The sequence below is a fragment of the Nonomuraea sp. B12E4 genome, from assembly GCF_039871825.1.
In the GTDB taxonomy this organism is placed as follows: Bacteria; Actinomycetota; Actinomycetes; order Streptosporangiales; family Streptosporangiaceae; genus Nonomuraea.
In genome coordinates this window covers 1-41,687 of the sequence record NZ_JBDPME010000050.1, presented here as the reverse complement: position 1 = coordinate 41,687, position 41,687 = coordinate 1, and the positions used below count along the sequence as shown (strand labels likewise).

Here is a 41,687-nt window from a genome sequence, read left to right as displayed (position 1 = left end):
TGTGCCTGAACGTCGAGGTGCTGTCGAGCGACGGCATGTCGATCGAGATGCGTGACACCGACGAGGACGTCTTCCGCGCCGCGGAAGAGCTCGGTATCGATCTGTCCCGGCGTGAGCCGAGCAGCGTCGAGGAGGTCTGACCGGACCTGGTCCCGTCACCGCCGGGCCGTGCGGCCCGGCGGTGACGGGAATCGGACGTGGGCTGTGGGTCAGAGCATGCGGCGCTGCGCGGCCCAGCGGGCGAGCCGGTCGCACTCGCCGCTCGGGCAGCGCACGAGGTCGGCGTCCCGCAGGAACAGCCTGCTCTCCCGGAAGCTCTGCTCGCCCGCCTCCAGCAGCCGGTAGAAGGTCTGCCGCTGGCCGCCCCAGGTGACCCAGTTGTAGAGGGGCGTGTCGCCGGCGGGCCGGTGGTGGCGGAAGTCGCCGGCCAGGGTCCTGCCGAAGCCGGTCAGGCAGGTGGCGTAGCCGATCCTCGCCTCCGTGGGCCTCATCGCGTAACCGGACATCAGGCCGTGGTCGTGGTAGCGGTAGAGCCGCGCGCCGTCGCTGTTCCGCACCCGGGCGTCGCACCGCTTGACCGCGGCCGGGGTGGTCGCCGTACGGACGAACGGACGGCTCGGCGTGCGCGCGTAGCGGCTGACGTACGTGAAGCTGGTGACCTTGGACGGTCTGGCGACTTCGTCGCACCGCGGCGTGAGGTTGAGCGTGGTGCCGGCTCCCTGGTCGGCGATCAGGTGCTGGCCGAAGCTCCCTCGCCCCTCCAGCAGCATCAGGACGTACGGACGGCCCTCGACGGTGGCGGAGCGGTCCTCCCTGAAGTCGGCGGTCTGGCCGCCTGTCTGGACGAAGTGGCCGATCCAGTCGGCACGCGACATTCCGCAGCCGTCCGAGGCGGCGGCCGCGAATGTGGGCGCCGGCTCGGCGGCGCCCAGGATCGCGGCGAACGGAATGGCGGCCAGTGCGGTGGCTAGGCTACGCGGCACGGCTCTCTCCCCCGTATCAAAGAGTGACTGAACAACTGCTCAGCGTAGTGAACAGAGCGGGGAGGGCAAAGCAGCCGCAGGTCAGGCGTGTCACGTGGTCAGGGCATCCGCGGACGTGAAGAGACTCAGTGGTTCCCGGGCACCGTCACGGGGGCGGCGAACGGGAGCACGAAGAGCGGTCCGGTCACCACCGCGCGCTCGCTGCCCGGGCCGTAGGGGAGGTCGGCGATCTGTCGGCAGGTGCCCCGGTCCTCGATCCCGTACCTGGCGTTCTGGCCGTCGGGGCCGGAGTTGAAGCGGCCGATGAGCGAGATGCGGTCGCGCACCCGCCCCTGCTCGTCGATGAACAGGCCGTGGATCGGCGCCGTGGCGGCGAAGCCGTCCGCGGTCAGGACCTCCTGCACCAAATCCGAGATCAGGAAGCGCAGCGTCCGGCCGTCGGCGTCGGTCACGGTCCCGTCGAGCTCGCCGAGGAACGGGGTGAAGATGCCCGGCGCGCCGGTGGCGAAGCCGTCGGTGTAGGGGAGCGGCCGCCTGGCGAACTGCGAGGCGCGGAACGTGCGCTTGAAGGTCCCGGTCCTGATCGTGTACGTGCCGTTGCGGCACTCGAAGGGGCGCAGCGTGAGCCCGGTGAGGTTGATCGTCTGCCGCTCGATCGGGTTGCCGCTGGCGGGGTCGCCGAACCGGTCCTCATCGACGCGTACGTCGAGCCCGCGCGGTGACAGCTTCAGCACGAAGCCGGGGCCGATCGCCTTGACGTGGGACCGGTGCTCCTTGATCTTCAGGCCGGGGGCGCCGGGTTGGACGCGATCGGCCGCCGCTGGTGACGCGGGTAACAGGGTGGCGGCCAGCGCCGCGACCATGGTGATGGCGATCCGCATGACCGGAATTTCAGGACGCATGGGTCCTCCTCGCAGCCGCGACGATCACGTCATCGTACAACGGGTGCGTGGCGAAAGCCGATCGAGTTTTCCGGGATCATTCAGCTGAGCTCGCCGGTGACGGCGTTCGTGACACGGTCGTCGAGGTCGCCGGCGTGGCGCGCGTGTTGCGTACCCGTCGCGAAACGCGGGGGCGCCGATCGCGGGACGGGCACGAACCGCGCGGTGGTCCTGTGCGTACCTCTTTGCGAAGAAGCGCGTCCCCCGGCGGGAGGGGGCGTTTCTGCTGCGCGAGGAGGGTGCCGATGCCGGCGGTTGAGCGTCAGACGTGGCGGTATGCCGGTGTCGCGGTGGGGGTGGGCGTCCTCTTCCTGGTCGGCTCCCTGTGGTTCGGCGGAGGGCGGCCGCAGCCGGCGCTGCCCGGGCTGCCGGATCCGGGGCCGTTGACGGGCTGGGGGCTGCCGCTGGTGCGGCTGGCCGGCGACCTGTGCTCCATCGCCACCGTGGGGACGCTGGTCGCCGGGGTGATCCTGGCCCCGCGTGGCTCGCGGGAGTCCAACGCCTGCGTACGGGCGGCGGGCCGGTGGGCGCTGGCCTGGGTGCTCTGCACGGCCGCGGCCTACCTGCTGACGATCTCCAACATCGTGGCCCTGCCAGTGCCCGAACTGCTCGCGGACGTCACCGCGTTCCGCTTCGGGATGGCCTTCTCCCAGGCCCAGGCGCTGCTCATCGTGGTGCTCTGGGTCGCGGTGGTGGCCCTCGGGTCCTGGCACGGCAGGAACCGGCGCAGCGGGGTGCTGCTCGTGATCGCCGTCCTCGGCCTGCTGCCGCCGGTCTACGCCGGTCACGCCGTGTCGGCCGGGGACCATGACATCGCGGTCTCCGCGCTCACGACGCACCTGCTCGCGGCGGCCGTCTGGGTGGGCGGGCTGGCCGCCGTACTGGTGTATTTCCGCAGGTCGGAGCGGTTGGCGGTGATGTTGCCCCGGTTCAGCACGCTGGCCCTGTGCTGCTTCGTCGCGGTGGCGGTGTCCGGCGTGGCCGGCGCCTGGGTCAGGCTGGGTGAGGTGACGCAGCTGTGGACGACCGGGTACGGGGTGCTGGTCCTGGTCAAGGGGGTGGCGCTGGCAGGGCTGGGGGTCTTCGGATGGACGCATCGCCGGCGCACGGTGGCGGGGGTCGCCGAGCGACCGGTGCGGCGTACGTTCGTGCGGCTGGCCATGGGGGAGGCCGTCGTCATGGTCGCCGCCGTCGGGCTGGCGGTCGGCCTGTCGCGTACGCCGCCGCCCGCCGCCGTCAGCCGTGACGCCATCCTCGACTACAGCCTGGCGCCCTACTCGGCGATCAGGCTGGTCACCGAGGTCCGGCTGGATCCGCTGATCCTGCTGGCGCTGGCGCTGCCGGTCGCCGGTTACCTGGTGGGGCTGCGCAGGCTCGCCCGTGCCGGGGTCGACTGGCCCGCCGGGCGGACCGTCGCCTGGTTCGCCGGGCTACTGGCGCTGGCCCTGGTGCTGGTCGGCGGCGTGGGCGGCTACGCGCGGGCCATGGTGTCGGCGCACGCGCTGCAGTACGCGGTGCTCGGCGTCGTGGCGCCGCTGCTGCTGGCCCGCGGCGCGCCCTTGACGCTGGCCGCGCGGGCCACGTCGGCGAGCTCCCAGTACGGCGAGGCCGCGACGGCCGTGCTGAACAGCCGGGTGGCCCGGTGGCTGACCCGTCCGGGCGTCGTCGTCGTGGTGCACGCGCTGCCGTTCGGGCTGCTCTACGGCGCGCGGCTGCTGGAGCTGTCGGTGTCCGACCACGTCGTCCACCTGGTCTCGCTGGGGCTCTGCTTCGGCGCCGGGCTGGTGTGCTGCTGGGTGCTGGCGGGTGTGGACCCGCTGCCGCGCCCCGTCACCTGGCGGGCCCGCGCGTGGCTGCTGGGAGCGGTGGTCGCGATGCAGGCGGCGGTCGGGCTGCTGTTGCTGGCCGGGCCGCCGCTGGCCGAGATCTGGTTCTCGCTGGTGGCTCCGGCGGGCGCACCGGACCCGGTGGCGGCGCAGGTAGCCGGGGGAGTGGTGTACCTGACTCTCCCGGTGGTGGCGCTCGCCGTCCTCGGCGTACGGCTGGCCCGGCTGCGGCGGATCGCCCGGGCGGCACCCGTGGTGAAGCCCGCGTAAGCCCCGAGACCAGGGCTAACCGGCGTTCCTGTGGGCCGTTTCGCCCCCACGCGGGCAGGCCCGGCTCCAGCGGCGGCAGCCAGCCGCCCATGGCCACGACGGGCACGCCGCTCAGTCCGCCCGAGCAGGCCGGGACAGTGGGCGGCGTACCCGCTCGCCGCCCGTCGGGGTCCGCGGTCGTGGTGACGCCGACGACCTCCACACCGGGCCAGCCCAGCACCATGGCCAGGGCGCAGGCGTCGTCGGGATCTCCGGCGAAGTCGGTGTCGATGTGCACGCGCATGGCCCGGCCCGGCCTCTCAGCCCACGCAGTCCTGTGTCGTGAGGGCGAGGGACAGCTCCTCCAGCTTGCCCTTCGCGGTGGCGAAGAAGAAGTAACGCGCCTTGCGGTTGCCGGGGACCGAGACGGAGGGGATGCCGTCCCGCGGCGTCTGCAGGCCCGGGTACGCCTTCTTGACCTGCGTCATCGTGGAGCCGATGCCGATGCCCCGCGGCGTCCTGACACCCTTGGGGGCGAAGATCACCGCCACCCCCCGCTTCTTGGAGATGTACAGTCCCACCGCGTTCTTGCCGGTGGGATGGGCCCGCAGGTCCCATCCGGAACACGAGCCGCCCTGGGAGGCCATCTTGAGCGCGACCCCGCCGGTGGCCCTGGCCTGTTTCTCGGTCATCCCCAGCCTGACCTTGCCGTAGCCGTAGGGCCCCAGCGTGGCCTTGGCGGTCTGGGCGAGCGCGGGTGTGCCGGGGAGGAGCAACGCGCCGCCGGTGACGAGCGCGACGAGCACCTTCTTCATGGTGGCCTCTCGTATATGACGAACCGTCTGCCCTGTTCGAGTGCCGTGCGGCAGGAATGGTTCGCTGGGCAGGCTGCGTGTTATTGCCCTGGTTTGATCTACGTGGCAGCGAAAGGCGACTCCGGCGTGGCGGCAGCACCCGCGGCGACCCGCCGCCTCCGGGACCACGGACACGTGATCGGCATGGTGAACGGCTACGGCAAGTTCGTCGGGGCCACGCAGGTCGACTCCTGGCTCTCGTCGGTGGAGCCGCGCCCGGTACAGGGGCTGATCCCGATCACCAACGTGGACTCGACGGGCGCCGAACGCGCCGACGGGCACGCGATCCGGGTCAGGCGGCTCCGCTGCCCCGCCGTTCGTCCGGCCGCCCCGCTCCCCGGGCCGCCACGAGGCGGGCAAGGGGCGGGCAAGGGGCGGGGGTCAGCCGCCGAAGAGCTGGGCGAGCTTCAGCAGCAGCTCGTAGACGCCGTAGGCGAGCGGCAGGGCGACCCAGGCCCAGGCCACGATCATCAGGGGGGCGGACAGGCCCGTCCTGGCCGGCTCGGTCATCATGATCCTCCTGGTCCCGTGATCACCGCGTCCTGCCGGCCCTGCTCCGCGACCCGGGGTTCGTGGAAGCGGGGATGCACCGGCCGGATGAGCTCGTTGGCCACGAAGCCCACCACCAGGAGCGCGATCATGATGTAGAGGGACGTCGTGTAGAGCGCGGGCCCGGTCTTGCCGGCCTCCGCCTGGGAGTCGGCGATGGCGTTGACGATCAGGGGGCCCAGCACGCCCGCGAGCGACCAGGCGGTCAGCAGCCGGCCGTGGATGGCGCCCACCTGGTAGGTGCCGAACAGGTCCCTGAGATAGGCCGGGGCGGTGGAGAACCCTCCCCCGTAGAAGGACAGGATGCCGACCGCGCACAGGATGAACACGAAGTTCCGCGAGTCCCCGGCGAGCGCGATCGTCAGGTACAGCAGGGCGCCCACGCCGAGGTAGACGCGGTACATGTTCTTGCGGCCGATCAGGTCCGAGATCGAGGACCACACGAGCCGGCCGGCCATGTTGGCCAGGGACAGCAGCGCCACGAAGCCGGCCGCCGCGCCCGCCGACACCGGTGCCGCCGTGTTCTCGAAGAAGTCCTGGATCATGGGCGAGGCCTTCTCCAGGATGCCGATGCCCGCGGTGACGTTGAAGCAGAGCACGATCCACAGGCACCAGAACTGCGGCGTGCGGATGGCGTTGCGGGCTGAGACGTTCGCGGTGGTGATCAGCGCTCGTGTGGCGGCCTTGGCGGGAGTCCAGCCGCGCGGGAGCCAGCCCGCCGGCGGGACCCGGACCAGGAACACGCCCAGCGACATGAAGATCGCGTAGACCACGCCGTGCACCAGGAAGGTCGTGGCGATCCCGCCCGTACCGGTGCCGAAGGCGTCGAGCATCTGCGTGGACCACGGGGAGGCGATCAGGGCGCCGCCGCCGAAGCCCATGATGGCGATGCCGGTGGCCATGCCGGGCCGGTCGGGAAACCACTTCATCAGGGTGGAGACCGGGGAGATGTAGCCGATGCCGAGGCCGATCCCGCCGACGAAGCCGTACCCGACGACGACCAGCCAGTACTGGCCGGTGGCCACGCCGAGGGCGGACAGCAGGAAGCCCGCGGAGAAGCAGATCATCGAGACGAACATCGCCCAGCGCGGGCCCCTGCGCTCCACCATCGGGCCGCCGAAGGCGGCGGACAGGCCGAGCATGACGATCCCCAACTGGAACGGCAGCGCGCTGGCCGTGCCGGACAGGTGCAGCGACGACTCCAGGGGCGACTTGAACACGCTCCACGCGTAGGCCTGGCCGATGGACAGGTGCACCGAGAGGGCCGCGGGGGGGACGAGCCAGCGGCTCCAGGTGGGCGGCGCGACCGTGCGGGCGCGGCTGAGGAAGCCACCAGGTGAGGGAAACGGTGATATTTGGCCGTCTTCAGGCATGAAAACGTAGTATGGAGGAGTAAATGCCTGATTGTCCACTATTGGGATACGGTTTGCGTCGGCGCTTGTTCAACCACCACGAATCACACCAGTCCCAGAGGTTCCTCCCAGGTCCTGTGAGGGGGCGACCGGGCCGCCGGTGCGCGACCGCGGGAACCCTGTCCCCGGCCCGGCCGGTGTGCGTTGATGGCGTAATTTTTACATAACTAACATCTCAAATTGAGGTTTCGGAGCGGCTAAAAAGGCTCCGTAGCGGGACGCCGGCGACAAGGGGGCTGCGGATCGGGGCGCCCAACGCGTTCTGCGAGGACGGCGCCAGGACGGTGGCCGAGGAGGCCACGCTCCGCCGGGTCGCCCGCGACCTCTTCGCCCGGCACGGCGTGGCCGAGCCGGCCCGCCGGCTGACCCCGGCGTTCACGCCCGGGAAGGCTCGCTCGCGGAGGGCCGGCGTGTCCCGGCCGGCAGGGCGCGGATCTGCTCGGTCCCGCCGTGCCGGAGCCAGGTCCGGAAGTCCAGCAGGCCGGGATGGCGTTCGCGCAGCCCCGCGATGTCGGCCTGCCACACGCCGCGCTCGCCAGCGAGTGCGCGCTCCGCGTCCCGGCTCAGCCCCAAGCCGTCGCCGGGGACCTGCCGGTAGGTGATCTCGCGGCCCAGGCTGTCGCTGATGAGCCGCACCGTGTGGCTGGGGGTCAGCTCGTCGCCGGCGAGCTCGATCGCCTCACCGAGGTAGTCGGCCGGCCGGGTGAGGGCGAGACGGGCGAAGGCGCCGATGTCGGTGACGGCGATGAGCTGCACGGGCGTCTCCGGGTCGAACAGGTGCCGTAGCTCGTCGTCGACGATGCCGCCGACGGGCAGCCCTGGAATGGCGTGGTTCTCCATGAACCGCACCGGCCGCAGGATGGTCGCGGGCAGGCCCAGCGCTCGTATGTGCTGCTCGATCCGCCACTTGCTCTCCCAGTAGGAGATCCCGGTGCCGCGCTCGGCGCCGCCGACCGAGGCGAACACGAAGTGGGCCACGCCCGCCGCCATGGCCGCTTCGGCGAGGTCGTGGCCGCGGCGGACCTCGCGTTCGGGGTCCTCATCGTCGGGTGTGACGCCGAAGACGCCGTACGCGCCCGCGGCGGCCCGGGCCAGCGAACCGGGATCGTCGAGGTTGCCGACGCGCAGCTCGGCGCCCCGCGCTCGCAGCGCCTTGGCGGCCGGCGCCTCCGGGTCGCGGACGAGGGCGCGTACCGGCAGGCCGGCGGCCAGCAGGTGGGCGGCGGCCGCGCCGCCCTGGCGTCCGGTCGCGCCGATCACGAGGACGGTCTTGTCGTTCATGAGAAGCCCTTCTGGCAAAGCGGGCATGGCGCCGCTATGGGCGCGCGCCGCCAAGTAAGCTGAGACTGTCTCAAGAAATATATTGAGACAGTCTCAACTTAGCAACCCCGGGAGCCTCCATGCCGACCACCGGCCCGGCGCCGCAGCGCAAGATGCGCGCGGACGCGCGCCGCAACTACGAACGCCTGCTCGCCGCGGCGAAGACGGCCTTCGCCGAGCACGGCGTCGAAGCCTCGCTGGAGGAGATCGCCCGGCAGGCCGGAGTGGCGAACGGCACGCTCTACAGTCACTTCCCCACCCGGCAGGCGCTCCTGGAGGAGCTGCTGCGCGATCGCATGCAGGCGCTGTCCGAGACGGCCCGCGACCTCCTCGATCACCCGTCCGCGGACGAGGCGCTGACCGGCTGGGCGCGGGCGGCGATGGCGCATGCCACCGCCTATCGGGGGCTGGCCACCTCCCTGATGCGCAGCATCCAGGACGAGACCTCGCGACTGCACGCCGCCTGCCAGGCGGTGCTCGCCGGCGGGCAACGCATCCTGGACCGCGCGCGGGCGGCCGCTGTCGTGCGCGGCGACGTCACGGCCGAGGACGTGTACGCCCTGATCAACGCGGCCGCGTGGGCAGGCGAGCAGACCTCGCCGGAGCAGGCCGAACGCCTGCTGTCGTTCGGCCTCGAAGGGATGCGCCCGCCAGCCGGCGGGTGATCCTCGCGCTCGGCGGGGCGAGCCGGGGCCGGCGGCCGCGGTCACCGTGGGCGGGGTGAGCGGGGGCGGGGTGAGCGGGGGCGGCCGCCGTGTGGATTCAGGGGCACACGGCGGCGGCGATCAGCCCGTACTCGATGGCTGTCGCGGCCTGGGCGGGGCCGGTGGCCGGCACCGAGGCGGCCGCCGTGAGCGGCAAAGCGAAACGTCTGGCCATGGAGCACCTCCACAAGTGTCTGCCGCGCATTCGAGGACCGGGCCGGCGCGGATTGCGGCGGGAGGCACCTGTGGCCATGACGTTACCTTGGCCCGCCATTTGCCGGTGGATCAGGTAAAGCGCAGCGGGTTTTTCCCTGCGGCGCCTGGGGTCAAGTCTCTTTGAAATCGATGCTTATGTCCGGGTTTATGTATATATGCGTGCTAGCGTCTGGATTTGGGAGAGCAGCCAACGGGGAGGAAACATGCTGCTCGGGCGGCATCGGCACCCGGATCGCAGCGCGTATATCCTGCTCAGCCGCATCCGGATGGAGGGCGCGGGCGTGTAGGAGGTCAGCCGGTGGCGGGGCTGACCGTGAAGTACGGGGTGAAGTCCAGCTTGTTCGAGACCTCGAGCAGCTTGTTCGTCAGCTTCCCGTCGAACGCCACGACCCTGACCTCGTTGGAGGCGACGTTGTTGTCGTATTCCCAGCAGTAGAGGTGTGACTCGTCGTACCAGCCGAGCACCTTGTCGCAGTCGGAGGTGAACTGGCGGACCCTCTTGCCGCTGGCGGTGTCCCAGAGGCAGGTGCCGCCGTCGTCGTCCTTCGGGCAGTCGGTCACGAACATCCTGCCCGAGGGGGAGAACAGGTCCGTGGTGCCGGACGAGAGCGGCCCGACCCCCGCCACCTCGTGGGTGGGCTTGCCGGACAGGTCGAAGAAGCGCAGCCCGGCCTCCTCGCCGTAGCCGATGACCACGCCGGTGTCCTTGGCGTCCCAGGCGAAGTCGGAGCCCCGGACCGACTCGTCGGCCACGTTGACCACGCTGGCCTTGGCCTGGGCCACGTCCACGACGACGAAGCCCATGGAGAGCCACTCGTCCTTGCCGTCCTCGCCCTTGGCCTTCTGGTCGATGTTGAGCAGCAGCTTGGAGCTGTTCTTCGACCAGGCGCGGATGGTGGAGATCAGCGGCTTCTTCACCGTCTTGACCCGGAACGTGGAGCCCGCCTGCCGGTCGGTGAACAGGACGGAGTCATAGTCGTCCGAGGTGTACTCCTGGGCCCGTCCGGCGAGATGGCGGCCGTCGGGGGAGACGAGGGACTCCCAGTTCTCCGGGTAGCGCTCGAAGGAGCCGTGCAGCGACTGCCTGGCGTAGTCGATGTCGTCCTTGAGCTTCTTGTCGTAGACCTCGTACGCCGTCAGCGTGACCCGGTCGGCCGGCCGCTCGTAGAGCGTGATCGGCCCGCCGGGCAGCGTCTTCTTGGTCAGCGTGGCCGGGGCCGTCGTGGGTTGGGCGGCCGGGGCCGTCTGCTCCGGGGCGGCGGTGGCGGGCTTCACCGTGGCTCCGGTGGCGACCGGATCGTCCCGCAGCATCATGGGCACGGTCACGGCCAGCGCCAGCACCAGGGCGGCGCCGGTCGCGAGGCCGACGGCGAGCGGCCGCCTGCTCCGCTTCCGTTCCAGGGTCTGCCGCCCGCTCGGCGTGGCCTGCTCGGCCCCCCGTACGAGCAGGTTGGAGTCGGGCACCGGGAATCCCAGCAGCATCCGGATCGCCTGCTCGGCCGTCGGCCGCTCGGCCGGATCCTTGGCCAGACACCTCCGCACCACGTCACGCAGCGGCCCGTCGAGCCGCCCGAGATCGGGCTCGGCGGTGAACACCCGGTTGATCAGCGGCTGCAGCGGGCCGTCGCCGAACGGCGCCTGCCCGCAGGAGGCGAAGACCATCGTGCCGGCCCAGGAGAACATGTCGGACGCAGGCCCGACCGCCGCCCCGTTGATCTGCTCGGGAGACATGTACGCGGGCGTGCCGACCGGCGTGTTGCTGAAGGTGGAGGTGGCGGAGAGCGCGCGGGCGATGCCGAAGTCGATCACCCGTGGCCCGTCCGCGCCGAGGATGACGTTGGCCGGCTTGAAGTCCCGGTGCACGATCTCGGCCTGGTGGATCGCGGCCAGCGCGGTGGCGGTGCCGATGGCCAGCCGGTCCAGCGCCGCGCCGGCCCGCGGGCCGTCCCGCCTCACCGTCTGCTGCAGGGACAGACCCTCGACGAACTCGCTCACGATGTAGGGCCGGTCCTGCTCGACGCCCGTGCCGAGCACCGCGGCCGTGCAGAACGGCGCGACGCTTCTGGCGACCTCCGCCTCGCGCAGGAAACGCCCGACGTTGACGGCGTCGTTCGCCTGGTCCTGCCGCAGCCACTTGACGGCGACGCGCGTGCCCGCGGAATCCGTGGCCAGATAGACGACGCCTTGCCCGCCCGCGCCCAGCCTGCCGAGCAGCTCCAGGTCTCCTAACCGTTTGGGGTCACTCGACGTAAGCGGTGCGTAAGGGGTCATGGGTGAAATTCTGGCCTCCGGGAGCGGATCTACGGAACCTACTGACTGGTTTTCCATCGGAGGATCCCGTCAAGGACGTGTTCCGAGGTTGTGAAGCGGCCCCCTTGGCCCCGTCAGGTCATCGCCCCGGCAGGCTAGCCACGGGCTGCCGGGACCGGTCCCGGCAGCCCGTCATGGCGGACCGGGGTGAAAACGTGATGGCGGGGAACGTGCCGGGACGGTGGGGTCAGTCAGCCGTGCTGTCCGTGGCCGCCGGTCCGGCCGGGTGCGTGGGTGCCGGAGGCCGGCGCTGGCAGGGAAGGCGCACGGTGAAGCAGGCGCCGCGGTCGCTGTCCTCGATCCGCAGGGTGCCCCCGTCGGCCTCGGCGATCTGCCGGGCGATCGGCAGGCCCAGCCCGGTGCCCCCGGCGTCCTTGTTGCGGGCGGCGTCCAGCCGGGCGAACCGCTGGAACACCAGCTCGCGCTTGTCCGGCTCGATGCCCGGCCCGTCGTCGATCACCTGCAGCTCCGCGACGCCGTCCGGGCCGCGGGGGTCGTCGCCGGCGGTGTGCCGCAGGTTGACCGTGATCGTGCGCTCGGCGTGCCGGTCGGCGTTGTCGAGCAGGTTGGTGAGCAGCCGGCCCAGGCGCAGCCGGTCGCTCATCACCACCACGCCGGGTTCGAGGCGGCAGATGATGCACTTGGTCGTCTGGTGGCGCATCCGGCACTCCTCGTCCACCAGTTCGGCCAGGTCGACCGGCACGCGGGTGGTCGGCGGGCCCGCGTCCAGCCGGGCGATGGTCAGCAGGTCGGAGACGATCGACCCCAGGCGGTCCAGGCTGGCCAGGACCGTGGTGCCGAGGGTGGGCACGCTGGTCTCCCCGGGTGCCATCAGGGCGTCCTCCACCTCCGCGCGCATGGCGGCGATGGGGCTTCTCAGGTCGTGGGAGGCGTCGAAGGCGAACCGGCGCTGCCGCTCCATCGCGGTTTCCAGGCGGGCCAGCGTGTGGTTGATGCTGTCGGCCAGCTCGTGGACCTCGTCCTCACTGCGGGGAACGGGCACCTGGCGGCCGGGGCAGGAGGCGTTGATCTCGTCGAGCTGCCTGCGGATGGCGTTCACCGGCCGGAGCGACGCGGTGACGATGCGGTTGCCGAGGTAGGTGATGGCCACGGCGAGCATGATCGCGGAGCCGGCCACCAGGGTGGCCAGCCAGGGCTCGACCCACACGGGGACCGCGGGTGAGGAGGCGTAGACGGTCCAGTCCCCGTCCGGCCGGTGGGCCGACTGCGCCACCACGATGTCGCAGTTGCCGCGCCCGAAGACCCCGCCGCACACGATCGCGGCCCTGCTGTTCTGGCGGTCCGGGTCCATCTTCGCCATGGGCGGCCGGCCGCGCAGATCGGGGGTGGAGGTGACGACCCGCCCATGGCTGTCGACGACCTGTACGTTGCGGGCCTCGCGGTGCGCGAGCGGGTAGTCGAGTTCGAGCTGCTGCTCGACCTGGATGGCGACGCGACCGCCCGCCGCCCGGACCTCCTCGGTCAGCGCGCCGGTGGCGAAACGGTGAATGGCGATCATCAGTATGATCGCCAGCAACGTGGACATCAGGGCCGCCACCACGCCGGTGAAGAGCGTGATGCGGGCGGTGATCGAGCTTGACGCTTTCATCCTCCGACCCCATCGGTGCGGGCCTGGGGGCTCTCGTGCGGCCTTGGTTTGCTGGACGTCCGGACGGGAGCGGACGCTCATGGGCGCTGCCCGCCCATGACGTCTTCGACCATACCCGCTGGTCAGGGCGCATTTCCAAATCGAGAGGGAGGAGCCGGGCGACCGCGGCGGCGCGGTCGCCGCGGTCAGCCGGGGTGGCGCGGGTCAGGGGGCCTTCGCCACGGCGTCGCCTCCTGGCGGGTGGGTTCGGTCAGTACGCGGGCCGGCAACGTCGGATTCACCGAGCCATCGAGCCGCACTGATCGCGCGCTGTCGGGCCCCTGCCTTCCGCTGATTCATTGCGGATGCAATGATCCATGGAGATCCCAAGTGGTCGGATGGACAAGGAGCAGTGATGACCGAGCAGGAGCGGGCGCCCGCCGGGGTGGACCCGACCGTGCCGAGTGTGGCCCGGATGTACGACTACCTGCTGGGCGGCAAGGACAACTTCGCCGCCGACCGGGCGGCCGCCGCGCACATCATGAAGCTCTCGCCCAACGCCAAGGAGATCGCCCAGGCCAACCGGGTGTTCCTGGGTCACGCCGTGCACGCCGTCGCCGAGAGCGGGATCCGTCAGTTCCTCGACCTCGGCACCGGCCTGCCCACCCAGGAGAACGTCCACCAGGTGGCGGCCCGTGTCTCTCCCGGCTCCCGGGTGGTCTATGTCGACAACGACCCGATCGTGCTGGTGCATGCCCGGGCCCTGCTGGCGGAGAACGCCGACACCATCGTGGTGGAAGCCGACATGCGCGAGCCGAAGGACTTCCTCCGGCATCCGGAGATCACCGGCCACCTCGACTTCGAGCAGCCCCTGGCGGTGCTGATGCTGGCCGTGCTGCACTTCATCCCCGACGACGACGTGGTCGAGGGCATCGTCCGGGAAGTTCGCGAGGTCCTGCCCTCCGGCAGCTACCTGATCATCTCTCACGTGACCGTGGGTGAGCTCCAGGGCGACGTGGTGGGCGAGGGGCGTGAGGTCTACAGCAAAACCAGCGCGGGCAACCTGACCCCGCGTACGCGCGAGCAACTGGCGGGGTTCTTCGAGGGCCTGGAGATGATGGAGCCGGGCCTGGTGTCGACGACCCGGTGGCACGCCGAGAGCCTCGACCCGTCGCTCGCCGGCCCGGGCGGCGCCGACATCCTCTGCGGCGTCGGCCGCGTCCCCTGAGCCCGGCGTTCTCCGAGGCGTCAGGTCGCGGGTGTCGCGCGGACGAACAGGGTCGCGATGTCGTCGTTCAGCCGCCCGCCCTGATAGTCCAGCGCCGCCTGGCTGACGGTGTCGGCGAGTTCGGGCAGCGGCGTGCCCGCCGTGCGTTCCAGCAGGGCGGGCAGCATGGCCTCGCCGAACAGCGGGCCGTGCCGGCGGGCCTCGGTGATGCCGTCGGTGAAGAGCATCAGCGTTTCCCCTGGCGACAGGGTGAAGCGGCTGGTCCGTACGGAGAGCCGGGGGAGCACGCCGATCAGCGGCCCGGGCTCGCCGACCTCACGTACAGCTCCGCGCCCGTCCACCTGGAACGGCAGCGGGTGCCCGCACACCACCATGTCGAGGTGCTGCCCGTCGTCCTCGGGGCACAGCGTGAGGTATACCAGGGTGCAGAAGCGTTCGGTGCCGTGCGTCCGGACGGCGTCGTTGAGCACGGTGGCGACGTGGGCGGGATCCGGGTCGATCATCGCGGCCGCGCGGGCGGTGTGCCGGACGAGCGCGGTGAGGGTGGCCGCCTCGGTGTCCTTGCCGCAGACGTCACCGAGGATGATCCCCCAGCGGCCGTCGCGCGACTGGAACACGTCATAGAAGTCCCCGCCCACCTGAGTGTCGTCGTCGGCGGAATGATAGCGGGCGGCCAGCTCCACGCCCGGGATGTCCGGAAGGTGCGGCGGCAGCAGGCTCTGCTGGAGCGTACGGGCGATCTCGCGCTGCTTGTCCAGCGCGGCGGTCTTCTCGATGCAGGAGACGGCCAGCTCGGCGAGCTGGGTGAGGATCGCCTCGTCGTCGATGGTGAAGTCGCCGCCGTCCATCTTGTCGGAGAGCTGGATCAGCCCCAGGTTGCCGCCGCCGGAGGCGATCAGCGGCACGGCCAGCCAGCCGCGCATCGGCGGGTGCTGGGCCGCGTGGTCACCGAAGCCGCGCCACCCCGGCTGCGCCTCGAGCTCGTCCTGGCTCATCCGCATCGGCTGGTTGCCGCTGCACACCTGGGCGTAGATGCCCTGCCCGGTGGGGGTGGCCTCGAAGCCGCGCCAGGCGGTGTACTTGTCCGACAGCGAGGTGGCATTGACCGTCTGCGCCCAGGACCGGTCGCGGGTCAGGCTCGACGTCGACTGGTGGGCGCCGATCAGCATGCGGGCCTTCTCCGTGACCGTGCTCAGGGCCTCGGCGAGCGAGCCGGCCGAGTTGATCTCGATGCTGGCCTGGGCCAGGCCCTGTAGCTGCCGCGAGCGCCGCCGGGTGGCCTGCGCCTGCGCGTTCACCCGGCTGGACACCGAGAACTCGAGCTGCAGGCGGATCTCCGACATGGCGGCGGTGGCCAGCTCCCCGAGGGTGCGGAGCTGGTCGGTGGTCCAGCGGTGCGGCCGGGTGTGCACGGCGCACAGCGCCCCGACGGCCTGCCCGTCCAGCACCAGCGGTACGCCGGCGAAGGCCCGCATCCGGGTCGGCGCGACGGCGGGGTTGGAGGCGTAGGCGGCGTGGGAGCGGACGTCTCCGATGACCAGGGGCTGGTACCTGGTCACCACGATCGGGGAGAACCCCCAGCTCAGGGGCAGGGTGCGCTCGGCCGTCCGGGGGTGGCGCGAGCCCACGTGCTGGATGACCCGCTGCCGGTCGGTCTCGACGATGGTGACCAGCACCACGGAGGCGTCGAGCAGCCGGGCCGCCAGCCGGGCCGACCGGTCGAGCGTCTCCCTGGCCAGCGCGTCGATCGAGGCGATCCGGTCGAGGGCCTTGAGGCGATCGGGAGTGGCGAGCGCGTGGATGAGACCTGGCGATTCGATCATGCGGGGACGACCCCGCGTTTCCGCATGGTCGCGGCGGGCCGCCCGCCCCCCGCCCGTTTCCCGCCCGGGCTCTGCTTGCTCCACGACATCCTTCCTCCCTTGTGCCGCATGTTCGCTTGGTGGGGGGAGGTGCGCCGCGGGCAGGATGGCCGTGTCGTGGCCTTCCTGCCCGATTGGCGCCATGATCGGAGCACGTCAACTTCGAGATGGCGTGACCCGTTTTGTGGGGTTATATGCCTGATTGTACAGTTTTCCGGCCCGGACGCCGCCCATCTCGACCCCGGACCTCCTCGGCCCGCGCGCGTGTGACCGGGTGGGCACGAAGGTGTCGTCCCGGCCGGAGCCCCGGTGAGTGGTCAGGGCTCCAGCCGGTCCATTGCCAGGGGTGCGGCGATGGAAGTGGGGTGGGTGTCAGGGCGTGGGCGCGGTGCGGCGGTTGGGGAGCATGTCGTCGGCCGGGAGTGGTGCCGCCCGCGGGAGGCGCAGCGCCGGTGACGACGCCGCCCAGCGTCGCAGGGTGTCCGTGGCCGCGACGCGGTCCGCCTCGGACAGACGGGCGATGTTGGCGCCGTGGTTGGCGCCCGGCGCGACGTACAGGGCGGAGTCACGCCGGCTCGGCGTGAAGCGTTCGGCGCTCCACGGGTCGTTCTGGCCGTAGACGAACATCATCCGCTCCGACCTGGTGCGCACCCAGTGGTCCACATCGAGCATCGGCCGCGGATCGTGCCGGGAGCGGAGCTCAGCCGGGAGCACCGAGTTGGGCTGGTAGAGCTCGCGGTGGCGGGTCAGCCCGCGCAGGTGCCTGAACCGGAGCTCGGGCCAGCCGAGCTGGGTGGCGGCCTGGTAGTAGTACGGGAGGTAGTAGTCCAGGCCCTGGTCGGTGTAGAAGCCGAAGAAGACGACGTTGTCGATCCAGGCGTACAGCTCCTCGTCCGTGGCGGTGGACGGCGGCACGGACGGGCAGTCCGCCTCGGAGGAGTACTGCCAGAAGGCCCACGCCGTGTCCAGGATCGTCATCTCGAACGACCGGTCGGCGCTGCCGAGCGTCCTGGTGAAGGTGTAGCCGTTGCGCTGGGCGTCCGCCTCCAGGAGCGCCACCATCCGGTCGCGCCGCTTGAGCGCCTCGCGCTGCACGTTCTCCACCGCGCCGCGGCAGCCCTCGGGGCCGACGCCGGCGAAGAAGTCGTCGTACTGGCGGTCAGCGTGGTTCACCGGGTCGTTGGGGGCGACGTAGGCGACCACGCCGTCCACGTCGGCCGGGTAGAAGCGCCGGTGGTAGACGGACGTCATGCCGCCCTTGCTGGCACCCGTCTGGATCCACTTGCCCGAGTAGATCGTCTTGAGCGCCTGGACGATCCGGTGTTCGTCGGTCGCCTCCTGCCAGATGGTCAGGTCGTCCCAGCCGGCGGGGGAGGGGCGCGAGGAGCGGAAGAAGCGGTGCTCGACGGAGACCTGGTTGCCGTCGAGCAACTGGGTCGGCTCGGTACGCGAGGCCGTCGGGTTCACCGGCAGGCCGTACCCGCCGGTGTAGAGCACGACGGGGGCCTCGGCCGAGCGGTGCAGCAGGGTGAACCGCTGCTGGAAGGTCCCCTTGCGCGGGTGCCTGTGGTCGATCGGCTGCGCGTAGGACAGGACGAAGAACCGGTAGCCGGTCGGCTGGGTCTCCGACACGACGGTGAGCCCGGGGATGGCCTTGAGCCGGTCCAGCACGTCGTCCTGCGCCGCCACGGGGGCGGTGCCGGCGGCCGATCCGGCCTGGGCGGGGACAGCGTGTAGGGTGAGGGCCGTCGCGACGGCCATCGAGGCCGCCAGGGCGGCCAGGAGTCGGGATCGCACGATGGGCGTCTCCTTGGAGGGGGCGTACCGCCCGACGGTATACCGATCATCCCCGCTCGAACAGCGGCCACATCGCCGAACCGCCACCCGACGGCGCCATCCCGCGGCCCCGCCCGCGACGGCGATGCCGTCGTACATGGCGCTGGTGTTGAGCCGCGGCCCGGCGTGAAAGTTTCAGCGCCGGTTGACGGGCGTGCCACCACCCTTCATGATCACTGTGCCTCCTGGTCAGGCGGGGGTGTCGAGTGAATTCCGCTATCCAGGGCGAGGTACGCCGATGCCGCGAACGCTGTTACGAACCGCCACTGTCCTCCTGCTGGCGCTGACCACCCTGAACGCCCCCACGGCCCGGGCCGACGACGTCACGCCGGTCGCGGTGACCGTCAACGCGCGGGCCGCGCTCGCCGCCGTCCCCGAGACCGGCATCGCCACCAACCATGCGATCTGGGACACCAATCTCGGTACGGACGAGACCGCCGACCGCCTGAAGGCCGCGGGGGTCAAGCTGCTGCGCTATCCCGGCGGCTCCTACTCCGACATCTACCACTGGGCCGACCACACCGCCCCCGGCGGCTACGTGGCCCCCAACACCGGCTTCGACACCTTCATGGCGGGCGTGCGGCGTACCGGGGCGCAGGCGATGGTGACCGCCAACTACGGCACCGGCACCGCCGAGGAGGCCGCGGCCTGGGTGCGGTACGCCAACGTCACCAAGCGCTACGGCGTCAAGTACTGGGAGATCGGCAACGAGAACTACGGCAACGGACACTACGGCACCGCCTGGGAGGCGGACGACCACGCCGACAAGAGCCCGGCCGAGTACGCCCGCCACGTCGTCGCCTACGCCGACGCGATGAAGGCGGCCGACCCCAAGATCAAGATCGGCGCGGTGCTGACCACGTCGGCCAACTGGCCCGACGGCCTCGTCGGGACCGGCGACGACGGGACGTGGAACAAGGTGGTCCTGTCGGCGGCCGGCCACAAGATCGACTTCGTCGTCGTGCACTGGTACCCCGGCGCCCTCGACCGGACGGGCCACGTACCCGACATGATCCAGCTCACCCGCGAGCAGATCGCGAAGTACGCCGGGGCCGGGTCCGAACGGATCGGCATCGCGATGACCGAGTTCAACACCGGGTCCAGCAGCGCCGGCACGACCACCCAGCCGGGCGCGCTGGCCGCCGCCGACGCCTACGCGACGCTGCTGGCGAACGGGGTGTTCGCGGTCAACTGGTGGAACGTGCACAACGGCATCGGCAGCGTCACGCAGGTCGAGGGGCAGACCGATTACGGCGACTTCGGCCTGCTGTCGAGCGCCACGTGCACCTCCGACGGCAGCGTCTGCGAGCCGGCGCTCAACACCCCGTTCGCGCCGTATTACGCGCTCCAGATGATGAGCCTGTTCGCCCGCCCGGGTGACCGGTTCATCCGTGCCGCCACCGGGCAGGCCGACGTCGTCGCGCACGCCGTCCGCCGGGCCGACGGCGACGTGGCCGTCCTGCTGATCAACACCTCGTCCGGCACGGCCCACCCCGTCAGCATCGATTACGAGGGCTTCCACCCGGCCGCCGGGACGGTCGCCGTGCGCACCCACACCAACGGGGCCACGAGCATCGCCGGTTCGGCCACGGGCAGCGCGATCAGCCAGACGCTGCCGCCGCTCTCGATGACCACGATCGTCGCCCGCCCCGCCACCGCCCAGCCCGGTCGCCCGGGCACGCCGGGTCAGCCGAGCGCGGCCGACGTGACGGACACGACCGCCGCGATCTCCTGGCCCGCCGCCTCCGCCGGCTCCCGCCCGATCGTGAAGTACGAGGTCCACCGCCAGCTCGGGGCCGTCACCGAGCAGCTCGGCGAGACCACCGGCACCAGGTTCACGGCCCGCAACCTCCAGCCTGGCACGCGCTACACGGTCAACGTGATCGCCCGGGACAGCGGCGGCTCCCTCTCCTGGGCCTCCCCGCCGCTGACCTTCACCACCGGCACGCCCGCCGCCAGCGCCTGCACGGTACGGCTGACCGACCAGAACGACTGGGGCAACGGGTACGTCGGCGGCATCGACATCACCAACAACGGCGCCGCGATCAACGGCTGGACCCTGAACTTCGCCTGGCCCAGGACGTGGCAGAGCCTCGGCAGCGGCTGGAGCGGCACCTGGACCCAGAACGGGCAGGACGTCAAGGTGGTCAACGAGACCGGCAACGCCTCGCTGCCCACCGGTGCGACGACCACGATCGGCTTCGTCGGCAACTACAGCGGCCCGAACGTCCTCCCCACCGTCTTCACCCTCAACGGAACCGTCTGCACGACCCTCTGACCGGACCCCCCGAAACCGCCCGACCACCCACCGGCCGACCACCCGCCGCCCGCCCGGCCGCCTACCGCTCGCCCCCGGCCGTTGATCGCCGGGGGCGAGCGTGTCGGCGCGGTAGACCAGTAGTTCGCCGTCGCGCACGCGTACCGTTCGGACATCTCACCGGGATCCGCAGCCGGTCAGTCCCGTTTTGTGACAATTGCCCAGAATGAAGTGATCGTTTCTCTTCCCTTCAGCTCCCCCACACACAACGTTCACTCGCGCGCTCCAATGTGTCCGCCCGAGAGCAAGCCGCCTGATCAAGGTCTTCGGCTTCAGAACGCGATAGAAGGGACTGCATCCCGATGCAGCCGACCGCAGCACGCAACTTACTGGGTGGCTTAAGGAAACGGGGGAGGCTCAGCACGGCCGCGGCGATCGCGGTGGTGCTCGCGACCACCCTCGTGACGGCCGCGTACGCCGACCCGGCGCCCGGCGAGCAGGACCGCGGCCGCCCCAGGCCGACGCCGACCGGCTCCCCGGCCACCCCGGCCCCTCCGGCGCTCACCCCGGCCGACGGCTCCTACCTGGAGGGCACCGCCAAGGTCGCCGCCACCCCGACCGCGGCCGGTGACAGCCTCGCCAAGCTCGACATCGACGGCACCGCGCTGAATGCCACCCGCACGCTGGGCGTATCCAAGCTCCGCTTCGACGTCGGCTCGAACTCGACGGAGGCGCAGTACCACAGCTACATCCTCGTCAACGGCGCGTACCGCAGCGACATCGGCGACCACGTCAACGAGCGGGCGACGATCGACATCCCGAACGAGCACCTCGTCAAGGGCGAGAACACCGTCGAGGTCGTCGTCGGCACGATCCAGTCCTCGTGCGGCGTCAACTACGACGACTTCGTCTTCTCCGACGTGGGCCTCGAACTGCTCGGCGAGGTCGCCGACGGCGAGGACAACCCCTACACGCTGTCCTTCGGCGACGGAAGCTGCGGCACGAACACCACGCTGCTGACCCGCGCCACACTCAGGTTCTTCGTGCAGTCCGACCCGCGGGGCACCACCGGCCTCAGCGCGGAGGTGGACACGACGACGCTGGAGAACGGCGAGCACGCCATCACCGCCACGACCGCCGCCGGGCAGACCACCAAGCACACCGTGACCGTGAACAACGCCCCGGCCGGGGCGCCCCGGCTGCAGCCCACGGACGGCACGCTCGTGGCGGGCACCAAGCCGGTCTTCGCCACGGTCCCGGCCGCCGGCGAGGGCGGCGTCGCCTCCCTCACCGTCGACGGTGACAAGCCGGCCACGAAGCCCACGCTCGGCAACGGTGCCGCGATGTTCGGTTTCGACGTGGGCGCGGACCCGCTCGACGACAAGAACAACGACTTCCTGCTGGTCAACGGCAAGCGCATCGACCTCGGCGGCTCCTGGGCGAGCCGGCGCGCGACCGTCGCCGTCCCGGCCCGCTACCTGGTCCCCGGCGAGAACACGATCAAGATGGTCACCGGCGACTACAAGGAGTCCTGCGGCAACGACCGCGACGACTTCTCGATCGCGAACCTCGCCCTCACCCTCGACGGCGCCACGGTCACCGGCCAGGACATCAAGCCGTCGTACGAGCTGGGCGACGGCACCTGCGGCAGCAACCAGACCGCCCTGCGCGAGGTCGAGCTGCGCTACACGATCGACGCCGAGCCGGTGCCCGTCATCGAGACGCTCGGCACGGGCGAGGCCACCCTCAGCTTCAACGTGGCCACCAACTCGATCGAGGCGCGCTACCAGAACCACGTGCTCGTCAACGGCCAGAAGGTGGTGCTCGACGGCGACTTCGTGAGCCGCCGCGTCGACCTCACCATCCCGAACGAGTTCCTGGTGCCCGGCTGGAACACGATCGACTTCGTGGCCGGCACCTTCCCCACGTCGTGCGGCGGCAACCGGGACGACTTCACGATCTCCAACATCGCCCTCACCCCGGTGCGGGGCACGGCGGCCGGGCAGATGCTCAAGAGCTCGTACGCCATGGGCGACGGCAACTGCGGCGACAACGTCAACCCGCTGACCGAGATCGACCTGGAGTTCCTGGTGGACGCCCCGGCCCGCGGCCTGCGCGCGGACCTCGACACCACCGCCATCAAGGACGGCAAGCACACCATCGAGGCCAAGTCGGCCACCGGCGAGGTCGCCACGCGCGTCCTCATCACCGACAACTCGGCCCCTGCGGTCGTCAGGAGCGTCCCGGCGGAGAACCGGAAGATCACCGCGTCGGTCGTGCTGGACGTCAGGCTGGAGGACGCCTCCGGCGTGGTGTCCGGGCCGGACGTCAAGCTCGACGGCCGGCCCATCGAGCTGGGCACCCAGGTGGGCCCCGGACTGAAGGCCGGCCCGCACACCCTGGCCGTGACCGGCGCCGACGGGCTCGGCAACACCGCGACCCGCGAGATCGTGTTCGAGTCCGCGGGCATCCCGGACGCGCCCGCCGAGCTGTCCCCGGCGCTGGGGGCCGTGGACGTGTCGGACCCCGCCAGGCTCTCGGCCAGGGTGGCCGAGCCCGACGGCGGCAAGGTGACGGCGACGTTCTCCCAGGCCGAGATCCTCACTCCGGACGAGGTGTACCAGGGCACGGCGAAGTCCGTACCGGCCACCCTGCGGGTCCCGGGCGAGCGGCGGGCCAAGTCCCGCGGGCTTGAGCCCGCCGACGGCGAGACGCTCGACGCGCCCGCCGGCCAGGACGTCACCTACCAGCGCTTCGACGTCGAGGTGAAGGGCCAGGTGGACGCCCCGGTGCTGCGCTGGGAGGGTGCCATCGACCCCGAGCGGCTGGCCTCGCTGCGGGTCTGGAACACCAAGACCGACGCGTGGGACCTGCTGACGAGCGCCCGCGGCGCCGCCACGGGCGAAACGACCCTCACGTCCGTCGTGGACGCGAAATACGTCGACCGGCAGCGGATCCATGTCATGGTGACGGGTGAGGACCCGTTCGCCGACGACATCGACCCCGGCGACCCGAACGGCTTCGACGACCCGTCCGACTACGACTTCTCGATCGTCCACTTCACCGACACGCAGTACCTCTCCGAGGGCGCGGTGGAGCAGGAGACCGCCGAGGAGCGCGCGGTGTGGGAGAAGGCCTATTCGAGCATCGTCGACTGGATCAAGGCGAACAAGGACGAGCGCAAGATCTCGTACGTCGCCCACACCGGCGACATCATCGAGAACAACATCCGCAAGCCCGCCGACGAGGCCACCCAGCAGCAGATCGCCGGCGAGTTCGAGGTGTCGTCGAAGCAGCAGCGGGTGCTGGACGAGGCAGACATCCCGAACGGTGTGATCGCCGGCAACCACGACAACCAGTCGGGCACCGAGGACGGGCCGGAGGCGATCTACAACAGGTACTACGGCCCCGACCGCTACCAGAACGCCTCACAGGGCTGGAAGCACGCCAGGTACGGCGGCCCGTGGAAGCAGGGCGACAACCAGAACCACTACGACCTGTTCTCCGCCGGCGGGCTGGACTTCGTCGTGGTCGGCCTGTCGTACGGGGTGACGCGGGACGAGGCCGAGTGGGCCGGCTCGGTCTTCAAGAAGTACCCCAACCGCAACGGCATCCTGCTCTCCCACGACTATCTCGTGCCGAGCACCAACCCCGACGGGCGCGGCACCGGCTTCTCGGCGCCCGACGGCTCGATGCTGTACAAGACGGTGGTCGAGCAGAACCCGAACGTCTTCCTCATCCTCGCCGGGCACGAGCACGGCGTGGGCACCAACGTGAAGCCGAAGGTCGGCCAGATCGGCAAGGGAGTCGTCGAACTGCTGGCGGACTACCAGTTCTACACGGTCTCGGCCGACCGGCTCGGGCTCACCGAGATCGGCGGCTACAACCCGGAGGACCAACTGCAGTTCGGCGCGAGCTTCTTCCGGATGCTGCAGTTCGACGTCAAGCGGGCCGAGCTGAGCGTGGACACCTACTCCCCGCTGCTCAATGACTTCGGCGCCACCGAGTTCGACCCGTTGCGCCGCTACAACGGGCTTGAGGACAACATGGTGCTGCCGGTCGATCTCACCTCCCGTACGACCACCTTCCAGACCGACTCGCTGGCGCTCTACAAGCCGACCCGGATCATCGGGCGGAGCACGGTCGCCTCGGGCCAGGTCGCCTCGGTGAAGTGGGACCGCCTCAAGGACGACACGGCCTACGCCTGGTTCGTCACGGCACGTTCCGCCGGTGGCGGTGTGACCGCCTCCGAGCCGAGCGTGTTCGTCACGAAGGACGAGCACGGGCGTCCCGGCAAGTGGGGCCCGGACTCGCCCATGCACCGCTGGTTCAACCGCCGATAACCGGCACAACCGATACAGCCGCCCCGGACCCGGTCCGGGGCGGCTTCCCCCCGAATCTGGAGAGACGAGACATGCTGCGCAGGTGGCGCTGGTCGTCCGCCGTCGTGGTCCTGGCCGCCGTCCTCGGCGCCGTGCTGGCCGGCCTGCCGCACCCCGCTCCGGCGGCGGCGCACGACGCGACCACGAAGGCCCACGCCGAGGTGACCGGTCCGGGCAAGGACCTCAAGGTGGTGCTCGACCTCGAGTACGACCTGCTCATGAAATCGGCCTGGCTCTACGCGGCGGCCTACGAGGCGAAGGGGCGGACCGAACAGCTCCGCCAGCTCAGGATCAACCGTGCCGCCGTGACCGACTACGTCACGCGCCGCTTCGCCGTGGCCTACGACGAGCGGCCGTGCACCCCCACGATGACCGGCGACGCGGACGTGCACCCGCGCGGCAAGGCCACCTTCGCGCTGCTGACCTACGCCTACGCCTGCCCGGGCGAGCCCGGCGGCACCCACGCGATCTCCAGCGCGCTCTTCCCCGACGCCGAGACCTTCGTACACAGCACCGAGACCCTCGTCCGGTACGACCTCGACGGCGGCAAGGGCTCGGCCGTCCTGGTCGCCCAGAGCCCCACGCTGCGCGTCGGCGAGCGCCAGGCCACGAGCCAGATCTGGGAGTTCTTTTTGCTCGGCGTCGAGCACCTGTTGTTCGGCATCGACCACATCTTCTTCCTGCTCGCCCTGCTCATCGGCGCGCGCTCGCCGCGTGCCGTCGTCGTCACGGCCACCGCCTTCACCGTCGCTCACAGCATCACGTTCCTGCTGGCCGCGATGGGGGTCGTGGACATCCCGGGAGAGATCGTCGAGCCGGTCATCGCGGCGTCGATCATCGTCGTGGCGGTCGCCAACCTCCTCGGCCGCCAGGAGGAAGCAGGACAAGTTTTCGGCCATATCCGCACATGAGGCGTAACCGAGAGGAGACGGCCATGAGCGAGCGGAAGGGCCGCGAGGGCGAACGTCCCACGCGCCGCCGTGCCGGGCACGGGCGTGCGCGCGGAGCGGAGCTGATCTGGCACAAGCCCGCCTACCAGGTGGTCGAGGCGTCCATGGAGATGTCGGCGTACTTCCTGGCCGACCGCTAGCCGAGCCGTCGATGGCCGTCGGCATGAGGCCGCCGACATGATGCGCCTGCAGGTCCTGGGCACGGCCGCGGGCGGCGGCCTGCCGCAGTGGAACTGCGCGTGTCCCGGCTGCCGCGGCGCGCGGGGCTGGGCGTCGAGGTGGCGCACGACGGGATGGTCATCGACCTGTGATCGACTTCGAAGCCGACCCCGTGCCGCACGTCGACGAGGCGGCCGGCATGGCACGGCTGCTGCCGGCCGACCGGCACTCGGTGGTCCAGGCCGAGTCGTGGGCGCTCACCGAGCGGTTGATCGACGGCCTCTGGAGCCCGGCACACGCGCTGGTGTAGCTCCCTGGCGACACGGGGCCGTCGCCAGGACTGCCCGGCTGATCGCCACCTGGTCCCGTACGGCCGGGAAAAGCAGTTGCCACCGCCTCGTACTGTCTTGTCCGTGACAGACATCGACAACCTGCTCGCGGCCTATGACGAGCAGATGCGAGGCGCACCCCCCAACCCGCCCACTGGCGTCACCCACGAGCAGGACGGACCGCTGCTGCGGATCGTCGGCCAGTTCCGCGGCTTCGTCAGCGCCCCGCGCGACGTCGGCGTACGCGGCGCCGAGCTCGACCGGCTGATCGCCCGCCAGCGTGACTACTTCGCCGGCCGCGGCGAGGCGGTCGAGTGGAAGACCCGCGGGCACGACCTGCCGGCCGACCTCACCGACCGGTTGCGTGCCGCGGGCTTCACCCCGGAGGAGCGGGAGACGGTCCTCATCGGCCTGGCCGAGGACATGACCGCGGCACCGGCCCTGCCGGACGGAGTCACCCTGCGCCAGGTGACCGAAGACGCCGACATGCGCCGCATCGCCGTCATGGAATCGACGGTCTGGGAGCAGGACTGGGGCTGGCTCGGCGACGACCTGATCGCCCGCGTCGCGGCGGCCCCGGACGAGATAGCGGTCCTGGTGGCCGAAGCCGGTGGTGAGGTGGTCTCCGCGGCCTGGCTGGTGTTCCGCGAGGGGACCGAGTTCGCCGGTCTGTGGGGCGGCTCCACGCTGCCCGCCTGGCGCGGCCGGGGCCTCTACCGCGCGCTGGTCGCCGCCCGCGCCCGGCTCGCCGTCGCCCGCGGCGTCAGGTTCCTCCAGGTGGACGCCTCCGACGACAGCGCCCCGATCCTGCGGCGGCTGGGCTTCCACCCCGTGACCACGACCACGCCGTACGTATGGTCACCGCCACAGGAGGTCGCCGAGGGGCGGTCGCGTTGACATCATCGCCGGCATGATCGAGCGAAGCGGGCCCCGCCTCCTCGCGGTCAACGGCGAATCCGGTCCTTGTCCGTGGATCTTCGGGTTGGATGCCTGCGGCAAGATGAGGTGGAATGAGCGCCCCGCACGAAAACCACCAAGAACGTACGGACTTCTGGCGGCTTTGGACCGGTTCGACCATCAGTCAGCTCGGGTCGGCCGTGGGCATGGTGGCGCTTCCCATCATCGCCGTCATCGTGGTGAGGGCCTCGGCCTTCGAGGTCGCGCTGCTGGCGGCGCTGACTGCGGTCACCACCCAGCCGCTGTTCATCGTCTTGGGAGGTCTGGTGGCGACCTGGGCCGACGCCCGCAGGTCGCTCTTCGCCGCTGCGGGCGTCATGTGCGCCGCCGCGTTGTTACTGCCGCGCAGCTGAACCGGAAGCCCGCTCACATGCCGTCGCAGGTCACCCCGCCCAGCTTGCTGGGTTGGGCGGGGCGGTCAGGGGATGCGGGCGACGGCGCCGTAGTTGCCGGAGGCGCTGGGCTCGTCGCCGCAGGCGAGGTCGAGGTCGCGTTCGGTGGGCCGCCACTGCGGGACCCACACCAGCCCGGGTTCCAGCAGGTCGAGTCCCGCCAGCAGGTTCTCGACCTCCTCCCGGGAGCGGATCGCGAGGTGGGGCAGCGTCATGGCGAGCATGTCGTGGATGGCGGGCAGCAGCTCCGGGGGGATGCCGTCGAACGTGGTGTGCAGCAGGCCCAGGAAGCTGCCCTCCGGCGCGGTGTGCCGCAGCCGCTCGATGACGTGGTGGGCGTACCCGTCGTCGCCGAGACTGTGCGTCGACAGCAGCAGCACGGCCACGGGCTCGGTCCAGTCGAGGAACGTCTGGACGACCGGGTCGCGGAGCATCCCGTCGATATCGCGTATGTCGCCGTCTACCACCCGTACCAGGTCGGTGAAGGGCTCGATGGTGGCCTGCGCCATGGTCACCACCATCGGGTTGTTCTCCACGTACGCCACCCGCAGCGCGGGGCTCGCCGAGGCGTGCCGGGCAACGTCGTGTAACCGATTTCCGGATGAAAGGCCGCTGGGGATGCCACTGCCCACGATCATGAACTGCTCCACGTCCTCGGCGGCGGCCAGGTGGCGTATCACCCGGGTCAGGAATTGCAGCACCGCGCGGGCCGCGGTCGTGAGGGCGGGGGAGACTTGATCGAAATGCCGCACCATGTCCTTGTCGGCGAGGAAGTTGTTCTTCCCGCCCGCCGCGGCGTCGAATATCCGCGTGATCCTGGCCTCGGTCGTGTCGAGCTTGGCCAGGTTTCGGACAGCCCGCTGGTGCATGAGCGTTGCCCCTTTCCCTCGCCGCTCACCTCTCGCGGTAAGCGATCTTCGGACCTCACTCGATGACTCAGACCATATGTTCCAACAATTCCAGTTATTGACAATACGATAGACCGGTTATTTCGGGAAATGTTTGTTACCCGAATTGAGGAGACCAGGGGGCCGGACGGGTCAGGGGATGACAATGCACTTGACGAAACCTGTGGGGCGATCGGTGAGGTAGCCGAAACCGCGGTCCACCTCGTCGAGGGAGACGGTGTGGGTGATCAACGGCTCGAAGGTGAGCCGCCGGTCGGCCATCAGCCGCAGGCCCTCCCGCAGCGCCGCCATCGTGCGCCGCCGGTCGCCGCTGAAGCCGTTGACGATGGTCACCCCGCGATACCAGAGCCCGATGTCCAGCTCGCGCGGGCCGTCCTGGTGGTATCCGGCCACGCACAGCGTGCCGTGCCGGGTCACCAGGTCGCCCGCCAGCTTCAGGCCGGCGGCCTTGCCGGTGAACTCCACGACCACGTCGAAACCGGCGGCGAGCTCGGCCGCCTCCTCCGGCGTACGAACCTCGTCGGCCCCCAGCGCCAGCGCCAGGTCGCGTACGTGCGGCAGCGGGTCGATGCCCACCAGCCGCGCGGGCGCCCGTTCGGCCAGCACCTGCACCGCGCCGAGTCCCATGAAGCCCAGCCCGACCACGGCGATCCGCTGCCCAGGGGTGAGCGGGCAGCGCGAGAGGGCCTCGACGACGCAGGCCAGCGGCTCGCCCAGGGCCGCCGTGCCCGGCACGTTGGCCGGCACCGGCAGGAGCGCGGCGGCGGGGGTGTTCACCAGGTCGGCGAAGGCGGGGGAGGCGAACCCCGTGACCCGGTCGCCCACCGACCAGCCGTGCACGCCGGGCCCGAGGGCCACGATCTCGCCCGTCAGCTCGTGTCCCAGCCGCAGCGGCCGGGGACCGTCGTGGCGCGCCCAGGCGGGCCCCTCCGAGGCGCACACCCCGGAGGCCAGCGTCCGGACCCGGACCTCGCCCCCGGCCGGCGGCGCCGCCTCGGCCTCGACGATCTCCGACCGACCGGGTGAGACCACTTGCGCGTATCGCACGCGTCCTCCTCGACTCCTCATGAGGTCAGCCCGCCGGCCGGCGGGCCGGTTCCACTACTCCGGATCGGGCTCAGCCGTCGGCCGGCGGGCCAGTTCCACCGCTCCGGCGACCGGCGGAGTGCGCAGCAACGTCGTGGGCACCCCCGGCAGCCGGGCCGCCAGCTCCTCCTCGAAGGCCGCCAGGAGCGCCGGCTGGGCGACGATCACCCCGCCCGCCGCGACCACGGCGCTCACCTCCGCGCCCCGCAGGGCCAGGCTCACCACCAGGCCGGCCAGCGCCGCGCCGCCCCGGCGGATCACGTCCAGCGCCAGCGGGGAGCCCTCCTCCGCGGCGGCGAAGACCGCGGGCGTGTGCTCGGCCCAGGTCTCCACGCCGCCGTCCCAGCTCATCGCGGCGGCCAGCTCGGGCAGGCCGGGCACCCCGTACGAGCGCAGCAGGGCCAGGCCGAGCGGCTCGAAGGGCGCGCCGTCGTCGGCCCGGGCGAGCACCGCGCGGGCGGCCTCGCGCACCAGCGCGGAGCCGGAGCCGTCGTCACCGAGCACCCAGCCCCACCCGCCGGCCGACATGTGACGGCCGGTCTCGCGGTGCCGGCCCACCGCCACCGACCCGGTGCCCGCGACCAGGCCGATCCCGGCGGGCAGCCCGGCCGCCGGGACGAGCAACTCGGCGTCGTTGACCACGGTGACCGGCAGGCCGAGCAGCGCCCGCAGCTCGCGCTCCAGCCCGGCGCACTGCTCGGGCGTCTCGCAGCCGTGCGCCCCGGCCACGACCCGCGCCACCTCGTCCCCGGGCCGTGGCAGGGCCGCCACCCGCTCGGCCAGCCAGGCGGCGGCGCCCGGCAGCGACCGGGTCTGCCAGCCGGCGCTCGGCACCGTACGGTCCACGGCGACCTCGCCACCGGCCAGGCCCGCCAGGCGCAGCCGCGTCTTGGTCCCGCCGACGTCGACGCCGATCACCATCCGGCGCATGCCACCGACACCCCCGATCTCCTCGTCTCCGGCGTCCAGGCCGCTCGGGACCCGGCTCAAGCGGCCGTTTCCTCGATCTTGGTGTCGCTGTTGTGGAAGACGAAGTCCTCGATCTCCACCCCGCGCGTGCCGGCCAGGGCGCCCGCCAGGCGCTGCAGCACGGCGGCGGCCAGCACGGTGCGCACCGGGAGCGGGGCGGCGGCCGGGAGCGGCACCACGTGCAGGTGCTCGGCGGGCGCGAGGGCTGCCGAGGTGACGCAGAGCGTACGGTGACCCGCGGCGGCCAGGGTGCCGGCCAGCTCCAGCTCGCGGCCGTCGCCGATGATCACGTGCAGCGTGTCGCCGGCCGACTCCATCTCGCCGTGCAGGTAGTTGCGGGTGACGAGGGCGGAGGCGGGCACCCGGCACACCTCACGTAGCAGCAGCGCGCCGGACTCGGAGACGGCGCGGAACGCCCCGGAGGCGACGACGTCGGCGGCCACCACGCCGGCGGCCAGCCGGGCCACCTCGTCCACCACCGGAGCCAGCGCGGCCTCGTGCCGCTCCAGCTCCGCCCCGATCCCGGCCCACTCCCGCGCGGCCTCGGCCGCCGGCGTCCCGAGCAGGGTCCGCGCGACCATGGTGAGCGCCACCAGGGTGCCGGTGTATCCGATGGTGGAGGCGTAGCTGTCCGGCTCGTTGCCGAGGTCCACGCACTGCTCCACGGCCTGGCTGAGGAGCGAGGGGGCGACGTTGACCACCGCGGCCCGCGGCCCGCCGGCCGGCAGGGCCAGCGACTGGAGGGTCTCCGCGCTGCGTCCCGACTGTGAGACGCCGAGCACCAGGTCCGCGCCGGTGAACGCGAGGCCGGTGCCGATCTCGCCGGCCAGCTCCCGGCGGGCGGGGATCCCGCCCTCGGCGAGCAGCGCGACCGGCAGGGCGAGCGCCGCGTAGCTGGCTCCGATGCCGACGAAGACGGGCCGGACGGCGGAGGCGAGCACACCGCCCTCCGTGCCGAGCGCGGCGAGCTGGGCCGCGACCCTGGCCGCGACCCGCTCCAGCGCGGCCGGTTGGCCCGCTCGTCCGTCCAGGTAGGGGATTCTCACCCCGGTCATCGAAGACTCCTTTCAGAGGATCACAGAGATCCAGTCGAATACCACGCCATACCACTAAATGCCATAGGGCAGCATAGTGCGTGATGTCCGGATCTGTGCGCGAGGGGTGTCGGTGCCGGGGCCCGTCGCGGCGTACTCAGGAGCTCCCCGCGCCCCGGACGAACGAGGTGCGCAGGCGGTAGCGGTCGCCCCGGTAGGTGATGGCCGAGACGAGCACCACCCGGCCCAGGGCGTCCGTCATGGACTGGTTCATGATCAGGACGGGGTCGCCGGCCTTGAGCTCCAGCGGCTCGGCGATCTCGGCGGCGCAGCCCCTGGCCTCGATGGTGGACTCGGCGACGATCGGCTCGGCGCCCACCACGGCCAGCTCCTCCAGCAGCGACGCGCGGGTGAAGTCGACCGAGGCGAGCCCCGGGAGCAGGGCGGCCACCACCCGGGAGGAGTCGACCGCGATCGGCACGCCGTCCAGCATGCGCACCCGCTCCAGGACGAAGAGCTCGGTGCCGGCGGCCACGCCGAACTCGTCCGCCTCGTCCAGGGACGCCTGCTCGACCGTGGCGCGGAGCACCCGGGAGGTGGGCACCAGGCCCTTGCGGCGGGCCGTCTCGGTGAAGGACTCCAGGGAGTTGGGCCACTCGCGGTCGGAGCGGGCCGCGACATACCAGCCGCGGCCGTGCGAGGAGCGCATGACGCCGCGCTCGACGAGATGCTGCAGGGCGCGGCGGAGCGTCACCCTGCTGATGCCGAGCTGGGTGCACAGCTCCCGCTCCGCGGGCAGCCGCCGCCCGGCGGGCAGGGCGCCCTCCCGCACCCGGCGTTCGATCAGTTCGGCGGCCCGCACCCACAAGGGCTCAGGATTGTCCGAGGCGATGAGGGACGTCTGAGACGACGTGTTCACCCCGTCCATGGCTTTGCCCGTCCCCGCTTCCCTCGCTCCAGCAAACATGCGCCGGATACCATTATCCCTCACTATCTCCGGTATCCATGACAATCTTCCGCCAGCCGGTCGAAGGCCGCATCCAGCCCCGCGTCGACCTGCTGCCGGGACGGGTCCGCGGTGAACCAGCGCAGAATCTCCCGGGCCCCCTGTTCGAATGGCACCTGGGCCGCAAAACCCGGAACGAGCTGCTTAATCTTGGAATTGTCGTAAATCATCGAGTGGCGGAAATCCTCGTACAGAACCGTGCCCATCCAGTCGATTTCGCGGCCGATGTCCGTACTGGACCGATGCACGATCGCCGGTTCCACTCCGGCCGCCCTGGCGAGGGAAAAGTGAATCTCGTCCCAGGTGAGCGGCTCGTCGGAGGTGATGTGCACGCTCTCGCCCACGGCGGCCCGGCGGGCGACGAGCCCGGCCAGGCCGCGGGCGAAGTCGCGGGCGTGCATGAGGTTCCACAACGAGGTGCCGTCCCCGTGCACGACGGCGGGCCTGCCCCGCCGCCAGCGGTCGATGACGGTCCAGCCGGCCAGTACGGGGAACACCGTCTCGTCGTAGACGTGCGCCGCCCGCACGATCGTCGCGGGGAACCCCTCGTACCGGTGGGCCCGCTCGACCTCCTCCTCGCAGCGCAGCTTCCGCGCCGGGTAGTCGAAGGCGCCCGCGCGCCGCGCCGAGGACTCGGTGACGGGGAGGGCGGCGGGCCGGGCGTACACCGAGCCGGTCGAGATGAACACGTAGTGCCCGGTACGGCCGGCGAACCTGGCCACGTCGGCGGTGATGTCGGCGGGGGAGTAGCCGATGAAGTCGACGACGGTGTCGAAGGTCTCCTCGCCCAGGGCGGCGCGCATGGAGGCGTCGTCGCGCACGTCGGCGGTCAGCGCGCGCACGCCCTCCGGCAGCGGCCGCGTGGTGGTGCGGCCCCTGGTCAGGGCGGTCACCTCGAAGCCGTCGGCGGCGAACCGGCGCGCGCAGGCGGAGCTGATCACGCCCGTGCCGCCGAGCAGGAGCACCCGCGGCCCGCTCATGCCACACCACCCCGGCGCCCGCCACTCGCCGGGCCGCCCGCGGGGACGGGGCGGTTGCCGGTGGCGAGGCCCGCGCCGACCAGGAAGTCGTAGCAGGAGCGCAGCAGCGCGTACATGTCCTGGCGGGAACGGTCGGCCTCGACGATGTGCCACCTCACCGCCGGGTTGGCGCGGGCGGCCGCCGCCACGTCGACCGTGCCTTCGCCGAAGGGCACCATGCAGTCCTCCATGCCCGTGGCCGGGCCGTCCTTGAGGTGGGTGAACTCCAGCCGGTCGCCGAGTCCGGCGGCCACCCGCGCGGGGTCCAGGCCGGCCGTGGCCACCCAGTACGTGTCCAGCTCGACGACCACCGCGGGATCGAGCTCGCCGAGCAGGATGTCGTAGGCCCGCCGGCCGCCGTGCACGTTGACGAACTCGGCGAAGTGGTTGTGGTAGCCGATGCGCATGCCCCGCCCGGCGGCGTTGGCCGCGGCGCGGTTGATCCGCTCGGCGCCGGCCCGGATGCCGTCGAGCGTGCCGAACTCCTCCGGCTCCAGGCTCCACACCAGCGTCGTCACGCCCAGCTCCGCGCAGGCGTCCAGGACGGCCGGCGCGTCCTGCCCGGACGGGAACGGAACGTGCATGCTGCACACGTCCAGGCCGAGCCGGTCCAGCGCGTCCCGGACGGCCGACGGCGCGTTGCCGTACAGGCTGATCGGCTCGACCGCGGCGAAGCCGATCTCCGCGACGCGCTCCAGCACGCCGAGCAGGTCCTCGGCGGCCTGCTCGTGCAGCGACCAGAGCTGCGCCGCGACCGGCGGCGGGGGATGGGTCATGGCGTGTCTCCGATGACTCGTGCGTTGCCCAGCGGCCAGCGGGTGGACCAGGAGGCGATCAGGTCGTCCGGCACGCCCGCCGCCCAGAGGGTGGCCTGCCGGACGAGCTGGCGGAACCACGGGTTGCCCCAGGCCCGCGCGTCGTGGCCGAGCGCCGTGTAGCAGACCCGGCCCGCGCCGTGCTCGCGCACGTAGGCGACCGGCTCGGTGCCCTCACCGGCGGGCCGCTCGGCCAGCACCTGGACGTCCGGGGCGTAGTCGAGCACGTAGTACTCGTCGTCGATGGCGAAGTCGTCCAGGTGCCTGGTCACGGGGTGGCCGCCGCGTACCGTGACGTCGATCCGCCCTTCCGAGCCGCCGTCGCCGTGCGAGACGTACCGCGAGCCGACCAGCTCGTACACGGTCCGGTCCGTGAACAGCCCGCCGGGACCGAACCCGAACAGGTTGCTCGCGTGCACCGCGACCAGCCCCTTGCCGCCCGCCACCAGCGCCGACAGCGCCTCCTGCTGGGCGGGGTCGAAGGTGACCGACGAGCGGTACAGCACGTAGACGTCGGCCTCGGCGGTGGCCGGCATCGGGTCGATGAACCGGTCCAGGCCGACGGCGCGGGCCGCGGGCAGCCCGGCCTCCAGCACGATCTCCTGCAGCGCCAGCGCCGCCCCGATGAGGTCGTGGTGCAGGTCGGTGCCCTCGACGATCACCAGCGCGGAGGGCGAGTGTAGCAACTTCATCCGGATGCCTTCCGCGGTCAGTGGGCCTGCGCGTATTCCCTGGCCATCTGGTCGCCGCCGCCCGACTTCCACTTCTGGACCGCGGCGGTCAGGCTGGAGGCGGGCTCCCGGCCGAGGAACACCGCGACGATCGCGTCGTCCATCTGCTTCTGCAGGGCGGCACCCTTGGAGTTGAAGGTCTGCGAGTACAGGTGCTCGGCGGGGTTGGGGAGCAGGGTCGAGACCACCTTCTGCTGCCAGTCGTAGTTGAGCTTGTCCACGCCGGGCGCGCCCTGCGGGTTGCACAGCACCTGCGGCCCGCCCGCGATGTAGGCCAGGCCCAGGTCCTGCTCGCGCTGGCCGCGGGTGGTCAGCACGGCCACGCCGTCCTTGATCGTGTAGTCCGCCCCCTCGACCCCGTAGTTGATCGCGAACGACTCCCTGGAGCCGAACGGGGCGGAGATGTAGTCGAGCACCTTGAGGAACAGGTCGATCCGCTTCTTGTCGCTCGTCTTCTTGATCATGGTGATCGCGTAGGCGCCGTTGCCGGTCCAGTGCACGGCGTCGCCGCCGTCCTTGCCGAAGGGCATCATGATGTCGAACACGAGCTTGTTGTCGTCGGCGACGATGCCGAACGCGCGGTTGCCGTCGTGCACCATGGCCACCTTGCCCGACCGGAAGAGCGCGTCACGCTGCACCTTGTTGCTGATCAGCGCGGGCGTGTCCGGGTGGAAGACACCGCTCTTGTACAGCGCGGCCAGCTCGGCGACGGCCGGGACGAACGCCGCGTGCTCGTAGGCGGAGACGAAGGAGCCGTCACTGTTGCGCGTCCACTTGTTGGGCACGCCGAACATCATCTGCACGAAGCCGGCGATGTTGCCGCCGAAGGCGTACACGCCCGCCTTGGGATCGGTGACCGCCTTGGCCAGGTCGCGGAACTCCTGGAGGTTCGCCGGCCGCGGGTTGGCGCCGGCGGCCTCGATGACGTCCGTCTTGGTGTAGATCTGCGTGGTGAAGATCGGGTCGGAGCGCGGCACGCCGTAGAGCCGGCCGTTGAGGAAGCCGTTGAGCCAGCCCGCCTCCTGGATGCCGGCCAGGTTCGGATACTTCTTCACCGCGTCGCCGGAGAGGTACTCGCTCAGGTCGGTGAACTGCGCCTCGGCCAGTTGCGGCAGGCGGGCGACGTTCTGCGACACCGGTACGGAGACGAACTCCGGCAGGTCGTCGCCCGCGACCAGGGCGGGGAACTTCGTCTGGAAGTCGGCGAAGGGCACCTGGAGCGGCTTGACGTTGAGGTTCAGCTCCTTGTTGAGGAGCTGCCAGTAGACGCTCTCGTTCACCGGCGGTGACGGCTGCCCATACGTCATGATCATGACGTTGAAGTCGCTGCCGTCGCCGATCGGCCCGGTCACGGTCTTCGGGCCGTCCATCGGGAAGGACTCGTAGACGTCCATGACGCCCTGGGCGGTGCCCTCGTACAGCGGCTTGGGCTTGTTCGGCGGCACGTACGCCGGCATCGCCGCCGCCTTGCCCGCGCTCGCCGGGGCGGAACCGCCGCCGCCCCCGGAGCCGCACGCGGCCAGCGCCCCGGCCATCGGGACGAGCGCCGCGGCCAGACCCGCGTTGCGCAGCAGAGCCCGGCGGCTCAGTTCCTCGCCGGGGACCGGAGAGGCGGATCGACTTCTGATACCCATGATGCGTTCCTTTACGGTATCCACTAACCCTTGATGGCCCCGGTGAGCATTCCTTTGGACATGTGTTTCGTCAGGAAGGGATAGACACACAGAATCGGCAGTGTGGCGATCGCCACCAGCGCCATCTGCACGGACTGCGCGGGGGGCGCCACGTATCCGGGAATGGCCTGCGCATTTGACGTGACGGTGTTGTCCAGCACGAACGTGCGCATGACAAGCTGCAGCGGCCACATCTCCGTGTCATTCAGATACAGCAGCGGGCCGAAATAGTTGTTCCAGTAGCCGACCGCGATGAAAAGGCCCACCACCGCGACCACGGCCTTGGAATTGGGCAGCACCACGGAGCGCAGGATGCGCCATTCGCCGGCGCCGTCCATCCGCGCCGCGTCGAACAGCTCCCGTGGTATCGCCTGGATGAAACCGCGGACGATCACGATGTTGAACGCGCTCACCGCGGTGGGGATGATCAGCGACCAGTACGTGTTCAGCATGCCCAGCTGCTTGACCATCAGGTACACCGGGATCATGCCCGGCGCGAACAGCAGCGTGAAGAGCACGAAGGACAGCAGGCCGCGGTGGAAGAGCGACTGCCTGCGGCTCAGGCCGTAGGCGGCCAGCACCGTGCACAGCAGGCTGAAGGCGGTGCCGACCGCCGTCACGCCGACGCTGATCACGATGGACCGCGACACCTGCGTGCCGTTGAAGATCTGTTTGTAGGCCTCGAAGGAGATCCGCGTGGGCCAGATGACGTAGCCGCCGTTGGCGTCGATCTGCTGCTTGGTGGCCAGGCTCGTGGAGATCACCACGAGGAAGGGGAAGATGACCACGGCGCAGGTGAGCACGAGTGCGAGCGCCTTCAGGGCGACGGCGACCGGCCTGGGTCTGCCCAGCCAGACGGGGCGGGTGCTGTTCATCGCCGGTAAACGCCCTCCTCTCCGAGCCGGTGGGCGAGTTTGTTGGCGGCGAGCACGAGCAGGAGGCTCACGACCCCCTTGAGCAGGCCCGCGGCGGTGGCGGTGCCCCAGCTCCCGTCCACCACGCCGTTGAAATAGGTGAAGGTGTCCAGCACTTCGGCGGCTCCCGGGCCGACAGCGTCCCGCTGCAGCAGGATCTGCTCGAAGCCGACGGTCAGGGCGTCGCCCAGCCGCAGGATCAGCATCAGCACGATGATCGGCCGCATCCCGGGCAGGGTGACGTGCCAGAAGCGTTGCCAGGCTCCGGCGCCGTCGATGGTGGCGGCCTCGTACAGGCCGGGGTTGATGGCGGCGATGGCGGCCAGGAAGATGATCGTCCCCCAGCCCGCGTCCTTCCAGACGGCCTGCGTGGTGAGCAGCAGCTTGAAGGTGTCCGGATTGGTCATGATCTGGAGCGGCGTCATCTCGTGCGTGATGAGGAACCGGTTCAGGACACCGTCCCCGCCGAGGATCTGCTGGAACAGCGCGACGATGATCACCCAGGACAGGAAGTGCGGCAGGTAGATCACCGACTGGACGAACCTCTTGGCCATCGGCATCGCGATCGTGTTCAGCAGCACCGCGAGCAGGATCGGCACCGGGAAGAACAGCACGATCTGCAGGAAGGTGATCTGCGCGGTGTTCCACAGCGCGTTCCAGAAGGCCGAGTCGGCGAACAGCGAGGTGAAGTTGTCCCAGCCCACCCACTCCGACCCGGTGAAGCCCAGGAAGGGGACGTAGTCCATGAACGCGATCACGGTTCCCAGCAGCGGGACGTACGTGAACAGCAGCAGGATGATCACCGCGGGGGCCACCATGACGAGCAACGGCGAATCCCGCCAGAGCCGGGCCAGGAACGGCATCTTCCGCGAGGCGGGGAGTTTGTTCTCGGGTGGGGGATTCACTCGAGGCAGGGTCTGATTGACCGCCATGATCACCTCTCCATGGGCCGGTGGGTCGCTGAATACGCCTCCGACCTGGGCAAAATACCAGTGAAGTACCGGGAAGATACCACTTGCGCCAAACTAAGACAACTAGTACCTTCGGCCGACATAAGACGACCTGTCGTGAGTTCTGGCAGGCCATCCGACTCGACGGTAGGAACGCTGTGAACGCCTATTTGTCGCTGCTGCCACGCCCGGCAACTGTCGAGCAGCAAACCGGAATATGCCGTTTAAGTGGGGAAATGCCGCTTAAGGTAATCGGCTCGGCAGAGGTGGCCTGGCTCGCCCGGCGGTTCCTGTCCGGCCTGCGCCCCGCACCGCGGGACGCGGGCGAGCCAGGCAATACCACTGAGACCACGTGGCTCGCGGTGAACGTCGCGCCGGGCCGCCCGGCCGGCGGCTACACCCTCCAGGTGGCCGAGGAGGGCGTCACCGTCGAGGCGAGCGACCTCGAAGGCGTCTCGGGCGCGCTGACCACCCTGCGCCAGCTCCTCCCCGCCGAGACCTGGCGCGGCGCGGGCGCGCCCGCCGATGGCTGGAGCGTGCCGTGCGGCCGGGTGACCGACGCCCCCGCGTACGCCTGGCGCGGCGCGATGCTCGACGTGGCGCGGCACTTCTTCCCCAAACGCACCGTGCTGCGCTATGTCGACCTGCTGGCCGCCCACCGCTACAACCGGCTGCACCTGCACCTGTCCGACGACCAGGGCTGGCGGGTGGAGAGCCGGCTGCACCCGCGCCTGCACGAGGTCGGCGCCTGGCGCCCGAGCACCCGGCTCGGCCCGGACGGCGTGCCGGACGGGACCCCGCACGGCGGCTACTACACCCTCGACGACCTGGCGGAGATCTCGGCGTACGCGCGTTCCCACGGCATCGTCGTGGTGCCCGAGATCGACGTGCCCGGCCACACGTCGGCGCTGCGCGCCGCCTACCCCGAGCTGGGCCGCCCGGGCGAGGAGCAGGCCGTGCTGGACACCGTCTGGGCGGGCGGCTCCTCCCTCAGCCCCACCGAGCCGGTCGTGTCCTTCCTGCGGGACGTGCTCGGCGAGATCCTGGACGCGACCGGGACCCCTTACCTGCATCTCGGCGGGGACGAGTGCGACATGAGCTGGTGGGCCGAGGACCCGGCGATCGCGGCCGAGATGGCCGCGCACGGCTACACCGAGCCGCGCCTGATGCACGGCCACTTCCTGCGCGAGCTGGGCGGCCACCTCGCCGGGCGGGGCGTGCGCATGGTGGTGTGGGACGAGGCCTTCGTCACCGGCGGCGTGCTGCCCGACACGATCGTCATGGCCTGGCGCGGCCACGAGGTGGCCGAGCGCGCCGCGCGCACCCACGACGTGGTCCGCGCCCCGCTGTTCCCGACCTATCTCAACTTCGACCAGTCCGACCTGCCCGCGGAGCGGCGCTCGGAGGGCGGCCCGATCACCCTGGACGACGTGGCCGCCTTCACCCCGGCGCCGGCCGGCTGGCCGGACGAGCGGCGCGCCCGGGTGCTCGGCGGCCAGTGGCAGGTCTGGAGCGAGTGGGTGCCCGACGAGCGGCACCTCGACTACCTGGCCTTTCCCCGCGCGTGCGCGCTGGCCGAGGTGCTGTGGAGCGGCGGCGTCGCCGATCCCGCCGAGTTCGCCGGGCGGCTGGCGATCCACCTCGCCAGGCTGGAGGCCGCCGGTGTGGAGTACCGTCCACTCGCCGGGCCGCACCCCTGGCAGACCGGCGGCACGGGGGCCTGGCGGCGCTCCGGGCCGGGGCGGATCGAGGAGACCAAGAAGTGGGTCGAGTTGATCTCCCGCGAACCCTGATCATCCCGACGTAGGAGAGCATCACCGATGACACAGAAGTTCCTCTGGGGCGTGGCCACCTCGTCGTACCAGATCGAAGGGGCCGTGGACGAGGACGGGCGGACCCCGTCCATCTGGGACACCTTCTGCGCCACCCCCGGCGCCGTGGCCGGCGGCGACACCGGCGCGGTCGCGTGCGACCACTACCACCGGATGCCGCAGGACGTCGCGCTCATGAAGGAGCTGGGCGTGGACGTCTACCGCTTCTCGCTGGCCTGGCCGCGGGTCCAGCCGGACGGGCGGGGCCCCGGCAACCCGGCCGGGATCGCGTTCTACGACCGGCTGGTGGACGAGCTGCTGGCGGCGGGCATCCTGCCGTGGGTCACCCTCTACCACTGGGACCTGCCCCAGGCGCTGGAGGACGCCGGCGGCTGGCCGGCCCGCGAGACCGCCGACCGGTTCGCCGACTACGCCGCGATCGCCTACGACGCGCTCGGCGACCGGGTCCACCAGTGGACCACCCTGAACGAGCCGTGGTGCTCGGCCATGCTCGGCTACGTGTACGGCGAGCACGCGCCGGGCCGCAAGGACGCCCGCGCCGGCATGGCCGCGCTGCACCACCTGCTGCTCGGGCACGGCCTGGCCACGAAGGTCATCCGCGACAAGGCGGCCGCCGCCGGCCGCTCCGAGGGCCTGGAGGTGGGCATCACGCTCAACCTGTCGCACAAGATCCCGGCCAGCGACTCGCCCGCCGACCTGGCCGCGACCGCCTGGGACGACGGCATGAGCAACCGGCTCTACCTCGACCCGCTGCTGCGCGGCGGCTACCCCGCCGACATGGCGGACAAGCTTGCCGAACTCGGCTGCCCGCTCCCGGTGCGGGACGGCGACCTGGAGCTGATCAGCCAGCCGGTGGACGTGCTCGGCGTCAACTACTACACCTCGCGGCTCGTGCGGGCCGCCCCGGCGGGGGACAACGGCTGGCCCGCGTCCGTGACGGTGGCGCGCGACGTCGAGCGCACCGCGATGGACTGGGAGGTCACCCCCGAGGCGCTGACCGACCTGCTGCTGCGCCTGGAACGCGACTACCCCGGGCCCGCCTGGTACATCACCGAGAACGGCGCCGCCTACCCCGACGTCGCCGACGAGAACGGCTACGTGGACGACGCCGACCGCGAGGGCTTCCTGCGCGCCCACATCGACGCCGCCCTCGCGGCCCGCGCCAAGGGCGTCAACCTGCGGGGCTATTTCGCCTGGTCGCTGATGGACAACTTCGAGTGGTCCTACGGCTACGACCGCCGGTTCGGCATCGTACGCGTGGACTACGACACCCAGCGGCGCACCCCGAAGCGCTCCGCCCGCTACTTCGCCGAGCGCGTCGCGGCGGAGAAGGGCGCGTAGTGCTCAGCGTCCTGACAGGCCACCTCGGCTACCACCCGGCCGGGTCCAAGAAGGCCGTCGTGCGCCCCCCACCGTCCCCCCCGCTGCGGGCGGCGGTCCGGGGCG

General features: G+C 71.1%; 33 protein-coding genes. 12 read left to right on the top strand and 21 right to left on the bottom strand.

Features of this window, described 5'->3' with window-relative positions; translation table 11 throughout:
* Window positions 1-209 precede the first annotated feature (209 nt).
* On the bottom strand, window positions 210-983 hold the full coding sequence (locus ABGB18_RS47315; RefSeq protein ID WP_347702286.1) for a hypothetical protein: 774 nt from the start codon (window positions 981-983) through the stop codon (window positions 210-212).
* 125 nt (window positions 984-1,108) lie between these two features.
* Complete coding sequence (locus tag ABGB18_RS47310) at window positions 1,109-1,885, bottom strand: hypothetical protein (RefSeq protein ID WP_347702285.1); 777 nt, start codon at window positions 1,883-1,885, stop codon at window positions 1,109-1,111.
* Window positions 1,886-2,169: 284 nt separating this feature from the next.
* Here ABGB18_RS47310 and ABGB18_RS47305 point away from each other — a divergent pair, with 284 nt between their 5' ends.
* The gene (locus ABGB18_RS47305) at window positions 2,170-4,020 is read left to right on the top strand and encodes a cytochrome c oxidase assembly protein (protein ID WP_347702284.1); all 1,851 of its coding nucleotides are present in this window, start codon (window positions 2,170-2,172) and stop codon (window positions 4,018-4,020) included.
* Window positions 4,021-4,319: 299 nt separating this feature from the next.
* On the opposite strand, the gene ABGB18_RS47300 is transcribed toward ABGB18_RS47305, so the two are convergent.
* The 4 genes from ABGB18_RS47300 to ABGB18_RS47285 all read right to left on the bottom strand — a co-directional run bounded on the left by ABGB18_RS47300 (window position 4,320) and on the right by ABGB18_RS47285 (window position 8,095).
* Window positions 4,320-4,814, bottom strand: coding sequence for a hypothetical protein (locus ABGB18_RS47300; protein WP_347702283.1), 495 nt, complete (start codon window positions 4,812-4,814; stop codon window positions 4,320-4,322).
* 420 nt (window positions 4,815-5,234) lie between these two features.
* The gene (locus ABGB18_RS47295) at window positions 5,235-5,366 is read right to left on the bottom strand and encodes a hypothetical protein (RefSeq protein WP_347702282.1); all 132 of its coding nucleotides are present in this window, start codon (window positions 5,364-5,366) and stop codon (window positions 5,235-5,237) included.
* Window positions 5,363-6,775 (bottom strand): OFA family MFS transporter, encoded by a 1,413-nt coding sequence (locus ABGB18_RS47290; RefSeq protein ID WP_347702281.1) that lies wholly within the window; start codon window positions 6,773-6,775, stop codon window positions 5,363-5,365. The genes ABGB18_RS47295 and ABGB18_RS47290 overlap by 4 nt, the downstream gene beginning before the upstream one ends.
* Before the next feature lie 414 nt (window positions 6,776-7,189).
* Entirely contained in the window at window positions 7,190-8,095 is a 906-nt protein-coding gene (locus ABGB18_RS47285; RefSeq protein WP_347702280.1) for an NmrA/HSCARG family protein, read from the bottom strand.
* 119 nt (window positions 8,096-8,214) lie between these two features.
* Between ABGB18_RS47285 and ABGB18_RS47280 the strand changes: the two genes are divergently transcribed.
* Window positions 8,215-8,799 (top strand): helix-turn-helix domain-containing protein, encoded by a 585-nt coding sequence (locus tag ABGB18_RS47280; RefSeq protein ID WP_347702279.1) that lies wholly within the window; start codon window positions 8,215-8,217, stop codon window positions 8,797-8,799.
* A gap of 546 nt (window positions 8,800-9,345) precedes the next feature.
* On the opposite strand, the gene ABGB18_RS47275 is transcribed toward ABGB18_RS47280, so the two are convergent.
* Entirely contained in the window at window positions 9,346-11,325 is a 1,980-nt protein-coding gene (locus tag ABGB18_RS47275; RefSeq protein WP_347702278.1) for a protein kinase, read from the bottom strand.
* A 226-nt stretch (window positions 11,326-11,551) separates the two neighbouring features.
* Window positions 11,552-12,973, bottom strand: a complete 1,422-nt coding sequence (locus ABGB18_RS47270; RefSeq protein ID WP_347702277.1) for a HAMP domain-containing sensor histidine kinase — start codon at window positions 12,971-12,973, stop codon at window positions 11,552-11,554.
* A 394-nt stretch (window positions 12,974-13,367) separates the two neighbouring features.
* Here ABGB18_RS47270 and ABGB18_RS47265 point away from each other — a divergent pair, with 394 nt between their 5' ends.
* The gene (locus tag ABGB18_RS47265) at window positions 13,368-14,180 is read left to right on the top strand and encodes an SAM-dependent methyltransferase (protein WP_347702276.1); all 813 of its coding nucleotides are present in this window, start codon (window positions 13,368-13,370) and stop codon (window positions 14,178-14,180) included.
* 20 nt (window positions 14,181-14,200) lie between these two features.
* Here the strand turns inward: ABGB18_RS47265 and ABGB18_RS47260 are convergent, their stop codons facing one another.
* Together ABGB18_RS47260 and ABGB18_RS47255 are read right to left on the bottom strand one after the other, a co-directional pair.
* Window positions 14,201-16,003, bottom strand: a complete 1,803-nt coding sequence (locus ABGB18_RS47260; RefSeq protein ID WP_347702275.1) for a SpoIIE family protein phosphatase — start codon at window positions 16,001-16,003, stop codon at window positions 14,201-14,203.
* Between the two features lie 411 nt (window positions 16,004-16,414).
* Window positions 16,415-17,839, bottom strand: coding sequence for a S28 family serine protease (locus ABGB18_RS47255; protein WP_347702274.1), 1,425 nt, complete (start codon window positions 17,837-17,839; stop codon window positions 16,415-16,417).
* 277 nt (window positions 17,840-18,116) lie between these two features.
* Between ABGB18_RS47255 and ABGB18_RS47250 the strand changes: the two genes are divergently transcribed.
* The 7 genes from ABGB18_RS47250 (at window position 18,117) to ABGB18_RS47220 (ending at window position 27,265) form a co-directional block, all read left to right on the top strand.
* Window positions 18,117-20,156: a cellulose binding domain-containing protein gene (locus ABGB18_RS47250; RefSeq protein ID WP_347702273.1), complete on the top strand. Its 2,040-nt coding sequence runs from the start codon at window positions 18,117-18,119 to the stop codon at window positions 20,154-20,156.
* 422 nt (window positions 20,157-20,578) lie between these two features.
* Complete coding sequence (locus ABGB18_RS47245; RefSeq protein ID WP_347702272.1) at window positions 20,579-24,478, top strand: metallophosphoesterase; 3,900 nt, start codon at window positions 20,579-20,581, stop codon at window positions 24,476-24,478.
* 71 nt (window positions 24,479-24,549) lie between these two features.
* Entirely contained in the window at window positions 24,550-25,428 is an 879-nt protein-coding gene (locus ABGB18_RS47240; RefSeq protein WP_347702271.1) for a HupE/UreJ family protein, read from the top strand.
* A 23-nt stretch (window positions 25,429-25,451) separates the two neighbouring features.
* On the top strand, window positions 25,452-25,607 hold the full coding sequence (locus tag ABGB18_RS47235; protein ID WP_347702270.1) for a hypothetical protein: 156 nt from the start codon (window positions 25,452-25,454) through the stop codon (window positions 25,605-25,607).
* Window positions 25,608-25,774: 167 nt separating this feature from the next.
* Window positions 25,775-25,936: a hypothetical protein gene (locus ABGB18_RS47230; protein ID WP_347702269.1), complete on the top strand. Its 162-nt coding sequence runs from the start codon at window positions 25,775-25,777 to the stop codon at window positions 25,934-25,936.
* A 103-nt stretch (window positions 25,937-26,039) separates the two neighbouring features.
* The gene (locus ABGB18_RS47225) at window positions 26,040-26,852 is read left to right on the top strand and encodes a GNAT family N-acetyltransferase (RefSeq protein ID WP_347702268.1); all 813 of its coding nucleotides are present in this window, start codon (window positions 26,040-26,042) and stop codon (window positions 26,850-26,852) included.
* A gap of 113 nt (window positions 26,853-26,965) precedes the next feature.
* Entirely contained in the window at window positions 26,966-27,265 is a 300-nt protein-coding gene (locus tag ABGB18_RS47220) for a hypothetical protein (RefSeq protein WP_347702267.1), read from the top strand.
* A gap of 65 nt (window positions 27,266-27,330) precedes the next feature.
* On the opposite strand, the gene ABGB18_RS47215 is transcribed toward ABGB18_RS47220, so the two are convergent.
* From ABGB18_RS47215 to ABGB18_RS47165, 11 genes are all read right to left on the bottom strand, one after another.
* Entirely contained in the window at window positions 27,331-28,173 is an 843-nt protein-coding gene (locus ABGB18_RS47215) for an SAM-dependent methyltransferase (RefSeq protein ID WP_347702266.1), read from the bottom strand.
* A 171-nt stretch (window positions 28,174-28,344) separates the two neighbouring features.
* A complete protein-coding gene (locus ABGB18_RS47210) occupies window positions 28,345-29,259 on the bottom strand; it encodes an alcohol dehydrogenase catalytic domain-containing protein (RefSeq protein WP_347702265.1) in 915 nt (304 codons plus the stop codon).
* Window positions 29,260-29,313: 54 nt separating this feature from the next.
* Window positions 29,314-30,288 (bottom strand): BadF/BadG/BcrA/BcrD ATPase family protein, encoded by a 975-nt coding sequence (locus ABGB18_RS47205; protein WP_347702264.1) that lies wholly within the window; start codon window positions 30,286-30,288, stop codon window positions 29,314-29,316.
* Window positions 30,285-31,322 (bottom strand): hypothetical protein, encoded by a 1,038-nt coding sequence (locus ABGB18_RS47200; protein ID WP_347702263.1) that lies wholly within the window; start codon window positions 31,320-31,322, stop codon window positions 30,285-30,287. Before ABGB18_RS47200 ends, ABGB18_RS47205 begins: the two co-directional genes overlap by 4 nt.
* Window positions 31,323-31,458: 136 nt before the next feature.
* On the bottom strand, window positions 31,459-32,220 hold the full coding sequence (locus ABGB18_RS47195) for a GntR family transcriptional regulator (RefSeq protein ID WP_347702262.1): 762 nt from the start codon (window positions 32,218-32,220) through the stop codon (window positions 31,459-31,461).
* 71 nt (window positions 32,221-32,291) lie between these two features.
* Window positions 32,292-33,287 (bottom strand): NAD-dependent epimerase/dehydratase family protein, encoded by a 996-nt coding sequence (locus tag ABGB18_RS47190; RefSeq protein WP_347702261.1) that lies wholly within the window; start codon window positions 33,285-33,287, stop codon window positions 32,292-32,294.
* Window positions 33,284-34,102, bottom strand: coding sequence for a sugar phosphate isomerase/epimerase (locus ABGB18_RS47185; protein ID WP_347702260.1), 819 nt, complete (start codon window positions 34,100-34,102; stop codon window positions 33,284-33,286). Before ABGB18_RS47185 ends, ABGB18_RS47190 begins: the two co-directional genes overlap by 4 nt.
* The gene (locus ABGB18_RS47180; RefSeq protein ID WP_347702259.1) at window positions 34,099-34,833 is read right to left on the bottom strand and encodes a ThuA domain-containing protein; all 735 of its coding nucleotides are present in this window, start codon (window positions 34,831-34,833) and stop codon (window positions 34,099-34,101) included. The genes ABGB18_RS47185 and ABGB18_RS47180 overlap by 4 nt, the downstream gene beginning before the upstream one ends.
* A 17-nt stretch (window positions 34,834-34,850) precedes the next feature.
* Window positions 34,851-36,506 (bottom strand): hypothetical protein, encoded by a 1,656-nt coding sequence (locus ABGB18_RS47175; protein ID WP_347702258.1) that lies wholly within the window; start codon window positions 36,504-36,506, stop codon window positions 34,851-34,853.
* A 23-nt stretch (window positions 36,507-36,529) separates the two neighbouring features.
* A complete protein-coding gene (locus tag ABGB18_RS47170) occupies window positions 36,530-37,420 on the bottom strand; it encodes a carbohydrate ABC transporter permease (RefSeq protein ID WP_347702257.1) in 891 nt (296 codons plus the stop codon).
* Complete coding sequence (locus ABGB18_RS47165; RefSeq protein WP_347702256.1) at window positions 37,417-38,364, bottom strand: ABC transporter permease subunit; 948 nt, start codon at window positions 38,362-38,364, stop codon at window positions 37,417-37,419. Before ABGB18_RS47165 ends, ABGB18_RS47170 begins: the two co-directional genes overlap by 4 nt.
* A gap of 203 nt (window positions 38,365-38,567) precedes the next feature.
* Here ABGB18_RS47165 and ABGB18_RS47160 point away from each other — a divergent pair, with 203 nt between their 5' ends.
* Both ABGB18_RS47160 and ABGB18_RS47155 read left to right on the top strand, forming a co-directional pair.
* A complete protein-coding gene (locus ABGB18_RS47160) occupies window positions 38,568-40,202 on the top strand; it encodes a beta-N-acetylhexosaminidase (RefSeq protein ID WP_347702255.1) in 1,635 nt (544 codons plus the stop codon).
* Window positions 40,203-40,229: 27 nt separating this feature from the next.
* Window positions 40,230-41,582, top strand: coding sequence for a GH1 family beta-glucosidase (locus ABGB18_RS47155; protein WP_347702254.1), 1,353 nt, complete (start codon window positions 40,230-40,232; stop codon window positions 41,580-41,582).
* Window positions 41,583-41,687: the final 105 nt, after the last annotated feature.

What these genes read in the sequence shown, in the direction of transcription:
- ABGB18_RS47190 (WP_347702261.1), bottom strand. Translation starts at nt 33,287, where the DNA reads ATGAGCGGGCCGCGGGTGCTCCTGCTCGGCGGCACGGGCGTGATCAGC.
- ABGB18_RS47240 (WP_347702271.1), top strand. Translation starts at nt 24,550, where the DNA reads ATGCTGCGCAGGTGGCGCTGGTCGTCCGCCGTCGTGGTCCTGGCCGCC.
- ABGB18_RS47185 (WP_347702260.1), bottom strand. Translation starts at nt 34,102, where the DNA reads ATGACCCATCCCCCGCCGCCGGTCGCGGCGCAGCTCTGGTCGCTGCAC.
- ABGB18_RS47270 (WP_347702277.1), bottom strand. Translation starts at nt 12,973, where the DNA reads ATGAAAGCGTCAAGCTCGATCACCGCCCGCATCACGCTCTTCACCGGC.
- ABGB18_RS47285 (WP_347702280.1), bottom strand. Translation starts at nt 8,095, where the DNA reads ATGAACGACAAGACCGTCCTCGTGATCGGCGCGACCGGACGCCAGGGC.
- ABGB18_RS47295 (WP_347702282.1), bottom strand. Translation starts at nt 5,366, where the DNA reads ATGATGACCGAGCCGGCCAGGACGGGCCTGTCCGCCCCCCTGATGATC.
- ABGB18_RS47265 (WP_347702276.1), top strand. Translation starts at nt 13,368, where the DNA reads ATGACCGAGCAGGAGCGGGCGCCCGCCGGGGTGGACCCGACCGTGCCG.
- ABGB18_RS47290 (WP_347702281.1), bottom strand. Translation starts at nt 6,775, where the DNA reads ATGCCTGAAGACGGCCAAATATCACCGTTTCCCTCACCTGGTGGCTTC.
- ABGB18_RS47250 (WP_347702273.1), top strand. Translation starts at nt 18,117, where the DNA reads ATGCCGCGAACGCTGTTACGAACCGCCACTGTCCTCCTGCTGGCGCTG.
- ABGB18_RS47300 (WP_347702283.1), bottom strand. Translation starts at nt 4,814, where the DNA reads ATGAAGAAGGTGCTCGTCGCGCTCGTCACCGGCGGCGCGTTGCTCCTC.
- ABGB18_RS47275 (WP_347702278.1), bottom strand. Translation starts at nt 11,325, where the DNA reads ATGACCCCTTACGCACCGCTTACGTCGAGTGACCCCAAACGGTTAGGA.
- ABGB18_RS47260 (WP_347702275.1), bottom strand. Translation starts at nt 16,003, where the DNA reads ATGATCGAATCGCCAGGTCTCATCCACGCGCTCGCCACTCCCGATCGC.
- ABGB18_RS47170 (WP_347702257.1), bottom strand. Translation starts at nt 37,420, where the DNA reads ATGAACAGCACCCGCCCCGTCTGGCTGGGCAGACCCAGGCCGGTCGCC.
- ABGB18_RS47155 (WP_347702254.1), top strand. Translation starts at nt 40,230, where the DNA reads ATGACACAGAAGTTCCTCTGGGGCGTGGCCACCTCGTCGTACCAGATC.
- ABGB18_RS47220 (WP_347702267.1), top strand. Translation starts at nt 26,966, where the DNA reads ATGAGCGCCCCGCACGAAAACCACCAAGAACGTACGGACTTCTGGCGG.
- ABGB18_RS47175 (WP_347702258.1), bottom strand. Translation starts at nt 36,506, where the DNA reads ATGGGTATCAGAAGTCGATCCGCCTCTCCGGTCCCCGGCGAGGAACTG.
- ABGB18_RS47200 (WP_347702263.1), bottom strand. Translation starts at nt 31,322, where the DNA reads ATGACCGGGGTGAGAATCCCCTACCTGGACGGACGAGCGGGCCAACCG.
- ABGB18_RS47180 (WP_347702259.1), bottom strand. Translation starts at nt 34,833, where the DNA reads ATGAAGTTGCTACACTCGCCCTCCGCGCTGGTGATCGTCGAGGGCACC.
- ABGB18_RS47280 (WP_347702279.1), top strand. Translation starts at nt 8,215, where the DNA reads ATGCCGACCACCGGCCCGGCGCCGCAGCGCAAGATGCGCGCGGACGCG.
- ABGB18_RS47235 (WP_347702270.1), top strand. Translation starts at nt 25,452, where the DNA reads ATGAGCGAGCGGAAGGGCCGCGAGGGCGAACGTCCCACGCGCCGCCGT.
- ABGB18_RS47215 (WP_347702266.1), bottom strand. Translation starts at nt 28,173, where the DNA reads ATGCACCAGCGGGCTGTCCGAAACCTGGCCAAGCTCGACACGACCGAG.
- ABGB18_RS47310 (WP_347702285.1), bottom strand. Translation starts at nt 1,885, where the DNA reads ATGCGTCCTGAAATTCCGGTCATGCGGATCGCCATCACCATGGTCGCG.
- ABGB18_RS47305 (WP_347702284.1), top strand. Translation starts at nt 2,170, where the DNA reads ATGCCGGCGGTTGAGCGTCAGACGTGGCGGTATGCCGGTGTCGCGGTG.